Origin of the sequence: Duncaniella muricolitica, from assembly GCF_910574735.1 — a bacterium.
Taxonomy (GTDB): Bacteria; Bacteroidota; Bacteroidia; order Bacteroidales; family Muribaculaceae; genus Duncaniella; species Duncaniella muricolitica.
Genome location: NZ_CAJTCF010000016.1, coordinates 1 through 57671 on the forward strand (window position 1 = coordinate 1; position 57671 = coordinate 57671).

Below are 57671 nucleotides of genomic sequence, written 5' to 3' on the forward strand. Positions count from 1 at the left end.
TCTGACGTATGCAAATAAAATCGCTATTATTTTAATGATAATCAGAGGATTATTCTGAAATTATTACTGACAGACCTGATTATCTTCGATTGGCTGAATAGTTACTATACAATTATCTTTATGTTAAAAAATATTAACAAGTAAGCGTGCGCGCCTGTTCTACAAAGAATAATGTAGCGTATGGCGATGTTATAGCTTTGATGCCACAACGGTTGATAACCGGCATGATTATATTTGGCATTCTGACAAAATAATCTTAACTTTGCTTTCAATCACTCAGCTCAGGCTGTAAAATCACAACATAATGAAAGTTTCCATCATCGGTGCAGGAGCCATGGGCGGAGCTATAGCCCGCGGACTCCTCTCTCGGCCGGCCCATGAGGTCTCTCCGCAGCAATCAGCCGGGTTGTCTGTGGCCGTCTCCAATCCTACCGCCGCTAAGCTCGAGCCGCTTGCCGCCGAGGGGGCACGCGTGACCCTTTCCAATGTCGAGGCTGTAGGCGCGGAGCCCGACCTGGTGATAATCTGCGTAAAGCCTTGGCTGGTAGAGCAGGTGATCAATGAGATAAAGCCATATATCGACTACACGCACACCGAGGTGGCGGTGGTCGCTGCCGGCATTCCCCTCGATAAGATAGCCGGTTGGCTTATCCGTCACACTGCCGACGGCGAGCACCATCTCTTGCCTCCCTATTGTATCGTCATGCCCAACACCGCAGTGTCGCAATGTCAGTCAATGACCTTTCAGGTCGACGGACCGGAGGCTTGTCCGCGTTCGCTATTGGTATTCTCGCGCCTTGGCACAGCTATGGTCATCGAGGAAAAGCAGCTTCCCGCCGCCACATCACTGGCTTCGTGTGGCATAGCTTATGCCATGCGTTATGTGCGGGCGGCTATGGAAGGAGGTGTCGAACTCGGATTTCGCGCTTCCGACGCCCAGCATATCATCGTCCGGACACTCATCGGGGCCGCATCACTCCTTTCGCAGCCCGGAGCGCATCCCGAGAGTGAGATTGACAAAGTCACCACTCCCGGCGGCATTACCATACGAGGGCTCAACGCCATGGAACACTCCGGTTTCTCATCGGCAGTAATCAACGGCCTCAAAGCCTCCTGTAATAAATAGCATCCGACAAGGCTCTCCAAAAATTACTAATTACTAATTGATAATTACTAATTAAAAGAAGTGCGTATAGTGATAAAGGTCGGGAGCAATATCCTCACGCGTCCCGACGGCAAACCCAATGCCACCAACCTCTCGGCGTTAGTCGACCAGATAGCGGCCATCCGCGCACTCGGCCATCAGGTGATACTCGTCTCCAGCGGAGCCGTAGCCTGTGGTCGCGGAGCCTTTACGCCTTCACGTCAGCTCGACAGCGTGGCCGCGCGTCAGCTCTATTCGTCGATAGGCCAGATACATCTCATCAATCTTTACAACCAGCTTTTCGACTCCTACGGCATCACGGTCGGGCAGGTGCTCACGCAGAAGGAAAACTTCTCATCGCGCACCTCTTATCTCAATCAGCGGGCATGCATGCTCACCATGCTTGAGCACGGAGTGCTCCCGATTGTCAATGAAAACGACACCGCGAGTCTCACCGAACTGATGTTTACTGACAACGACGAGCTTTCAGGACTCATAGCCGCCATGCTTGACGCCGACACGCTGGTGATACTCTCCAACGTCGACGGCATCTACACGGGTGCGCCCTCCGATCCTGATTCAACTCTTATCCCCGAAGTGGCTCCGGGGCGCGACCTGAGTGAATATGTAGTCGCCGCCAAGAGCGGATTTGGCCGCGGTGGCATGGGCACCAAGTGTGGCATAGCACGCAAGGTCAGCGATGAGGGCATCACCGTGATTATAGCACGGGGCGACCGTCCGGGTGTGCTGGTCGACCTTCTGCAGTCGCCCGACACAGTGCCCCACACTGTGTTTCGCCCCTCGCCTCAGCCTCTGAGCAACATCAAGCGATGGATAGCCCATAGTTCGTCGTTTGCCAAGGGCATAATCCGTGTCAACCGTGAGGCGGCACGCGTGTTGCTGAGTGACAAAGCCGTGAGTCTGCTCCCGGTCGGCATAACCTCGGTCGAGGGTGAATGGGAGGAGGGCGACATCGTCAATATCCTTGCTCCCGACGGCTCCGCTATCGGAGTGGGCCGCGCATCACTCTCATCGGCCGACACGCTCGCTGCGATGGGCCGCCATGGTCATCGGCCGGTGATACATTATGATTACCTCTATAATTTTGAATCCTGAATGACCCGGGTCACGGGCTCATTCTATTTTGCATATCCGACATGTCCGAAATCAACTCTCTGTTCCGGTCGGTGCGAGAGGCGTCCCGCACCATCGCCAATATCACTGACGCCGAGCGCAATGCAGTCATCCTGACGCTTGCCCGGCTTATCGAAGACAATATCGGCCCCTTGCTTGAAGCCAATGCCGCCGACCTTGCGCGCATGAGTCCCGACTCGCCTCTCTATGACCGCCTGCGGCTTACGGCCGACCGACTCGGCTCCATAGCCTCCGATATGCGCAACGTGGCCGCCTTGCCGTCGCCCGTCGGCGAGGAGATAGAGCGGCGCACACTTCCCAACGGTCTGCTCATACGTCGGGTGAGAGTGCCGTTTGGAGTGATAGGTGTTATATACGAAGCCCGGCCCAATGTGACTTTTGATGTGTTCTCGCTCTGCTTCAAGAGCGGCAATGCTTGTGTGCTCAAAGGTGGGCGCGATGCCGAGACATCCAACGGTGCGGCTATCGCGCTGATTCATCAGGCCCTCGAGGCCCACGGCATCAGCCCTGACGTAGCGGTGCTCCTCCCCTCCACTCATGAAGCCACGGCCGAGATGCTCAACGCAGTTGGCTATATCGACGTGTGCATACCGCGCGGCGGACGCAACCTCATAGACTTTGTGCGTGACAACGCCCGCATCCCTGTCATCGAGACGGGTGCCGGGGTGGTGCACACCTATTTCGATGCCGACGGAGACCTTGCCATCGGGACCGCTATTGTCGACAATGCCAAGACGCGCCGGGTGAGTGTATGCAATGCTCTTGACTCTCTGCTTGTCCACCGCTCGCGTCTGTCCGACCTCCCCGCGCTCTGTGCCCCGCTTGCCTCCAAGGCTGTGGAGCTGCACGCCGATGCCGACGCGCTCGCGGCTCTTCGGGGACATTATCCGGAGACGTTGCTTGTCAAGGCCGCGGAGTCTGACCGCGACCGTGAATGGATGGACTATAAAATGGGTATTTATACGGTCGGGTCTATTGATGAGGCCATCGACCATATCGCGCGTCACGGCTCGGGCCACAGTGAAAGCATAGTCACGGAGTCAGACGAAGCCGCCCGTCGTTTCCAGGCCGAGGTCGATGCGTCGTGTGTGTATGTCAACGCGCCTACATCATTTACCGACGGTGCGCAGTTTGGTCTCGGAGCCGAGATTGGTATCAGCACGCAAAAACTCGGTCCGCGCGGTCCTATGGGACTAAAGGAAATCACCACTTACCGCTATCTCGTCACCGGCCATGGCCAATGCCGTAGCTGAGTTATAGAGTTTAAAGTTTATAGAAACAAAATAGGGATAAAAAAGGGTCGAGGAGCAATGCCAAAATTTCAGCATTGCTCCTCTAAACTTTAACCTTTATCCTCTAAACTCTCCTCGGCGTCATGTCGTTCGTAGGCTTCGACTATGCGCTGCACGAGCGAGTGGCGCACGATGTCCTTTTTGCCAAACTCGATGCGTCCGATGCCCGGCACATTCTTGAGCACATGCAGAGCCTGTATCAGACCCGACTGCACAGAGCGCGGGAGGTCAATCTGCGTAGCATCACCTGTGATAATCATCTTGGCATTCATGCCGAGGCGCGTGAGAAACATCTTGATCTGATGTACTGTCGTGTTTTGCGCCTCGTCGAGCACAATCACGGCATCGTTGAGCGTGCGGCCACGCATAAACGCCAGCGGAGCTATCTGTATGACATTGGTCTCCATATACTCTTTGAGTTTCACGGCCGGTATCATATCCTCGAGAGCATCATAGAGCGGTTGCAGATAGGGGTCAATCTTGTCTTTCATGTCGCCGGGCAGAAAACCGAGCTTCTCGCCCGCCTCCACGGCCGGACGCGAGAGTATGATTTTGCGCACCTCGCGGTTTTTCAGGGCCTTGACAGCCAGCGCGATGGCGATATAGGTTTTACCCGTGCCGGCAGGTCCGAGGGCAAAGGTGAGGTCGTTTTCGCGAAAAGCCTTCACAAGCAGGGCCTGGTTGGTGTTGCGGGGCGAGATAGGCTTGCCGTTCACACCATATATTATCACGTCGTCGTGTTTGGGTTCGGTCGGCACCTTGCCTTTTACGATGTCGAGTATGACCTCTTCGGTGAGCTTGTTGTAGCGTGAGCAATACTCCTCCAGCTCCTTGATTTTCTTTTCAAACTCGGCTGTCTCGGCATCGTCGCCTATCACCTTGATTACCGAGCCTCGGGCGGCCATGCGCAACTTGGGAAAAAGGTTGCGTATCAGGTGCATGTTGCTGTTGTTTACGCCGTAAAAGCTGACCGGGTCAACGTTGTCGATGATTACGATGCGTTCTATCATGTGGGAGTCTGGGATTATTTTGATGAATACAGGTGGTCACGGAGGCCGGAGCGGATATTAAACACCGTTTAAGCCTTCTTCTGATTGTTTAACCTCGGTGGCTGTCTTTTTGTTTATCGGGATGGTGTACATAATGGAGAAATTGCCGCTTATGGCACCGTTGCGTTTGCCGTAGCCGGGGATATACATCGGATTGCCATAGGCCGACTTGGATTCGTGCAGTATGGAGTGATACACGATGGTCCATCCGGCCGAGAAGTTGCCGGCGATTTTCACCTTGATGCCAAACGTCACTTCCAGATATCCGGCCGTGTTGCCGATGTCCTTGAGCGAATAGGTCGAGGGGGTACCCCAGTAGCCTTCGTCGACAGTTACGTCGAGCGCGCTCCACTTGTAGGTGGTAAACCCGTAACGCAGACCCATCTGCAGCCGGTAGTCGGGATTGGAGTTGTAGAAGAAGTTGTAAGAACCGCCTATCTTGAAATAGGGAGCTACCGGGCTCTTGAAGGTGAAGTTTTTGTCGACGGGAGTCTCGTTGATGGAGCCCAAGCCCACGGCAAAGAAGGGAAAGTAGCGGTTGTGCATGCTCAGTTCGGCCCACACGTCTCCGAGTCCGTATTTCTGGCCGAGAGCGCGCATTATAGGGTCCCACACGTTGACGCCGGCTATGACCTCATGCAGCAGCGGATATTCCATCTTGGGGGGAGCTTTGAGCAGGGTCGAGTCGACAAATTCGAGACCGGTCACCGTGTCGACCATCACGGTGTTGCCGTGGGCGTCGATAGTGGTGACAAGGCGCGATGAGTCCACCTGTTGTTTGAGATTGGTGGTGATCTGCGGAGTGCTGCCCGGCTCACGCGGTGTCACGGGGGTGACTCTTCGCTGGGCCGAGAGGGGCATGATGACTGCGGCAAACATGAGGGCCGCCAGGAATGCAAGGAGTCTATTCATGGCGCGCCACCTCCTGAAGCGGATAGTTAGCGGCCTGTGACCGGGAGATATTATAAAAGGTGTCGCCGACGTTCTCGCCCGGCTCTTCCGGTCCTTCCGGCTCATCTGGAGTCTCCGGAGTGTCGGGAGTGTCGGGTGTGTCGGGCACATCGGGTCCTTCCGGTGTTTCCGGTGTGTCGGGAGTCTCCGGATCGTCGGGCTCGGAGGTGCGGAAATAGAGTCCTATGGTCTCACGTTCGATATTGGTTATGAGCGAGTCGGCCACCCCTACCGAGTCGAGCAACTGGGTGGTGTGTGACACTCGGGTGATGCGGTAGTGATACATCGCTCCGCACTCCTCGGAGGCAAACCACGGGTGAGCCTCGTAATAAAACGTTATGCGGTCCTCGACCCCGTATTGGGCGAGTGATTTCTGCATATATTTTATCACAAAAGTGGTCGATGTCTCGGTGGCGCGCAGAGGCAGGTATACCTGTGAGGCTCGTTCCGACGGTCCGACGAGCAGCGAATCGTTGGGCGCGCCCTCTCCGCTGATGGCGAGCGAGTCGATGGCAACGGCGTCGCCTGAGGAGTAGGAGTAAAATCCGGCCAAGGGCACCGAATTTTGGTTCTCGGTACACCCTGTGGTGTTACAGCCCGTCAGCAGTGAGGCCGTCAGGAGTGTGGCGACGGAGATGTAAAATAGGCTTTTCATTCAGAAAATTTGCCACGGCGCACGATGTCGGCGAGGTGGAGACGGTTTTTGTCGGGTATCTGAGAGCCTTCGGCCGGATATCCGAGCGGGATGATGGCGATAGGCTCCATATTGTCGGGCAGGCGGAAAGCCTCGCGGATTATCTGTTGGTCAAAGTTGCACACCCAGCATGTGGCGAGGTGCATCGATGTGGCGGCCAGACACAGATGCTCGACGGCTATCGAGACATCGACGTCGGTGTGGTCTTTGCCGTCAGACGGACGGTGCCAGGCCTTGTCGTGAAGACCGCAGGCTATGATGTAGACCGGAGCCGACTTGATCCAGTCGCGCTGATAGCTTCTGACCACAGCCTCGCGCTCGTCATCGCTGTCGGCGATAACAAAGAGCCACGGCTGGCGGTTGCATGCCGAGGGAGCCAGGCGTGTGACATCGAGTATGGCCATCAGTACATCCTCAGGCACGGGAGTGGCTGCATATGAGCGGCAGGAATACCGCTGCTGAGCCAGGGCGTATAGTTCGGGATATGAATTCATCGTTGTATAAACTGCCAATTACTAATTTCTAATTGCTAATTACTAATTGACCTCAGATTTGTTCTTTTATTTCGTAGCGGTTGCGTGAGGGAGAGTTGCGCACGATGAGCTCGCCTATAAAACCGGTGAGGAAGAGCATAGTGCCGAGCAGCATCATGGTGAGCGAGAGATAAAAGTAGGGCGAGTCGGTGACCAGACGGTAGGGATTGCCGTGATACATGTCCCACAGCTTGCCGAAGCCGACTACCATGACGGCTATGAAGCCGACGATAAACATCAGCGAGCCAAGCAGTCCGAAGAAATGCATCGGCTTGGCTCCGAATTTGCCCGTAAACCACAGCGTGGCCAGGTCGAGATAGCCGTTGACAAAACGGTCGAGGCCAAACTTTGTCGAGCCATACTTCCTCGCCCTGTGCTGCACCACCTTCTCGCCTATGCGGTCAAAGCCGGCGTTTTTGGCAAGATAAGGTATGTAGCGGTGCATGTCGCCATACACTTCGATGTGCTTGACCACCTCGAGACGATAGGCCTTGAGGCCGCAGTTGAAGTCGTGCAGATTGTGGATGCCGCTCACCTTGCGTGCCGTGGCGTTGAAGAGCTTGGTGGGAATAGTCTTTGACAGCGGGTCGTAACGTTTCTTTTTCCATCCCGACACCAGGTCATAGCCATCGCGGAGTATCATGCGGTAAAGCTCGGGTATCTCGTCGGGCGAGTCCTGAAGGTCGGCGTCCATGGTGATGACCACATCGCCCGCCGCGAGGCCGAAACCGGTGTTGAGGGCGGGCGACTTGCCGTAATTGCGTCTGAACGACACTCCGCGCAGGGCCGGATTGGCCGCCGCCAGGTCGCGTATCACGCGCCAGGAGTCGTCGGTCGAACCGTCATCGACGAGTATCACCTCATAGCTGAAGTCGTGCTCCTTCATCACACGGTCTATCCAGGCCGTGAGCTCGGGTAGAGACTCGGCTTCGTTGTAGAGGGGCACTATGACTGATATATCCATTTGTTTTCTAATGGCCTTTATAACTTTTTTTATACTCTATGCTTTCTGTGAAGGGCAAATATGCCGCTGAGAGTCATCGACAGAAGAGAGCCTGTGACGATGGCAAGCATTATCATCTCGGTCACGATGTCGATAGGGGCGGGGATGAAGCGCGCCTCGAGCATCCTGGCGGCGACATCGGCGGCAAAATCCACCTGTGTGCCGGGCATCGAGTCCTTGAGCGCGGCCACGGCTGTGAGCTGCTCGACCACAAAGCCGGGATGAATCCATTTCATGTACACCACCAGCGCGGTGCCGGCGATGAGCATGCCGCAGAAAAATATCATCACTCCCTGCATCCACAGCATCGCAAATGTGCCCGAAGGGCCGAGGCTGCGGTGATAGGAGCGCATGAACCGATATATCACCACAGGCACGCTCACCATCATGACGAGGGCGAGCAGCGACAGCGGTGCGAAACTTCCCGCGAATATCGACGCGAAAAACATCACAGTCAGGTATATGCCGAAAAGAAATCCGTCGTCGGCTCCACGACGGTAAGGAGACTTAATCATACCTGCAAAATTACGCATTTTTTTTTGATACACAATGGCCTCGCCCCGACAATGAATGTCGCGCCCCGCAGGGCTGGCTCCTCTCTCTCGGGCTCTCTGCCGGCATGCGCGGTGTGGTCGGACGATATGTAGGCTTACTGCAAATTCTTTTAACATAAATAAGCATTTAGTAACGGTTGTGATTGGTCAAAAGGTCGAATAATTGGGCCTTTTGGTATTTATACTTGAAAAATGTTGATACATTTTTCCAAAGTCGGAGATTTTCGTTGTACCTTTGCGTGAATTTTTGGCTCAAAACCAAAAAAGAGGGATAACCACAGCGTCAAAAACAATATAAAAACATAGGTATAATAAACAAAGACGAAAACGAAACAATGAAACCAATCTCGTCAATCAAACTGAGCAGTATGGCCGCGCTTGTCGCCACTGCCGCACTCGCCTCCTGCTCGGGCAACCAGGGCCAGCAGATGCAGATGCCCGCCCCGTCGATCGCCACCGTGACTCTCTCGCCCGAGAGTGCGGACCTCCAGTCGACCTTCCCCGCCACCATCAAGGGTAAGACCGACATCGACATCCGTCCGCAGGTGACAGGATTCATCACTAAAGTACATGTTGACGAGGGTCAGCGTGTGCGCAAGGGTCAGGTGCTTTTCACGCTTGACCAGGTGCAGTTCCAGGCTGCCGTTGACCAGGCCAAGGCTTCGCTCAACTCGGCCCAGACTGCCGTAAACACAGCCAAGATGACTGCCGACTCAAAGAAAGCTCTTCTTGACAAGAACATCATCTCGCAGTATGAGTATCAGTTGGCCGAAAACTCGCTCCAGCAGGCCAACGCTCAGCTCGCTACCGCCAAGGCTGCTCTCGTGAACGCTCAGAAAAATCTCGCCTACACCACCGTGACTTCTCCCAGCGACGGCGTGGTGGGTCAGATCCCCAACCGTGAAGGCTCGCTCGCAAGCCCCTCGTCGGCCCAGCCGCTTACCACTGTGAGCGACAACTCTCAGGTATATGCCTACTTCTCGCTTACCGAAAAAGACCTTCTCAACATGACCGGCTCGGGCAAGTCGCTCGACGCTGCCATCAAGGCTATGCCCGCCGTGAAGCTCAAGCTCAGCGACGGCTCTACCTATCCCCTTGAGGGCAAGGTGGCCACTGTGTCGGGTGTCATTGACAACAACACCGGTTCTTCGAGCGTACGTGCCCTCTTTGCCAACCCCGAGGGTGTGCTCCGCAGCGGTTCGACAGGTCAGATTATTATCCCCGATCTTCAGGAAAACGTTATCGTCATCCCCCAGAAGGCTACATTCGAGCTTCAGGACAAGCGTTTCGCTTATGTCGTAAACGATTCCAATAAAGTAGTGGCTACCCCCATCGTCATCGAGACCGTCAATGACGGCAAGAACTTTGTGGTAAGTTCGGGCCTCAAGGCCGGCGACCGCATCGCTGTCGAGGGTGTGGGCACCAAGCTCAGCGACGGCATGGTCATCAATCCCGTCGATGCTGCCGCAGCAGCCGCAGCCCAGGCTCAGCAGGCTCCGCAGCAGTAATCCTCCGCTCGGGTTAACAATTCACAGAGTATATTCAAAAGTATAGAGTTTTCGAAGGTGGCGTGCCGGCTACGTCCCGCCATCCGCAATAACTTACTGTAGAAACAATGAAATTAGATACCTTTATTAACAGGCCGGTGCTGTCGACGGTGATTTCGATATTCATCGTGCTGCTGGGTCTGATCGGCCTTTTCTCGCTGCCTATCACCCAGTTTCCTGACATCGCGCCGCCTACCATCCGTGTGTCAACCACCTACACGGGTGCCAATGCCCAGGCTGTGCTCAACTCGGTGATTGCTCCTCTCGAGGAAGCTATCAACGGTGCCGAGGGCATGACATATATGGAGTCGACCGCCACCAACACCGGCTCGGCCGACATCACCGTATATTTCGAGCAGGGCTTTAATCCCGACATGGCTGCCGTCGACGTGCAAAACCGTGTCGCCAAGGCTCAGAACCTTCTCCCCTCCGAGGTGACCCAGGTGGGTGTGCTCACTCAGAAGCGTCAGTCGTCAATGCTCATGATGGTGGCTCTCTATGACCCTTCGGGCCGCTACTCGAGCGAGTTTATCGACAACTATGCCAAAATCAACATGATTCCGCAGCTTCAGCGTGTAAGCGGTGTGGGTGACGTCATGTCGTTTGGTGCTGACTATTCGATGCGTATCTGGCTCAAGCCCGAGGTGCTTGCCCAGTATGGCCTGATGCCTACCGACATCAGCTATGCTCTGTCGGAGCAGAACATCGAGGCTGCTCCCGGTGCCTTCGGCGAGCAGGGTGACCAGTCGTTCCAGTACACCATGAAGTATCGCGGACGTCTCTCCACCCCCGAGCAGTTTGAAAATATTGTCGTTGCCGCCAAGCCTACCGGCGAGGTGCTCCGTCTGGGCGACGTTGCCACAGTCGAGCTCGGCCGTGTGACCTACGGATTCTCCAACGCTCTCAACGGCTATCCCTCTACCGGCTGTATCGTGTTCCAGACTGCCGGCTCCAACGCCACACAGATCATCGATGACTGTCTCAAGGTGGTCGAGAATATGAAAAAGGAACTTCCCGCCGGCCTCGAAATAGCTGTGCCGATGAACAACAACGACTTCCTTGACGCCTCTATCCACGAGGTTATCAAGACTCTCATCGAGGCGTTCATACTTGTGTTCTTCGTAGTTTACGTGTTCCTTCAGGATATCCGCTCCACCATCATTCCCGCCATCGCCATCCCTGTGGCTCTTGTGGGCACATTCTTCTTCATGAACCTCATCGGGTTCTCCATCAACCTTATCACCCTCTCGGCTCTGGTGCTTGCGATTGCGATTGTGGTCGACGACGCCATAGTCGTGGTCGAGGCCGTGCACGCCAAGCTCGATGTGGGCTACAAGAGCGCGCGCAAGGCCTCTATCGACGCTATGAGCGAGATCGGCGGAGCCATCATCTCGATTACGCTTGTCATGATGCTCGTGTTTATCCCCGTGTCGTTCATGAGCGGCACCACGGGTGTGTTCTATCGCCAGTTCGGTCTGACCATGGCCATCGCCATCGGTATCTCGGCCCTCAACGCGTTGACGCTCTCGCCCGCACTCTGCGCCGTGTTCCTCAAGGGACATGACGATTCGACTCTCAAGGAGCGCATGGGCACAGCCTATAAGGCGGCCGGCGAGGCTGTCGTGGGCCAGACCAAGCGTCGCTTCACTCTCGACCTTCCCCCGCTCATCACCTTTGCCTTCCTCGTGGCCACCATTACATTCATGGTGCTCGGATGGTATAATATTCACAAGCCTCTCCAGTTGGCAATTGCAGCCGTGTGTGCCATCGTCACAGTGCTCGGCATCTTCGGCAAGCGTTTCCACCGAGGCTTCGAGATCGGTTTCGGCCGCATCCTCAAGGTGTATGACAAGTGCACCACCTTCTTCATCAATCACAAGATTACCTCATTTGGCATCGTGGCCGCTGCCGTGGCTGTGCTCGTGTGGCTCATGAGCATCACCACCTCGACCCTTGTGCCCAACGAGGACACCGGCACGCTCTTCTGTATGATTGACATGCCCCCGGGCACATCGCAGGAGCGCACAGAGAAGGTGATGGACCAGGTTGACCAGATTCTTGCCACTGTTCCCGAGATTGAGTATCGCAACAAGATTGTGGGCTACTCCTTCATGGCCGGACAGGGTGCCACATACGGTACATTTATTATCAAGCTCAAAAACTGGGAAGACCGCAAGCGGGCCGACCAGACCTCCGATGCCATCCTCGGCAAGCTCTATGCCATGACTGGAGCGGCCATCAAGGACGGACGTGTGGTGATGTTCGCACCCCCTATGATTTCGGGTTACTCGCTCACCAACGGTTTCGAACTCAAGATGCAGGATAAGACCGGCGGCAGCGTCGATGATTTCTTTGCCGTGGTTCAGGGATTCCTCGCACAGCTCAACGCCCAGCCCGAGGTACAGGTGGCCATGACAACGTTCAACCCCTCCTTCCCTCAGTACATGATTGACATCGATGCCGCCAAAGCCAAGCAGGCCGGCATCTCGCCCCGCGACATTCTCACCACCCTCCAGGGTTACTACGGCGGTATGTACGTCTCCAACTTCAACCGCTTCGGTAAGATCTACCGTGTCATGATGCAGGCTTCTCCCGAGGCTCGTATCAATCCCGAGACTCTCTCGGCCATAAAGATACGCAATGGCGCGGAGATGGCTTCGGTGAGCAACTATGTGACACTGACCAAGGTCTACGGCCCTGACCTTCTCAACCGATTCAACATGTTCCAGTCCATCTCGGTTACCGGTCAGCCCGCTCCGGGCTACACCTCGGGCGACTGTCTTGCGGCTGTCGAGCGTGTCGCCGCCGAGACTCTTCCCCCGGGCTTCGGCTATGAATACTCGGGTATGACCCGCGAGGAGGCAGCTTCGGGTGCCGGCAGCACTACCGCCATCATCTTCGGTCTCTGTCTGCTCTTCGTATACCTGCTCCTCTCGGCCCAGTATGAGAGCTACATTCTGCCCTTCGCGGTAATCTTCTCGATTCCGTTCGGTCTCATGGGCACATTCATCTTCGCTCAGATATTCGGCATATCCAACAATATCTATCTCCAGATCGCGCTCATCATGCTCATCGGTCTCTTGGCCAAGAACGCCATCCTTATCGTGGAGTTTGCCGTCGAGCGTCGCCGCACCGGCATGTCGGTGGTCAACGCTGCCATCCAGGGTGCCTCCGCCCGTCTGCGACCCATTCTCATGACCTCGCTGGCCATGATTATCGGTCTTCTGCCTATGATGTTCGCCACCGGTGCGGGTGCCAACGGTAACCGTGCCCTCGGCACAGGCTCAATCGGCGGTATGCTCATCGGTATGGTGCTTCAGGTGTTCATCGTGCCTGCCCTCTTCGTGATATTCCAGAAGATTCAGGAACGCTTCACCCCGCTCAAGTGGGAGGATACCGACAACGAAGGCATCGAGAACGAAATCGAGCAGTATTCAGCTAAATAATCGTAGTCTACAGTCTTGGATGTCGTAAAAGCCGGGTGCACACCCGTCGCCCCGGCTTTTACGGCCCTTCCCGACAAGTCAATCATCTGACAATATGAAAATCAAAAACATATCACTCCTTCTGGCCGCCTCACTGAGCATGGGCGCGCTCAGCGGCTGCGGGATATACTCCACTTACAGCCCCGAGAAGGTCAACAGTGCTGTCGTCAACGAGTATGCACAGGCTCTCGAGCAGACACCTGAGGCCGATGCCCTCGGCAATCTCGACTGGCACAAGGTGTTTACCGACCCTATGCTCACCGACCTCATCGAGCGCGCGCTGGCCAATAATAAAGACCTGCGCAACGCCAAGCTCAATGTCGATATCGCCCACGCCCAGCTCAAGGGTGCGCGTCTGAGCTATCTTCCCTCGGTGGCCTTCGCTCCCAGTGCCAACCGCTCGTTCATGATGAGCCGGTGGAGCGACTGGAGCTACCAGCTCCCCCTCGCTGTCAACTGGGAGATTGACATCTTCGGCAAGCTGCGCAATGCGCGCCGCACTGCCGAGAGTGCCGAGCTTCAGGCCAAGGCCTACGAGCAGGCTACACGCTCGCAGATTATAGCCGGCGTGGCCCAATGTTACTACACCATCGCCGCCCTTCAGAGCCAGCTCGAGCTTTCGCGAGAGACTGCCGAGCTCTGGAAGCAGAGTGTGCAGTTGATGCGCGATCTCAAGGAAGCCGGACGTCTCAGAGAGAACGCCGTTGTGCAGAGCGAGGCCCAGTATTACAGCATCGAGTCGTCGATTGCCGACATCGAGATGTCGCTCCACGAGGCCAACAACACTCTCTCGCTCCTGCTCAACACGATGCCCCAGAAGTGGACAATCCCCGCAAGTGCCAATCTCTCTATGCCCGCCATCGCGCGCACTTCGGTGCCCATGTGCGAACTGGCTGCCCGTCCCGACGTGCGTGCTTCCGAGATGGCTCTCGCCACAGCCTACTACACCACAGCCTCGGCCCGCGCCGCTTTCTATCCCTCGCTTGCCATCACGGCCAACGGCGGATTCACCAACCTTCTCGGCTCCATCATCAGCAATCCCGCCGAGTGGTTTGTGCAGCTTGGCGGACAGCTTACGGCTCCACTCTTCTCGCGCGGTCAGAACATCGCCCGTCTCGAGGCTGCCAAGGCCCAGCAGAAGCAGGCTCTCAACAACTTTGAATACACCATCATGAGCGCGGCCGCCGACGTCAGCGATGCTCTCACCACCTATGAGAAGTGCAAGGAGAAGCAGGAGTGGCTCGCCCTCCAGGTCGAAGATATGTCCAAGGCCGTCGACATCACCAACGAGCTCCTGCTCTTTGACGGTTCCACCACCTATCTCGAGGTGCTCACTGCCCAGCAGAATCTCCTCGGCGCGCAGACCTCGCAGATTACCACCAATCTCGCCGCCTCACGCGCCCTCATCAACCTCTATCAGAATCTCGGCGGCGGCCGTTGATTCTTTGCAGTAACTCCTTAAACCATAAGAGACATGATTAGCGACAAAGCTCACATCGACCCGTCGGCCAAAATTGGCGACAACGTCACCATCCATCCGTTTGCCTACATCGACAAGGACGTGGAGATAGGCGACGGCTGCGTGATTATGCCATTTGCAAGCATCATCCGCGGCACCCGCATGGGTAAAAACTGCAAAGTATATCAGGGCGCGATTGTAGGTGCCGACCCCCAGGATTTCCGCTGGAAGGGTGGCTTCACCTACTGCTACATCGGTGACAACGTAGTGATACGTGAAAACGTAATCATCAACCGCGGCATCGAGACCGAGGGCGGCACACGCATCGGTTCCGGCTCTTCGCTCATGGCCAACTCTCACGTCGGCCACGACTCGCACATACAGGACGGTGTGGTCATCGGCAACAACGTCTCGATAGCCGGCGACGTGGAGATCGGACGCAACACCATCCTCTCTTCGAGTGTTGTGGTCCACGAGAACTCCAAGGTTGGCGAATGGGTGCTCATCAAGGGCGGATGCCGCATTACAGGCAACGTGCCCCCCTTCTGCATCATGGCCCACAATCCCACAAGCTACTTTGGTGTCAACGCCTATCTGCTGCGCAAGCACGGAGGTCTCACCGAGGAGCGTGTCGACGACATTGCCAAATGTTACCGTCACCTCTATCAGACCGGTACATCGGTATTCAACGCCCTCAAGCGCATCGAAGCCGACGTTGACGAGTCGCCCGAGCGTACCAAGATACTCGAGTTCATCCAGGACTGCAACCTCAAGATTGTCGCCGTCCCCAAAGACCTCGAATAATCCCGTGACATAAAGCCTGCACAGGCCCGTTTGAAATAACAGACAGGAGCACAGGAGTGAATTAACCCCCACTCGCCGTGCTCCTGTCTGTTATTTATATTGTAATAAAAAACCTCCTGTACTCCTGTCTCAAGATATAAAGACTTATGTTTCTTCTGTCCTTATGAAACTTTTGTATCTCCCCGGGGTGATGCGCATATTGCCACGTAAAAGTCTTGAATTTTAGACAACGGATGTTAAAGCCCTGTTTTATGCGTGATTGAAATGGCTTATTTTTGCCGGATACTAAATTTCGCGAATATTCATCACATAAACCACGCATAAAACAATGAAGAAATCATCAGTTCTACTCTCGGCGGCACTCATGATGCTGTCGTCGTTCAGCATTCAGGCACAGGAGACGCGCAGACTTATCGAGCCCGAGCGCGCAGAGTTCAATCCCCATTGGTCGCTACAGCTTCAGGCCGGTGCCGGCTATACCATCGGCGAGGCCAACAAGACCAAGGATCTCATCTCGCCCGCAGCCGCCATCAATGCAGGCTACTCCTTCTCCCCGGCATTCACCCTGCGTTTCGGCGCGAGCGGATGGCAGGGACGCGGAGCTTGGGTGTCACCCTATGCCACCTATAAATACAACTATATTCAGGGCAATGTCGATGCAGTGCTTTCGCTGACCAACCTCATCTGCGGATTCAATCCCGGCCGCACACTCGACCTCTACGGTTTTCTTGGCGTAGGCCTCAACGGAGCTTTCAATAACGACGAAGCCGTGGCTTTGGCCAATGCCGGTGCCGGATTTGAGAAACTGTGGCACGGCCATCGTCTGAGCGTGGCTCCCCGCGCCGGCCTCGGGCTCAACGTTTGGGTAAGCCCCCGTGTGGCAATCAACGTCGAGGCTAACGCCAACATGCTCTCTGACCATTTCAACTCCAAGCGCGGCAGCAGCTTCGACTGGCAATACTACGGCCTCGTAGGTGTCACCATCCGTCTCGGCTCCAACACACGCGTGATTCCCGCTGTCTATGAGGACATCCCTGCGCCTGCTCCCGCCCCTGCACCTGCTCCCGAACCCGCTCCCGTGGTCACTCCTGAGCCCGCACCTGTTGAAGTGAAGAAAGCCGAACCGATGAAGATTGACGTCTTCTTTGTCATCAATTCATCGCGTGTGCGTGGAGAGGAGATGGCCAAGGTCGATGAGCTTGTCAGCTACATGAAAGCCAATCCCGCAGCCAAGGTGGTTGTCACCGGCTATGCCGACAAAGGCACAGGCACCGCTGCTTACAACATGAAGATTTCACGCATGCGCGCCGAATCCGTAGCCGACGCACTCCGTGCAGCCGGCATATCGGCCGATCGCATCTCGGTCGATGCCAAGGGCGACACCGAGCAGCCGTTTGATGTAAACAACCGCAACCGCGTGGCCATAGCCATCGCCGGCGAGTAAATACATGCAGGGGACCCTCTGTCCCTTCCCGTTAAAGACAGGAGCACAGGAGTGAATCAATCCACTCGCTGTGCTCCTGTCTTTTATTTATAATGTAATGAAAAAATACTCCTGCACTCCTGTCGATATAAAGACTTATGTTTCTTCTGTCCTTATGAAACTTTTGTATCATCATAAACTTTTGTATCTTTCAGAGAATTTTACGAACTTTACACCCCCTACATCAATTCTAAAACCATATGGACAAGAATAATCATATCGATACACCCGCCACTCCTGTCAAAGTGCTGTTTGTCTGCCTCGGCAACATCTGTCGCTCTCCGGCCGCCGAGGGTGTCATGCGCCGTATTGTCGGTGAAGCCGGTGAAGACTCACGTTGGGTCATTGACTCGGCCGGTACGGGCCGTTACCACATCGGCGAGCTCCCCGACCACCGTATGCGCATCCATGCCCGGCGTCGCGGACTTGAGCTTACCCACCACTGCCGTCAGGTCACTGAAGAGGATTTCGAGCGGTTTGACCTCATAATCGGCATGGATGCCTCCAATATTGCCAATCTGCGCCGTATAGCCCCGTCGCCCGAGGCCGAGACCAAAATCCACGCCATGGCCGAATATTTTTCTCCCTCCGCGCGTTATGACTATGTGCCCGACCCCTATTATGAAGGGGCCGAAGGCTTTGAACTGGTGCTCGATTTACTCGAGGACGGGTGTGAAAATCTTTTCAGAACATATAAAATCTAAACGATTATGAAGGAGTTTAACGTCTGTGTGCCTGTGATTGAGATGAGTTTTGACGAACTTGACGCCATCGACCGCCGCCTTGTCGACGAGGCCCGCGAGGCCACAGGCCGGGCCTACGCGCCTTACAGTAGGTTTCACGTCGGAGCGGCCATACTTCTCGACAACGGCGAGGTAGTGACCGGAGCCAATCAGGAAAACGCCGCCTTCCCCTCGGGCACCTGCGCCGAGCGCACCACCTGCTATTACGCACATGCCCGTTGGCCCGAAGCCCGTTTCGAGGCCATAGCTGTGGCCGCGCGTGGCACCGACGGCGAGTTTGTGGCCGACCCCGTGGCTCCCTGCGGCGCATGCCGCCAGGCATTGCTTGAATATGAGACGCTTGCCGGCCACGATGTGCGTGTGCTCCTTGTCGGCCGCGACAAGGTCTACATTCTCCCCTCCGTACGCTCCACACTTCCGCTCGCTTTCTCGGAATTTTAGTTTTTTTATTAAATTTTGCTATTCTTCCGGTGGATAGTTTGATATAATGTAAAAAATAGACTATCTTTGCATATTAAACATATAGATATATTTTCCATACGGCCCATTGGCCGAGCAAAGACCTTAAAACACCGATGAGGGTAAAGATACACCGTGAAGGTACCAACATACTTGTAGTGCTCATGCTGATACTGGTAATAGTCAATCTGTCGGCATGGATGTTTATACGTCCTGAGGCGATTCCTATGACATTCTCGGGCATATCGGCTGTGTTGTATCTTCTTGTGGTCAACTTTTTCCGTTCCCCGCGCCGCACTTTCAAGGGCAACAGGGAAAATGTGGTGGTTTCCTCTGTCGACGGCACTGTCGTGGCTCTTGAGGAGGTCTTTGAGCCCGAGGTGCTGCGCCGCAAGGTGAGAATGCTCTCGGTGTTCATGTCGGTGTTTAACGTGCATGCCAACTGGTTTCCGACCGACGGCGAGGTCCTGATGGTCAAGCACCATTCCGGCCGCTTCCTGAGTGCCTATCTGCCCAAGGCGAGCATCGAAAACGAGCGTTCCACTGTGCTCATACGCGCAGCCAACGGCCAGGAAATACTCATGCGTCAGATTGCCGGTGCGGTGGCCCGGCGCATCGTCACCTACGCGCGCCCCGGCGAGCCGTCCAACATCGAAGACCACATGGGCTTCATCAAATTCGGCTCCAGAGTCGACATATATCTCCCGCTTGACGCCGAGATATTCGTAAAAATCGGTGACAAGACCACCGGCGGCATCACCGAGGTGGCTCACCTAAAGAAACAGCAAAAGTGAAAAGCATAAAGACTTATATTCCCAACACCATCACCTGCCTCAATCTGCTGTGCGGAAGCCTGGCGATCGTTCTTGCCTTTCACGACGGCATGACCTTCGGTCCGCTCGTCGCGCGTCAGTGGGCTTGGGTGCTCATCGGAGCCGCCGCGGTGTTTGATTTCTGCGACGGACTCTCGGCCCGCGCGCTCGGAGCATATTCGTCTATGGGCAAGGAGCTCGACTCGCTCAGCGACCTTGTCAGCTTCGGACTCGCTCCCGCTTTTTTGGTAATGAATGCCTATGTGGCTGCCGGTGCCTCGATGTGGCTCAGCCTCGTAGGCCTGATGATAGGCTTGTGTGGCGCGTTGCGTCTGGCCAAATTCAATGTTGACACCCGTCAGACCACATCGTTTATCGGACTCCCCATTCCCGCCAATGCCATATTCTGGGTCGGAGTCCTCGGCTGGATTGAATCGCACGGCTGGCCCGGCGACATAGTAATGACCGTCATCGTAGTGGTGTTTTCGCTGCTCATGGTCAGCGAGCTCAAGATGTTCTCGCTCAAGGTCAAGAGCCTCGGCTTCAAAAGCAATGTACGCCGTTACACCGTCCTGCTTGCAGGCATACTCTTTGTAGTCACCGAAGGCGTGGCCGGTCTGGCATGGACCATCGTGCTCTACATCCTCATCTCGCTTCTCGGCAGGAAGAATTTCGACGAATAGGGTGGGGAGTTAGAGTATAGAGGCGCAGGATGGGAAGCCTCGGATGGCATTATTCTCTCTTATTATTTATTTGTATATTATGTTTACAGCGATTATAACTATTTTTGTTGTCTATTTCCTGTGGCTTGTAGCGAAGCCATGGCTTGCCCGCTATATGCGAAGGAAGATGCAGCAGAAAGTCAATGATATGTTCCGTCAGACCTTTGGCGGAGCACAGGCCCAGGGTTTTCCCTTTGACGCGCAGAGCGAGCCTCGTCAGCAGCAGTCGCGTCAGCGTCAGGAACCCCCGCGAGGCCCAAGACGCAAGATTTTCAGCCGTGACGAAGGCGAGTATATCGAGTTTGAGGAAGTTACGGTCCGTACCGGCGACCCCGCATCCTCTCAGGCCTCTGCCACCGACAAGCGTGCCTATACTCCCCGCGAGCCCCAGATTTCCGACGCCGAATGGGAAGAGGTATAGAGTTTAGGAGTTAAAAGGTTAAAGTTTATGGAATAGCCCGGATTGCATCAAGCAGCCGCAAAGCTATTCCCTAAACTTTAACCTTTTAACTTCTAAACTCTTAATTATTTCATTGACTGCATTTCCACGAGTCTTGTGTAATATCCGTCGAGAGCCAGAAGCTCGGCATGCGTGCCGTGCTCAACGATTTCGCCCTCATGCATTACACATATCTGCGAAGCATTCTTGATAGTAGAGAGTCGGTGTGCGATAACCAGAGTCGTGCGGTTCTTCATGAGACGTTCCAGAGCCTGCTGTACGAGCTTTTCGCTCTCGCTGTCGAGAGCCGAAGTCGCCTCATCGAGAATGAGTATCGGCGGATTTTTGAGTATGGCGCGGGCAATGGAGAGACGCTGACGCTGTCCGCCCGACAGGCGGCAGCCGCGGTCACCGATACAGGTATTGTAGCCATCCTCAGTCGCGGTTATGAAGTCATGCGCATTGGCTATCTTGGCAGCCTCGACCACCTGTTCCATTGTCGCGTTCTTCACGCCGAAAGCGATGTTGTTGAATATTGTGTCGTTAAACAATATAGCCTCCTGATTCACATTGCCCATCATGCCGCGCAGGTCATGCACCCGCAGCGAACGTATGTCATGGCCGTCCACCGTGATAGACCCCCCGTCTATGTCATAGAATCGGGGCAACAGGTCGGCGAGGGTCGATTTGCCGCTTCCGCTCTGTCCCACAAGAGCCACCGTCTCGCCCGGACGTATGGTCAGGTTGACACCCCTGACCACGGGTACCGACGGATTGTAGCCAAATGTCACGTCGCGATATTTGATTTCACCCTTCAGCTCGCTTATTACTTCCGGTTTGGCTGGGTCCTGGATGGGATTTGTGGCACTTAGTATGGCATCCACGCGCTCCATCGACGCCAGACCGCGCTGGATGCTGTACATTGCTTTAGTGAGGTCTTTGGCCGGATTGATGATGGAGTAGAACATCACCATATAATAGATAAACGATGCCGCATTCATTCCCGAAGTGCCACGGAGTATAAGGGTGCCGCCGAACACGAGCACTATGGCTATGGTTATCGTGCCGAGAAACTCGCTCATGGGGTGGGCGAGCGACTGTCTGCGCTGCACGGCGCGGGAGATGCGGAAAAACTCTTGATTGCCGTCATGGAAGCGTGCCTTCACCTTATCCTCGGCATTGAAAGCCTTGATGATGCGGAGGCCGCCGAGCGTCTCTTCGATATTGCTCATGAGCACGCCCCACTGGCTCTGAGCTTCAAATGACGCGCGTTTCAGGCGTTTGCCTATGCGTCCCATCACCGAGCCGGCTATGGGCAGGAGCAACAGCACGAAGATGGTGAGCTGCCATGAGAGGAAAAGCATCATGCCCAGACACACGATGATCATGATGGGGTCTTTGAAGAGCATGTCGAGTGTCGACATGATTGAGTTCTCTATCTCGGCCACGTCACCCGTCATGCGTGCCATGACGTCGCCTTTGCGCTCGTTGGTGAAATATCCTATGGGGAGCTGCACTATTTTGTCATACACATAGTTGCGTATGTCGCGCACTATGCCTGCTCGCATCGGGATGATGAAAAAGCTGCTCAGATAAGTGGCTCCTGTCTTGAGCATGGTCATGAACACCAGGAGCCCGGCCATCGCGGCGAGCGTGCCTATAGGGCCCCAGTCCGAGATGCACTCCTGCGTGTAATAGTAGAAGTTATTGATTACCACATCCTTGAACGAGCCGTCGCCCCATGCCATGAAGTGATAGCTGGCTTCGCGTATCTTGAATAATATCTCCAGGATGGGGATGATGATAGCAAAGGAGAATAGGGTGAGAAAGGCTGCGAGAAAGTTGCAGAAAATATTTAATATCAGATATTTTCTATATGGCGGGACAAATCGTCTGAATAGTGACCAGAGTTCTTTCATGCTTCGGTGGTTGGTTGTGGGGCTGATTGGTGAGGCCTGAGGCCGCGTTTTGACGGTGCGGTGCCGACCGCGGGAGTGGGTTGCGAGTGGTATATACACTTTAAGCCTACGCCGATGCGCGTGAGTTCACGACGCGTCAGTGCAGGCCATATGGTGTGTCGCCCGATAATGGGGGGGGAGGCTGATTACTCGGCGGGCTCTGCGGGAGTCTCGGGAGCCTGGGGTGCTTCAGCGGCGGGAGCTTCGGGTGCTGCGGGAGCTGCCTCGGGTGCCGGTGTGTTGAAGTTGCCGGGAACGGTCTGCTCGGTAGCTACGGGGGCTGTCACGCGCGAGTTGCCTACGATGGCTTTGGGCATGCAGAAAGTCGAGAGTACTGCGAGGACGCAGATGGCTCCGGCCAGACCCCATGTGAGTTTCTCGATGAAGCTGTTGGTGCGGCGTACGCCCATTATCTGGTTGGAGCCTGCGAATGTCGATGAGAGGCCTCCGCCCTTGGACTTCTGCACGAGCACTACACAGATGAGCAATACGGCGCAGATGAGCGTCAGGATAATCAGTACAATGTACATAGTTATATAGGTGATTTTTAGTTATTTGCTATTGTTGGCACTGTCGCGGTTGAGGATGAGTTTGCGCAGAAAACGCAATTGGTCTGCAAAGTAAGCACTTTTTTTTGGATTATTCAAACTTAGAGTGTGAATAATTTCAAATGCTTTGTCATATCGTTTCTGCCTGATATATATTTTTGCCAGACTTTCGCTGAGCGATGTGTCGTGCACCGGAGCCGGAGCCGGGGTGGGCGCGGTTGCCGCGGGAGGGGTGGCGGCTTCGGTCGCCTCGGTTTGGGGCTCGCGCTCTTCCTCTTGGGTGGAGGGGGCTGTCGGCAGGAGGTCTGACTCGTCATCCTTGTGCTTGAGTATAAACGAGTTGATTAACGCGTCCTGCGAGTTGTCGGCCGGGTCGGCGGGGGCTTCGGGCAGATCTTGCTCCTGCTCGCGGGCGAGCAGGGTTGAGTAGTCGGGGGTGGGGTTGAATATCAGACGCTCCAGCAGGGCCTCCTCACGCGGGTCGGTGTGGCCGTATGTCTCCAGAAACTTTGTGATGGCGTCGTTGGTGGTCACGCCTGTTGATGCCGCTGGATAGAATTGTGCCCAGTCCTCATATGCCACATCGGCAAGCATAAACATTGCCTGCGGGTCGGGCGAGTTGAGGGCTATGATATTCATCAGTTTTTGGCGCAGCGGCTCCGAAATCTCTTGGCTCCGGTGGCGCAGGGCAAGCACGGCCGGGAGTACAAAGAATGGGTATTCCCTCGTCAGAGTCTCCACATCGTCAATGGCCGGCCCCGCTGAGGGGTCGGTAAGCGTTGCGAGTACTCGAGTCAGGGCTTCATTCATGGCGTATAAGTGTGTGGGAGGGAGATTTTTACCAGTTGCCGAGAGTGGCGTTGAATATCAGGTCTACAAGTTCTTTGGATATTTCGTTACAGAGCTGGTCTTGCACGTCGGTGAGCATTTCGCTCGAGTCAAAGTCGCGATACGCGCTGAATGTCTGGTCTACGTCGTTGCTTTCCTGGCGTGTGTCGGTATACTTCACGCGCACCGTGATGGTGAGACGGGTCTTGGATGCATAGGCATTCTCCGTCACGGCCTGGGGTGAGAGCGAGTAACCGGTGATTTCGCCTTCGAGTTGCAGGTCGCCCCCCGAGTCTACTGTCGACAGGCGCGTATTGCGAGTTATATAATCCAGAAGCTCGTTTTCAAACGTCTGCTGCAGTGGTGGATACACCAGTGCGGCGCGTATCGGAAACTGTGACACGTATATGGTTTTGTACACCTGATAGTCTATGGCCGCTCCGTTGAGTTTGTAGCTGATGGTACATCCGCCCATGGGTGTGAGCAGCATCAGCATCATGAGTGCGCGGAGCAGATAGGTACGTATCATAGCGGGAGGTCAGGGATTTTTCCTTGCAAAAATAAGGAAAATTATTGTAATTGTCAAAATAGTTTTGACTTGCGTTCGCGCTGTGTGCCTCTCACGGCCGCTCGGGCACTTTGCGCATGGGCATATAGCGGACTATGCAGTAGATTGAGGCGGCGAGGGTGATGGCTCCCCCGATATAGCCTATGTAGGCCATGAGCGAATGGTCGCAGACTATGCCGCCGACAAACGCTCCCGCTCCGATGCCGAGGTTGAAAATGCCTGAGTAGAAGCTCATCGGCACAGCCGAGTCGGTCGGGAAGAGCCCGACTATCTCGCTCTGGAAGGCTATGTTGTAGATGGTCATGCACAGGCCCCAGGCTATGCACAGCGCGCCAAGCAATATCGGTGATATGTGGCCGGCCGGAAGAAGCAGGGCCATCACGGTCGGAAATCCTATGCAGGCCGTGAGTATAAGGGTGCCCGAGTGGCGGTAATAATAGCGCGACATGATGTAGCTGCCGAGCAGTCCGGCCACGCCGAAGAGCGACAGTGTCAGCGTGACGGCCTCTTCGGTCATGCCGATTATCTGTATCATGAAAGGCTCGATATAGCTGTAGCCGGTGTAATGGCCTGTGACTATGACAGCCGTGATGATGTAGATTACGATGAGCGGACGGCATGTCAGCAGGCTGCGGAGCATCTGACGTCGTGACACGTCTCCGTCGGACTGGGGCAGTGTCGGAAAAATCGTCAGCAGGCCTATGATGATAAGTCCCGACAGACCTCCGAGGGCGGCGAAGGCCATGCGCCATCCGGCCACCAGTCCGAGCACACGTCCCAGCGGTAGCCCCGCTATGAGGGCTATGCCGCCTCCGGCCACGAGGGTCGAGAGGGCGGTGGCCCGCTTTTGCGGCGGGGTGACGGCTACGGCCATTGCCGGAGCTATCGACCAGAACAGCGAGTGGGCCAATGCAACACCGATACGCGAGGCCATGAGCGAGTAATAGCCGGTGGAGAGCACTGTGGCTATGTGGCTGACAAAAAAGAGCGTGACGACTCCGGTCATGAGCCTGCGATATTCCACTCGGGCAAACAGCAGCATCAGGGGCAGTGACATGAGTGCCACGACCCATGCGTAGACCGTGATGAGCAGTCCGGCGCGGGCTTCGCTTACACCAAACGACCCGGCGATGTCGCTGAGCAGTCCGATGGGTATCAGCTCGGATGTGTTGAAGGTGAATCCTGCCAGGGTGAGCAGCAGGAGCGGAAACCAGAAACTCGATTCCTTACTCATGAGTCTGGTGGGTTTGGCCGTCGGTCGGTTGTGTGGCGGCCGATTGTTCACCGCTGAGCATTCCGCAGGCGGCCTCGATGTCTTCGCCGCGCGAGGCGCGTATGGTGGCCGTGATGCCAAGCTCGTTCAGGCGGTCGCGGAAACGTTCCATGGCCTCGCGGGTGGCCGGGCGGCCTTCAAAGTCGGGTATGGCGTGGAAGCGTATCAGATTCACGCGGCAGTCCGTGCCCTTGAGTATTCGGGCCAGCATGTCGGCATGCCGCATATCGTCGTTGACACCGCGCCACATGATATATTCGGCCGAAAATCTGCGCTGGTGGGCGAAATCATAGTCGCGAAGCAGCCCGATGACGCGTGTGAGCGGAAACGCACGCTCCACCGGCATAAGGCCCTCGCGCTCGGCGGTATAGGGGGTGTGGACGCTAATGGCTATGTGCACTTTGGTCTCGTCGAGCAGACGGCGCAGTCCGTCGAGCTTGCCTATGCTCGACACGGTGATGCGCTTGGGGCTCCATGCGAGGCCCCACGGAGCGGTGAGTATCTCGATGGCACGCAACACCTCGTCCACATTGTCCATCGGTTCGCCCATGCCCATGAACACTATGTTGGTCAGCGACTCCGAGTCAGGTATGGAGAGTATCTGATTGATGATGCCGGCCGCGCTCAGGTCGCCGTGATAGCCCTGACGCCCTGTCATGCAGAATCGGCACCCCATCCTGCACCCCGCCTGGGAGGAGACGCAGAGAGTGGCGCGGTCGCGGTCGGGGATATACACGGCCTCTATGTCACGGCCCCCGGCTCCGCGTGTGAGGTAGCCTTCGGTCGAGAAGAGATACTTGACAGTGCCGTCGGTCGAGCGCGACGCAAGCCGTGGAGCGGTGCGTCCCACGGTGTAATTCTCTTCGAGGGCCGCGCGGGCCGCCTTGGGCAGCTCGGTCATCTCGGAGATGTCGGTGGCACGGCTCACGTAGAGCCGGCGTGCTATCTGCTTGGCGGCGAAAGGTCGCAGCCCTATCGAGGCGGCCACCTCCTGCAACTGGCCGAGCGTAAGACCTATGAGTGGCTTTTTGGCAGTGGTCATATGACGAAATGTGAGTCTAAACTCTTTAAACTCTCTAAACTCTTTAAACTTTCTTCTTAAAGGCCGGGTCACAGGTAAGTCCCACGCCGAGTTTTTTGAAGATTTTGTGGTCCACTTCGCCGAGCATGACGGTGGAATGCACCTGGCAGCCGTTAAGCTCGGGAAGACGCTCCAGCGCGCGGCGGCAGTTTTCATCCTGACGGCTGAGCACTGAGAGAGCCACCAGCACCTCATCGGTGTGCAGGCGGGGGTTATGACTGCGGAGATAGCTGATTTTGGTATGCTGTATCGGCTCGATAAGATCCTGCGGCAGAAGTTTGACGTTGTGGTCTATGCCGGCGAGGTGCTTGATGGCGTTGAGTATGAGAGCCGCGCTCGGGCCCAGCAGCGGCGAGGTCTTGGCCGTGATGATGGTGCCGTCGGCAAGCTCTATGGCCGAGCAGGGCACATCTTCGGCCTTGGCGCGGTCGCGGGCGGCGGCTATGGTACGGCGATAGTCGAGATTTATGCCGGCCTGATTGAACAGCAGGGCTATCTTGTTGATTTCGGCATCGTTGCTCTCGCCTAAGGCCATGCGGTTGAGGGCGGTGAAGTAACGGCGTATTATCTCGTTGCGCGAGGCGTCACAGCAGGTCTCGTCGTCATCTATACAGAAGCCGACCATGTTGACGCCCATGTCGGTGGGTGACTTGTAGGGGTTGGAGCCGTAGATTCCCTCGAAGAGTGCGTTGAGCACGGGGAATATCTCGATGTCGCGGTTATAGTTGACTGCCTTTTCACCGTAAGCGTCGAGGTGGAACGGGTCGATCATATTGACATCGTTGAGGTCGGCGGTGGCGGCCTCATAGGCTATGTTGACCGGGTGACGGAGCGAGAGATTCCACACGGGGAAGGTCTCAAATTTGGCATAGCCCGCTTCGACGCTTCTCTTGTGCTCGTTGAAAAGCTGGCTCAGACACACGGCCATCTTGCCGCTGCCGGGGCCGGGGGCTGTGACGATGACAAGGGGCTGGGTGGTCTCGATATAATCGTTGCGGCCGAAGCCCTCGTCCGAGGCTATGAGGCTGACATTGGCAGGGTAGCCGTCGATGATGTAATGTACATAGCTTTTGATGCCCATGCGCTCGAGGCGTGCGCGGAAAGCGTCGGCACTGGCCTGGCCGTTGTAGTGGGTGATGACGATGGAGTTGACCGTAAAGCCGCGCTTCTGAAACTCGCTGCGCAGTCGGAGGGCGTCCATGTCGTAGGTGATGCCGAGGTCCTGACGCACCTTGTTCTTCTCGATGTCGACCGCGCTGATGACGATTACGATTTCCGCATGGTCGGCCAGTTGGCTGAGCATGCGCAACTTGCTGTCGGGCTGAAAACCGGGGAGCACACGGCTTGCGTGATGGTCGTCAAAAAGCTTCCCGCCGAGCTCCAGATAGAGCTTGTTGCCAAACTTGGCTATCCTGTCCTTGATGTGCGAGGACTGGATTTTTACATATTTCTCGTTGTCAAATCCGTATTTCATAACGGGTTGCAAAGTTACGGATTTTTTGCGGATTTATAGCGGCAAGCCCTTAAAATTTTCAATCCCCGTGCACAAATTTAGGCGAAAATCGTGATGGAGAGGGTGAAGGTGCGCAGGGATGAAAATTTGTGCGCGGGTTGGATTAAAAAGGTGCGTTCCGGCATGTGTCCACGGCTCGGTCTGCGAAAAAACAACCTCTAATTTGACGCGATGCTGTCTTTAAGCTGCTTTTTTGCAGCGGCAATGTCATCCTTGACCTGCGCGGCCAGCCGGGCCGTGGTCGGGAAGGCCTTCTCGGCCCGGAGATAGCTGATGAAATCGACTGTTATCTCCTCGTCATATATATAACCGATAAAGTCGATGATATGGGCCTCGATCGAGAGTGCGCGCGACGACGCGCCGTCCTCGCTCACGGTGGGACGGTAGCCGATGTTGACCACAGCCTGCCGGCGCACACCGTCGGGTGTGGTCACATAAGCCGCATAGACGCCTGTCTTGGGTATGAGCACCGGAGCCGGCGGCAGAGCAAGGTTGGCGGTGGGAAATCCCAATGTCCGCCCGAGTTTCTTGCCGTTTATGACCTTGCCGCGCAGGCTGTAGGGCGAGCCGAGCAGCTTGGCGGCCTCCTCGGGACGTCCTTCGATGAGGTGACGTCGTATGGCCGACGAGCTGACCGGCGCGAACGGTCCGCGATATTCCGGTGCGGCGATGACCTCTACGCCTACTTCGCGCCCTATGGTGCGATACTGTTCCATGCTGTCGACGAGGTCGTGGCCCAGGCGGTTGTTGAAGCCGACTACAAGGGCCTCGATGGCAAATTTCTTGCGCAGTATCGACAGAAAGTCTTTCGCGCTCATGCGTCGGAGCGATTCGTTGAAACTCAGCAGTATGACATCCTGCGCGCCGGCCTGTGAGAGTAGCCTCACGCGGTCATCGAGAGTGTTGAGCAGGGCCGGGGCTTCGAGCGGGCGCACCACCGAGAGCGGATGGCGCGAGAAGGTCACGACCGAGGGTACGAGCCCGCGGCTGCGGGCCTCGACTCCGAGATAGTCGATGAGAAACCTGTGGCCGGCATGAACGCCGTCATACATGCCCACGGCCGCTATGCGGCGCGATGAGGTGTCATATTTGGTGATGAGATTCATTGGTGTGAGAGGGGAGGTGTGGGGGGATTTACAATACGTCGCAGAGTATGTCGGTGAACTCTTTGCCGGGAGCCACATGGGCGGCGTTGAAGCCGAGACGGCGCGCGGCGTCGACATTGGCCTGGGAGTCATCGAAAAAGAGGGTCTCCTCGGGCTCGATGCCACAGTGGGCGCAGGTGTAGTCAAAGATGGCGCGGTCGGGCTTGTAACACTTGGCCTCGTAGCTTGTGACAATGCCGTCGAAATAGTCTGTCATCTCCCGGCCCTCCTGACGGAACTGCTCGGCTATGTAGCCGTCCATCATGATAGGGTTGGTATTGGAGAGCAGATACACCTTGTAGCGGCGGCGCAGTTCGCGCAGGGCCTTGAGGCGGCTGACAGGGATGCCGGTGAGAAAGAGGTCAAAGGCACGGTCGATTTCGTCGTCGGTCACAGGGCGGTTAAAGAGGGGTCGCATCTGGCGGTGAAACTCGTCGGGAGTGATTTCGCCCTTTTCGAGCGCGAGGAAGGGACCTTTCTGGCCATATTCGCCGAGCATCTCGGCGGCATCGGGCATGCCGAGTGTCTCGAGGGCACGCACGCAGCGCATGCGGTCAAGATTCATTATCACGCCGCCCAGGTCGAAGAGCAGATTTTTTATCATAGTCATTATCTCATTATCCGGATTTCTGCAAAGTTACAACAAATATTCCAATTATGATGTTTTGGGGCGAAATTCGTGGGGGTTAGTTTGCGGCACTTGCGTAATTTTTTGTAATTTTGCACCTTGTTAAAAAGATAGCAATCACTCACACCTATTATCAGCGTGGAAACAAAATACATATTCGTTACCGGCGGCGTAGTGTCTTCACTGGGCAAAGGCATTATCTCCTCATCGCTCGCCTGTCTGCTGAAAGCCCGCGGTTACAAAGTCACAATCCAGAAGTTTGACCCGTACATCAATATTGACCCGGGTACGCTCAATCCCTATGAGCACGGCGAGTGCTATGTGACAGTGGACGGCCATGAGGCCGACCTCGACCTCGGCCACTACGAGCGTTTCACCAATATCCAGACCACACGTGCCAACAATGTGACCACCGGTCGCATCTATCAGAGCGTAATCGACAAGGAACGCCGCGGCGATTATCTGGGCAAGACCGTGCAGATTATCCCTCACATCACCGACGAAATCAAGCGCAACGTCATGGCTCTGGGCAAGACCGGCGATTTTGACTTTGTCATCACCGAGATCGGCGGCACCGTGGGCGACATCGAGAGCCTGCCGTTTCTTGAGGCCGTGCGCCAGTTGCGCTGGGAGCTTGAGGACGACTGTGTGTGCATACATCTGACATATGTGCCGTTTATTCACGCTGCCAAGGAGCTCAAGACCAAGCCGACCCAGCACTCTGTCAAGCAGTTGCAGCAGGTGGGCATCCAGCCCGACGTCCTGGTGCTGCGCACGGAGCACGAGATTCCGGCCGGAATGAGAAAGAAGATCGCACAGTTCTGCAACGTGTCGCCCGACGCGGTGGTGCAGAGCGTCGACGCTCCGTCGATTTACAAGGTGCCTGTGCTCATGCACGAGCAGCATCTCGACGAGATTGTGCTGAAAAAGTGTGATATGCTCCCGCAGGGCGAGCCCGACATGACCGACTGGAACCGTTTCCTCTCGCTCATGGACTCGGCCGAGAGCACCGTGACCATTGGTCTCGTCGGCAAATATGTAGAGCTGCAGGATGCCTACAAGTCGATAGACGAATCGCTCTTCCAGGCTGCCACCTATTGCGGCCACAAGGTGAAGATACGCTACATCCACTCCGAGAAGGTCAATCCCGACAACGTAGGCGGCCAGCTCGAGGGGCTTGATGGTGTTATTATCGCACCCGGCTTCGGCCAGCGCGGCATCGAGGGCAAATTTGTGGCTCTCGAGTGGTGCCGCACTCATGACATTCCCACCTTCGGCATCTGCCTGGGCATGCAGTGCATGGTGATAGAGTTTGCCCGCAATGTGCTCGGGCTCAAGGAGGCCAACTCGACCGAGATGAACCCCAACACCCCCGACAATGTCATCGACCTGATGGAAGAGCAGAAGAGCATCCACAATATGGGCGGCACCATGCGTCTCGGAGCTTATGACTGTGTGTTGCGCGAAGGCTCAAGAGTGGCAGCCGCCTATGGCAAACCTCAGGTCAGGGAGCGTCACCGTCACCGCTTCGAGTTTAACAACGATTACCGCGCCCGTTTTGAGGAGGCCGGCATGAAGTGTGTGGGCGAGAATCCCGACACCCGTCTGGTCGAGGTTGTCGAACTGCCCGACCACCGTTGGTTTATCGGCACACAGTATCATCCCGAGTATTCCTCGACCGTGCTCTCTCCCTCACCGCTCTTCCTCGACTTTATCAAATCGGCAATCGCATATAAAGAAGAAAAGAATAAATAATGGATAAGAACACCCTTACAGGCCTGTTGCTCATGGGCCTCGTCATCTTTGGTTTCATGTGGCTCAACCAGCCCTCGGCCGAAGAACTTGAACGCCAGCGTCAGGAGCGCGCACGCATGGAGGCCGAGGCCGCACAGAAGGCCGATGACCCCTCGCTTCTCACGCTCGACTCCATCACCCCGGCCGAAGTGGCCTCAATAGCCTCGACCATCCGCGAGCTCGGCCAGACCGACACTACGGCCCATACTGCCCGTCTCAGTGTCGAGGGCATGAACCTCACGCTTGACGCCGAGGGCAATGTCGGCGGCACTGTCGAGGCTAAAGGACAGGCCGTGTCGGTGGCACAGTTGCTGAGCAATGACACCTCGTCGCTCGGCACGCCGCTTGCCGCATCGGCTCTCAAGGCTCTGCGTCAGGGTCTCGCCACAGCCGCGCGCTATCGCGGATTTGCCCGTCATCTCTCGGGTGACAGCACTACCGTGAAGCTCGCCAACAAGCTCGTGACCCTCGAGCTCTCCAACAAGGGCGGTGTCATATCGCGCGCTTCGCTCAACGATTATCGCAGCTATGACTCGACCCAGGTGACACTGCTCGACCCGGCCACCGACATGTATTCGTTCACACTCACTTCGGCCAGCCAGCGTTTCGAGACACGCGAGTTTTACTTCCAGCCCGTGGTCGAGAACGACTCGACCGTGTGCATGATGCTCGACCTCGGCGACGGAGCCAAGTGGGGCATACGATATATGCTGCCCTCCGACAGCTATCTGGTGAATATCGATGTGGTGCAGGAAGGCATGCAGGCCATCATACCCACTTCGGTGGCCACGATGGATATGACCTGGAGCCAGAAGATGCGCCGCCTTGAGGCCGGACGCGTGTTTGAGGAGCGCAACTCGGCCCTGTACTATATGTATCCCGACGGTGATGTCGACAATCTCAGCGAGAGCGGAGATGACTCGGAGGATATAACGCAGCGACTCAAGTGGGTGAGCTGCAAGAATCAGTTCTTCTCGGCAGTGCTCATGTCGCGCGGCAACTTTGCCGCCGCCGAGCTTTCAAGCTCAGAGCTTAAGGACAATCCCGACTTTATCAAGCAGATGAATATCGCGCTCACGCTCGACTATTCGGCCTCGCTCGCCAATCCGGCCTCGTTTGTGATGTATCTCGGTCCCAACTCCTATCCCGTGATGAAGGAGGTGGAGAAGACGGTCTTCCCCGAGGAAAACATGCACCTTACCAAGCTCATCCCGCTTGGCTGGCCTATATTCCGCTGGATCAATACGCTGATCATCATCCCCGTGTTCAGCTTCCTTGGCTCGTTTATCAGCAACTATGGCATCATTATCCTGCTGCTGACCATCTTTATCAAGATAATCCTCTATCCGTTCACTTACAAGAGCCTTATCTCACAGGCCAAGATGCGTCTGCTCGCGCCTGAAATCAAGGCTATCAATGACAAGTATCCCGGAAATGAGAACGCCATGAAGCGTCAGCAGGAGTCGATGGCACTCTATTCGCGTGCCGGGGCCAACCCGATGTCGGGCTGTCTGCCCATGCTGCTGCAGATGCCTGTGTTGGTGGCCATGTTCTGGTTCTTCCCGTCGGCCATCGAGCTGCGCGGCGAGTCGTTCCTGTGGGCCAAAGACCTTGCGGCTCCCGATGCCATCGTGTCATGGACTGCCAATATCCCCTTCATTTCATCGACATTCGGCAACCATATCAGTCTCTTCTGTCTGCTGATGACCGCCACCAATATTATATACACCTATCTCAACATGCAGAGCCAGGCCTCGTCGGGCATGCCGGGCATGAAGTGGATGATGTATCTGATGCCGGTGATGTTCCTGTTTATCTTCAACAACTATGCTGCGGGCCTGAGCTATTATTACTTCCTGTCGCTGCTCATCACTATCCTCATGACTTTCACTTTCCGCAAGTTTGTGTCGGAGGACAAGATGCGTGCCAAGATGGCCGAGAATGCCAAGAAACCCAAGAAGAAGGGTTGGATGGCTCAGAAACTCGAGGAGGCCCAGAAGCAGCAGGAGGCTATGCTCCGCGAGCAGCAGAGACGCAATAAGAGGAGATAGTTTAAAGTTTAGGCTATCCTACCCCCCCTTATACTGAATAATGGCAAGGCACTTGCATATGGCTCTTGTCGCTGTCATGGCTCTTGTGGCCATGACGGCGGGAGAGGCTGCGGGGCAGACTTATGAAGTCGTGCCCGGGCAGCTTGCGGCCGAGTGTGCCGTGCCTTCGCGTGCCGGGGTTATCACAGTCACAGGTTCGGTCGATGCTTCCGACCTGGCCTATCTTGCGGCGACAATAGAGGAGCTGCATACGCTCGACCTGTCGGGCGTGACGGTGGCGGCCTACAAGGGGCCCCGGGTTGGGGCTAATGTGTATTCCGCTCCGGCCGATGTGTTGCCCCCTTATATCCTTGCGGGCCTCAGGGCCGCGCATGTGAGGCTTCCGGCCTCGATTACGGCTATCGGGGAGGGCGCGCTGATGGATTCGCGCATCGAAGAGGTGGTGATACCTCAAGGCGTGAGCAGCGTTGGAGCTGACGCTTTCGCGCAATGCTGTCGTCTGACCCGCGCCAAGCTGTCGGAAGGGATGGCTACGGTCGAGGCGAGGACTTTCGAGGGGTGCGGACTGCTTGCCGAGGTGAGCCTGCCCGGCTCGCTGAGTGCCATAGGTGACCGCGCCTTTTTAGGATGTCGTTCGCTCGGGGAGATTGCGATGCCGGAGTCTCTGACTTGCATCGGGCATGAGGCCTTTGCTCTGAGCGGTCTTGAGAGAGTGTCTCTTGACGGCTGCGGGCGATTGGCCTCGGTGGGCAAGAGAGCTTTTGCCTCGTGTGCCCGCCTGGTGTCGGCCACACTGCCCTCGGGGGCCACAGAGCTTGGCGAGGGAGTGTTTTTTGACTGTGAATCGCTTGCCGATGTGCGTCTGCCGTCGGAGGCCGTGAGTGTCCCCGCCCTTGCCTTGAAGGGGGCTGTGAGCCTTGCGTCGGTCAATCTGCCCGACGGAGTGAGTGAGATGGGGGTGCTTGCTATGGCCGGAATGACGGCTGTGGAGACTGTGGCACTGCCTGCGTCGCTGACACATATAGGCGATGGCGCGTTTGAGGGCTGGAGCGGTGTCAGGGAGATTGACGCGCTGCGGCTTGAGACCGTGCCCTCGTTGGGCGATGAGGTGTGGGCCGGAGTGGAGCAGCCGGCTGTGACACTCAATGTGCTCCCCGAACTTGAAGAAGCGTTTCTTGCCGCCCCGCAGTGGCAGGAGTTTTCCATAAGCCGCTCGTCGATCACGCTGTTACCCTCGACCTCAGGGGGCGTCGGGCGTGTTGAGGCCGGTTTTACGGGCATGACTCTGAGAGTCAGCTCGGACACTGAGCTTGAAAGTGTCACGCTCTATGGCGTGGACGGGCGTGTGCTCGAGACGGCGGTCCATATCGGGGCCGACAGTGTGAGTCTGGACACGTCGCGTCATGCGGGAGCCTTTTTTATAGTCAGGGCCGTGACCCGCGACGGAGGCCGCGGAGTGACGTTCAAGCTGATGCGCCAACCGTAGATAAAATCCTTACAATCGTTATAAATCTCTCACCCCACACTCTTAATAAACCCATGGGAAAGAACAAGCTAAAGAAGTTTGCCGAGATGGAGACACTGCCATGTGTCTACCAGTATCCATTCGCTCACCTCAAGGAGACCGGCGGCTGTCCGCTGCGCGGCCGCTGGGGCGAGGAGGTGTTTCACAACAATGCGCCTCTGACGCTTGAGCTCGGCTGTGGCAAGGGAGAATATGCCGTAGGCATGGGCCGCACCTATCCCGACCGTAATTTCATAGGCATCGACATCAAGGGCGCGCGTATGTGGACGGGAGCCAAGCAGGTGTGTGAGGCGGGGATGGACAATGTGGCATTTCTGCGTACCTCGATACATCTTCTGCCGGAGTTTTTTGCTCCGGGCGAGGTGTCGGAGATATGGATAACTTTTCCCGACCCTCAGATGAAGAAGGTCAACAAGCGTCTTACGGGGACGCATTTCATGGAGATTTACCGTAAGGTGCTTTCGGCCGACGGTACCATAAGGCTTAAGACTGACTCGCCTTTTCTCTATGCCTATACTCTGGAGATGATACGCCATAACAATCTGCCTCTTCTTGCGGCTACCGATGATCTGTATCACTCTCCGCTTGCAGCCGAGGTGCCGCCCATCACGACGTTTTATGAGAGCCAGTGGCTGTCACGCGGCATACCGAGCAAGTATATCGCCTGGCAACTGCCTCAGGATGCTGTGCTGACGGAGCCGGAGGTGGAGATTGAGCCTGATACGTATCGCTCGTTCGGACGCGGATCGCTTTGAGGTGTGGAGTTTATAGTTTATAAACTGCGGTGCTGATGAAGTTGTTACAGTGTTGACTGTAAATCATTAATTATAAGAAAAACAATCATAAGACATGACATTATATCCTTCACTTATAACCGAGGCTCTCGCGACAGTGCGTTATCCCGGTAACGGCAAGAGTCTGATCGAAAATTCGATGGTGGCCGATGATATACGTATCGACGGCGAGAGTGTTAGTTTTACACTAATCTTTGACAAGCCGACCGATCCGTTTATGAAGTCGATGGCCAAGGCAGCGGAGACTGCGATACATACATATGTGTCACCGGAGGTAAAGGTTACGGTGCACACAGCGTCGCGCCAGCCGGCTCCGGCCAAGGCTGCTCCGGTGTTGCCGGGCGTGAAGAATATCGTGGGTGTGTCGTCGGGCAAAGGCGGTGTGGGTAAGTCGACTGTCGCCGCCAATCTTGCTGTGGCTCTTGCACGCGAGGGCTATAAGGTGGGACTGCTTGACGCTGACATTTTCGGCCCTTCGATGCCTAAGATGTTTGGTATCGAGGACCAGCAGCTCTATATTCATGATGTCGACGGCCGTCAGATGATAATCCCTGTGGAGCGTTACGGCGTGAAGTTGCTGTCAATAGGTTTTCTGGTAGACAAGGACAAGGCTGTGATGTGGCGCGGGTCGATGGCGTCGAATGCTCTGAAGCAACTGATTTCGGAGGGCGACTGGGGCGAGCTTGATTATTTCCTTATAGATATGCCTCCCGGCACGAGTGATATTCATCTGACGCTTGTGCAGACGCTGGCCATGACGGGTGTGGTGGTTGTGACCACTCCTCAGGAGGTGGCTCTGGCTGATGCCCGCAAGGGTATCTCGATGTTTAAGGATGATAAGGTGAATGTGCCTATACTCGGACTTGTGGAGAATATGGCGTGGTTTACTCCGGCTGAACATCCCGATGAGCGTTACTATATATTTGGCCGCGAGGGCGGTGTGAAGCTTGCCGAGCATATGGGTGTGCGTCTGCTCGCGCAGATACCGCTTGTGGCTTCGATCGCTGACAGCGGTGACAACGGTTGTCCGGTGGCTATGACTGACAGTATCACGGGCCATGCTTTCGCTCATCTGGCCCATGAGGTAATCGATGCTGTGGCTGAGCGTAACTCTGTGCTGCCTCCGACTCAGAAGGTGCAGCTTAAGTGACTCAATAAATTGAAGGTTATAAGGTTATAGGCTTATAAGGTTATAGGCTTATAAGATTATAAGGTTATATCACCTAAGATAATTATATTTTGAAAATATTTCTTAACCTTGGTTCCAATCTCGGTAACCGGGAGGAGATGCTCGGTCGGGCGGTCGCGCTCTTAAGGGATGCGCTGCCCGGCCGAGTGACATGCTCACGGATGCTTGAAACCCCTGCGTGGGGGTTTGAATCGGATAATCCTTTTCTGAATGTGGGGGTGGCTGTGGAGACTGAGTGTGCTTTGTCTCCTATGGAGGTGCTGCGCATTGTGGAAGGGATTCAGCGTGATCTTGACCCGTCACCCCACCGTGATGAGGCGGGGGGCTATATTGACCGGGCTATCGATATCGATATTGTCGCTATCGATGATGTGGTGATGGATACGCCGGAGCTTACGCTGCCGCATCCGAGGATGCATCTGAGGGAGTTTGTGCTTGTGCCGATGGCTGAGCTTGCTCCAGACTGGCGTCACCCGAGGTTTGGACTGCGGGTTGATGAGATGGCAGGTGATGAGCCTAATGGGGCGGATGGCTGACGATATATTAAAGATTGGCTGCGCGGCGGGCGCGGAGCCAATCTTTAATTTTTTGTTGTTTTTTGTCAGCAGGGGAGGGTGGCTTCGGCTCCGGGACGGTCGAGACAGAGGCATTGGGTGTCGCTTCCGGCGGGTAGATAGGTGGCGAAGTCGCATGCTTTCTGTGGCTGGCCCCAGAAGTGCATGGGGATGAAGTAGTCGACCCGGATTTTGCTGAGGAATATGTTGGCCCCTCGGGCGAAGTCGGTGCCCAGACGTGCGTCGACGGGGAACATCACGATGTGCATGTCGGGGTAGTCCTGAGAGATATTGTTGACGATTTTCTCGAAGTGGGCTTGTGCGGCCTGTGATTCGGCGGGTGTGGAGACGTCGCCCCAATGCCAGTCGTTGAGGTCGCCGGCGTGGAAGATGACATGGCCGTCGGGGAGGGTGATTGCGTAGGCTACGCCGGCGTCGGTGGATTTGTAGGCGCGGACTTTGCTTGTGCCGGGTATTTGATCGAGGATGTCGCCGGGGCTCATCCATGCTACCGAGAGTCCTTTGTCGGGGACTAATTTGGAGAAGATGTCGTAGGAGAGGACGTAGGTGCGTCTGTGGTCTTGTGCGAGTTCGAAGATGGAGGTGTTGAAGTGGTCGGGGTGGTGGTGACTCACGAAGAAGATGACGTCGGCGTCGGGGGATTCTCTGAGGACTTTCTCGAGTTTTTTGTCGGGGTCTTTGTAGTAGTCAAATACCATGACGGCGTCGGGGGTGGTGACGGCAAATCCGCTATGGTCGAGATATGTTACTTTTATCATGACGGTTGGGGTTGGTTACTTATATTTATATAACGCCGGAGGTGGTTGATTGTTTGTGTGTGCAGTATGTCAACGGTCGCTTACCGTGCGGTTTAGCTTTGGGCTGCGGAGCACGGTGTACCGCTAAAGTGGGTGGGGTGGGTCTGATGGGCCGGATGGGGCCGATGGTGTTGATGGGGGGAGTGTGGCCAGCAGGCGGGTGAGGGTGGCCATGTCGGGGATGGTGATGATTGTGACGGGCGGCGGTTCGGCGGGCTGTGGCTGCGGGGCTGCGTGGCAGTCGGCGATGCCGGGGCCTGAAGGTGGATGATGAGGAAGCCTGAGGCGTCGAGGATGGGGAAGAGTGCTGAACAGAGTCGCTTGAAGTTGCGCGGGTCGCGCAGGAGGGGTGAGTAGGTTTTGGCTTGGTGGGCGTTGAGGAGCATCATGAAGGCGGGGGTGGTGCCTCGGATGTGGTCGGCCTGCCGGTAGGTGATGTGACGGAGTCGTTTGTTGCGTGTGATGCGGGCGGGTCGCGAGGGGGTGCAGAGTATGGCTGTGGCTCCCGGGGGTGATGTGGCGAGCCTGTAGTCGAGGTAGCTGCGCAGGATGGCTGTGGTGTCGTGGCCGGGTCGGTCGATGATCATGACGGGTTGGGGGCGGCTGCGGCGGTTTTGCTCAAGGCGGGATATGACGCTTCGCTCGGCGGGGGTGAGTGCCCTGCCGAGGTGGCGTGAGAAGCCGTGACACCAGATGTCGGGTATGCGTGGCTTGCGTGGTTGATGGGTGGTGATGAGCCTCCTTGCGTGCATGTTTGCTTTTTTGTAGGCAAAGGTAGTGAGAATGGGGACGCAAGGGGTGCGGTAATGCCGCGCTGAAGCTCGGACGCAGGGGACAAAGCTTTGCGGCGTGGAAAGGGAGGAGGGATGGGCCTAATTGGGCAAATGGGCGGGGCTGGTCTTCGCGCTTCCGCGCTCACACTTTTTCAGAGAAGGTGGCTGGGATGGGGCCAATGGGCTGATGGGTTATTTTGTGAAGCGTTTGCCGTTCCATTTGTAGGTGAGTGTGGGTCGGAGGGCGGGGGAGAGGGTTTTGTAGGTGTCTTCGTCAAGGAAGGTGGCGAGGTTATTGGTGGCTGTGAGGGTGCCGGCGTCGGTGTCGATGAAGTAGGAGGCGAGCATGAAGGGGGTGTGGGCTGTTATTTCGGTGATGTCGTGGCCGGGGGTCATCCAGTCGTTCCATCCGGGGGCTGTGAAGTGTCGGTCGGTGGGGAGGGGGGCCCAGTTGCTGTCGTAGAATTTGATGGTGGAGTCGAGCCCGGGTGTGGCGACTGTGGATATGACGGCGAAGATGGTGTCGCGGCCGGCGGGGAGGAGGGCTATCTGTGCTGAGGAGGAGTCGGTGATTTTGACGGTGATGGTGGCGGGGGTGAGACTGGTGATGGCTGACCGTCCTTGCAGGCGGTTGGCGGAGGGGGTGGCGAGGCCGGAGTTGTAGTAGTCGACCATGTCAAGACGGGTGTTTTGGTCGAGGAGGGGGAAGATGCCTGTGGGGGCGGTGGTGAAGGCGTCGGCTGCTGTTTTTTGGGCTGTCACGGTGAGGGTGGCGAGGAGGAACAGGGCTGTGAGGAGTATCTGTTTCATCTTGATTGTTTGTTAATGTGGTTGGTTAATCGGGGGCTTTTGGGGTGGGGCCGAGCTGAATATCGGGAGTGGGGACAAGGCTTGGCGCAAGGGTGTGGGAGGGTGGCCTGTGGGGCTTTGGCTTCGCGCTTCCGCGCTCACACTTTTTCAAAGAGAGGAGAGGATAGGAGAGAGGGTGGGGGTTAGCGGGATTTTAGTTTTTTCTTTTTGTCGGCGAGGCGGGTGTAGTCGCGGGCGGGGTCGGCGATTTCGCTGTGGAGGCGTTTGCCGAAGAAGTCGGTGCCTGTGAGGGCTCCGACGACTTTGCGGGCGTCTTTTTTGTTGACGTCGAAGAGGGTGTAGGCGGGGAGGAGGTCGATGCGGCCTACGTCGATGCGTTTGCCTTGTATCTGGCGGTTGAGGAGCTCGATGAGGTTGCCTGCGAAGAATCCGTCGCGCTTGCCGACGTTGACGTAGATGCGTTCCATGCCATGTGCTGCCGTGCGACGGTCTTTTTCTTTGTCGTTGGCGGGCCGGTCGGTCTTGGCGGTTTTGCTTTTGCGTTCGGGCTTTGAGTCGATGAAGTCGATGTCGGGGGCGTCTTTGTAGTAGTCGAGGAGGCGGTTGAATTCGAGCGATATGACGCGCTTGAGGAGGTCTTGCTCGGAGAGCCATTCGAGTTTGCGGGAGATGCCCGGGAGGTAGGGTGCGATTTCGTCTTCGTTGACTTTGACGCGTTCGATGCGGTCGGCGAGGTTATAGAGCTGTTTTTCGATTATGTGCTGTGGGGTGGGTACGAGGAGGTGCTCGAAGGTTTTTCCGATGGCTCGTTCGATGTCGCGCAGACGTCCTTTTTCTCTTGAGTGTATTATGGCGACAGAAGTGCCTTTTTTCCCGGCTCGTCCTGTGCGTCCCGAGCGGTGGTTGTAGATGGCAGTGTCGTCGGGGAGGCCGTAGTTGATTACGTGTGTTAGGTCGCTTACGTCGAGGCCTCGTGCGGCAACGTCGGTGGCTATGAGGAGCGGGACGACGCGGTCGCGGAATTTTTTCATTACGATGTCGCGCTGTTGCTGTGAGAGGTCGCCGTGGAGTGCTTCGGCGTTGTATCCGTCGCGTATGAGTGAGTCGGCGATTTCCTGAGTGTCGCGGCGAGTGCGGCAGAATACGATGGCGTAGATGCCGGGCGAGTTGTCGACGACGCGTTTTAGGGCGAGGTATTTGTCGCGTGCGTTGACCATGTAGTAGATATGGCGGACGTTTTCGGAGCTTTCGTTGCGTGAGCCGACGATGATTTCTTCGTAGTCGCGCATGTAGCGTCGGGCTATCTTGAGGATGTCGGCGGGCATTGTGGCAGAGAATAGGAGAGTCTTGTGGTCGTCGGGGATGTGGGTGAGTATTTCTTCAATAGAGTCGAGGAATCCCATGTTGAGCATTTCGTCGGCTTCGTCGAGGACTACGGTGGAGACGTTGTCGAGCTTTACGACTCCTCGTTTGATGAGGTCGATGAGTCGTCCGGGGGTTGCTACGATTACGTTGACGCCTGTGCGCAGTGTCCGTATCTGGCTTTCGATGCTTGATCCACCGTAGACGGGTAGTATTTTTATGCCGGGGAGGTGGCGTGAGAAGTCGACGAGGTCGCTTCCGATCTGGAGGCACAGCTCGCGCGTAGGTGCGAGGACGAGGGCCTGGGGCCGCCTGTCGTCGGGGCTGACCCTCTGGAGCAGTGGCAGTCCGAAGGCTGCTGTCTTGCCAGTGCCTGTCTGTGCGAGTGCTATTATGTCGTTGGCGTCGCCAAGGAGCCGAGGGATGACGCGCTCTTGTATGGGCATGGGGTTTTCAAATCCCATTTCTTCGATGGCGCGGCGCAGGGGCTCGCTGACTCCGATTTCTTCAAATGATTTCAAATTGTCTTAGAATTGATGGCCGCTTAAGCGGCGGTGATTAATATATTTTATAACCGTTTGGGCGAGGGGCGGGTTTGGTTATATTTTGACAAAAGTAGGTATTTTTTTGTGAATAAGCAACAAGGCATCCCCTCGGGGGGATGCCTTGGCGTGGTGGGTGGGAGAGGTGGAGGTGTGAGAGAGGGGGGCTCAGTTTTCGTCGTATGTTACGGGGAGGACTCGTGAGATGGAGTGGTCGAGGGAGATCAGTGTTTCGGTGCCGACTACGCCGGGGATTACCTGGAGCTTGTGGTTGAGGAGCTCCATGAGGTGCTCGTTGTCGCGAGCGAAGAGCTTGACGAGCATGGTGTAGGGGCCTGTGGTGAAGTGACATTCCACGACTTCGGGTATTTTTTCAAGCTCGGGGACTACTTCGCGGTATAGGGCTCCACGCTCGAGGTTTACGCCGATGTAGGTGCATGTGCGGTAGCCGAGTATCTTTGGGTCAACGTTGTAGCCTGAGCCGGTGATAACGTTGAGGTCAATCATGCGCTGTATGCGCTGGTGGATGGCGGCGCGCGATACGCCGCATTCCTGAGCTACGTCTTTGGAGGCTATGCGGGCGTTTCGCATTACTATTTCGAGGATGCGTCGGTCGAGGTTGTCGATTTTTTCCATTACAAGTACTTATGATTTATGCAAGTGTGGTCAAATGCTTGGCAAATATATAGAAAAATCGCGAAATGTGAAACCTTTTGTCAGGAAAAAGTGTGTGGGCGGCCGTTTAAGAGGAGAAGTGATGTGTTGAGAGATGTTAACGTGAGTGTGCAATTTATGAGGAAATGTTAACGATTATCAAATTTCTTTTAATTATATGGGTGGCGGGCGGAAAATTGGTGTTACCTTTGCAGGAAATCTATTAAACAATATGTCATGATTGACAATATTTTGACCTATCTGCCTGCGCGCCATGCGGCAGAGCATCCGGAGCATCCGGCACTCGCGGCACAGGATGAGCAGGACAGGTGGTATGATATATCCTGGAGGGAGTTTGAGGCGCAGGTGCGTGTAGCGGCCCGTGCTCTGGCAGTGCTCGGAGTCAAGCCGACTGATTGTGTGGGCACTTTTTCGGCCAACCGTCCGGAGAATCTTGTGACTGATTTTGCCTGTTATCGCAACAGGGCTGTGTCGGTGTCGATATATGCGACATCGTCGCCCGAGCAGGTGGAGTATATAGTCAGCGATGCCTGCTGCGAGGTGTTGTTTGCAGGAAATACGACCCAGTATCGCTCGGCCCGCGAGGTACAGAGCCGTTGCGGCTGTCTGAAGCATATCGTTGTAATCAAGCCGATAGAGCTTGATGAGGATGATGAGAGCTCGATGCTGTGGAGCGACTTCATGAAGCTGGGCGAGAAGGCCGGCGATGAGGTGGAGGCGCAGGTGGAGAACAGGGCTAGGTCGGCATGTCCGGATGACCTTGCGACGCTTGTGTATACCTCTGGAACTACGGGCGAGCCCAAGGGTGCGATGCTGACTCACTCCAACTATGACTACGCGCTGGAGGCCCACAGGGTGAGACTCGACATGCTTTCGCCCAAGGATGTGTCGATGGCTTTTCTGCCTCTGAGCCATATATTTGAGAAGGGATTTACCTATGTGTGTCTGATGCTTGGCATCAAGGTGGCAGTCAACCGTGACCCGCGTGCCATACAGGACACCATCAAGGAGGTGAGGCCCACGTGTATGTGTGCCGTGCCGCGGTTCTGGGAGAAGGTGTATGCGGCCGTGCATGAGAAGATCGCGTCGATGAATCCTGTGGCCCGTATGATGGTGAATGCAGCTCTGAAGGTGGGCCGTAAGCGTAACATAGAGTATAAGCGCAGGGGGATGGAGGCTCCGTGGTGGCTTGAGAGCAGCTATAAGCTGTTTGACCGCAAGGTGTTTGCTATGCTGCGCGGTGCGATAGGCATCGACCACCCCAATATATTCCCGACCGCCGGTGCGCCGGTTTCGGCCGAGATAGTGGAGTTTTTCCATTCGGCCGGACTGTTTCTGATGACAGGCTATGGGCTGTCGGAGACCACGGCTACGGTGACTTGTTTCCCTATGAAGGACTATGAGATAGCTTCGGTGGGCACGGCTATACCGTGGGTGCAGGTCAAGGTGGACTCCAACTCGGAGGTGCTTGTCAAGGGCCCGACCGTGATGAGCGGCTATTATCACAAGCCTGAGGCTACGGCAGAGGCTTTTACGGCCGACGGATGGTTCAGGACGGGCGACGCGGGTTATATGGACAAGAGCGGCAATCTGTTTCTGACCGACCGCATCAAGGATCTTTTCAAGACTTCAAACGGCAAGTATATAGCTCCGCAGGCGATAGAGACACGTCTGGGCACAGATAAATTTATAGAGCAGGTGGCGGTGATAGGCGACGGCTACAAGTATGTGAGTGCGCTGATAGTGCCGTCGTTTGCCGCGTTGAGGGCGTGGGCGGACGATAAGAAAATCGCTTATGGCTCCATCGAGGAGCTGCTTGACGACAATAGGGTCAACGAAATGATGGAGAAGCGTCTGGAGGTGCTTCAGAAGGGTTTGGCTCCGTATGAGAAAATCAAGCGGTTCAAGCTGTTGCCTCATGAGTTTACGATGGACAGCGGCGAGCTGACCAATACGCTCAAGCTCAAGCGCAGGGTCATCAACAAGAATTATGCCCATATCATAGAGTCGCTCTACAGATAGACAGAGAAAAAACAAAAATATAATACACACTATTACATCAACTAAGGTATGAAAGTTGCGATTGTAGGCGTCAGTGGCGCAGTAGGACAAGAGTTCCTGAGAGTGCTCGATGAGCAGAATTTCCCGATCGACGAACTGTTGCTTTTCGGTTCGGAGCGTTCGGCCGGACGTACATATAATTACCGTGGCAAGGATTACACCGTGCAGTTGCTCAGAGATGAGCCAGAGGATTTCCGTGGTGTGGATTTCGCATTTGTGTCGGCTGGCGCGTCGGTGTCGAAGAAGTATGCCGATGTCATCACCAAGCACGGCGCGGTGATGATCGACAACTCTTCGGCTTTCCGCATGGATCCTGATGTGCCCCTGGTGGTGCCCGAAGTCAACGGCGAGGATGCTTTTGACGCTCCCCGCGGTGTGATAGCCAACCCCAACTGTACGACCGCCATCATGGTGGTGGCTCTGAAGCCCCTTAACGACATCTCGCCTATCAAGCGTGTGCATGTGGCTACCTATCAGGCAGCGAGCGGTGCCGGCGCGACAGGTATGGACGAGCTTGTGAAGCAGTATGAGGAGCTCGGCGAGGGCAAGGAGCCGACCGTCGAGAAGTTTGCCTATCAGTTGGCCTACAACCTTATCCCCCACATCGACGTGTTCCTTGACAATGACTATACCAAGGAGGAGATGAAGATGTATAACGAGACCCGTAAAATCATGCATGCTCCCGAGCTTTCGGTGAGCGCGACCTGTGTGCGAGTGCCCGTAGTGCGTGCCCACAGCGAGGCCGTGTGGGTTGAGACCGAGCGTCCTATCAGCGTCGAGGAGGCCCGCGCCGCTTTTGCCAAGGCCGAAGGTCTGGTGGTGATTGACGAGCCGGCCGAAAAGAAATATCCCATGCCGCTCTTCGCAGCCGGTACCGACCCTGTGTTCCTGGGTCGTCTGAGAGAGGATGTGGCTAATCCCAACGGGCTTACATTCTGGCTCGTGGGCGACCAGATAAAGAAAGGCGCAGCCCTCAATGCAGTGCAGATAGCACAGTATATGATAGCTCACCCCAGAAAGTAAACCTCTGCCTGAACGGTAATTGGCAATTAGCAGCCATTGTAATCACGATGCCGGAATAAACAATCGGTGAAGGATGGTTGTAATACATACTCACCGCGTGTAAGAGTCCGGCGGCCGATTGCCGGCTGATAATTGCTAATTACTAATTGATAAATATAAAGAAGAAGTATGCTTGATCTTGTAACGCTTCTGGCGTTGTTTGACCCCGCCGGGATAATGGCCCGGTTTCTTGAGGCTGATGCAATGACCGTCTACATGCTCGTGTTTGTGTTTATGGTCATAGAGAGTTCGTTTGTGCCATTTCCCTCGGAGGTGATAGTGCCTCCGGCCGCTTATCTTGCGTGTACGAGCCATGAGGTGAATATCGTGATGGTGACACTGCTTGCGACAGCCGGAGCTATCGTAGGCGCGCTTATCAACTATTATCTGGCTCTGTGGATAGGGCGTCCGATAGTGTATAAGTTTGCCGGTAGCCGTGTGGGTCACGCCTTTCTGCTCGACGAGGCCAAGGTGAAGCATGCCGAAGAGTATTTTGACGCCCACGGGGCCGTGTCGACCTTCATAGGACGACTTGTGCCGGCTGTGCGTCAGCTTATCTCGATACCCGCCGGACTGGCGAGGATGAATGTGGGCAAGTTTGTACTGTTCACAGGTCTGGGCGCACTCACCTGGAACGCCGTACTTGCCGCTCTAGGCTACTGGCTGGGCAAGATGGTGCCCCGCGAACAGCTCTTTGCCAAGGTGGAGGAGTATAACGACTATCTCACCTATGCGGGGCTTGCCCTCGGAGTTATATGCCTCGGCATCATCCTCTACAATGCCTTCAAACCCAAGAAAACAGTAAACGAATAACCACAGTAACACTGTAAAACAAAAACACCAGTCATGATACAGGTAGCACCCTCACTATTGGCCGCAGACTTCACGCGACTCGGCGAGGCCGTGGAGACCGTCAACCACAGCCGTGCGTCGCTGATACATATCGACGTGATGGACGGAATGTTCGTACCCAACATCTCGATAGGTTTTCCGGTGATAAAATCCATCAGCCGTGTGGCCGAGAAGCCACTCGACGTGCATATGATGGTCATGGATCCGGGCCGTTATGTCGGAGCCGTGCGCGATGCGGGCGGCGACCTGATGAATGTGCACTATGAAGCCTGTACGCATCTTCACCGCGTGGTGGCGTCGATACACGAGGCCGGAATGAAGGCCGGCGTGACGCTCAATCCGGCTACCCCCGTGGAGATGCTCGAGGATATAATAGGCGATGTCGAACTGGTGCTGCTCATGAGTGTCAATCCGGGATTCGGAGGGCAGAAGTTCATAGCCAATACCATTAATAAGGTGTGTCGTCTGCGCGACATGATTGACCGCACAGGCTCCAAAGCCGTGATAGAGATTGACGGAGGTGTGGACCTCAACACCGCACCCGCTCTCATCGAGTCGGGGGCCGATGTGCTTGTGGCCGGCAGCTATGTGTTCAGGGCTCCGGACCCCTGTAAAGCTATCAGTGAACTCATAGACCTGGCCGCAGTATGACCAAGAGTGATATAGAGGAAATCCGCATCGAGGATTACGACTATCCGCTGCCCGACGAGCGAATAGCCAAACATCCGCTCGAGGAGCGCGACAAGTGTCTGCTGCTGGTGAGAGACGGCGAGGGACGGAGGGAGACGCGACTGTTTGCCGACCTGCCCGGCCTGCTGCCCGAGGACGCGATGCTTGTGTATAACAACACGAGGGTCATCAACGCGCGTCTGCGTTTCCGCAAGGGAGCCGACGGCAACGGCGCGCTGATAGAGATATTCTGTCTGGAGCCGCACGAGCCGGCCGACTATGCCGTGAATTTCGCAAGCACACGCGAATGTGCTTGGACCTGTCTTGTCGGCAACTCCAAACGATGGAAGGAAGGGCCCCTGACGCGCCGCGTGACAGTGGAGGGCCGGGAGGTGACGCTGACCGCCATGCGCGAGAGCAAGGACGGAGCGGCCTCGACGGTGCGTTTCAGTTGGGACAACAGCGAGGTGACATTCAGCTCGATAATCTCGGCACTCGGCGAGATACCCATCCCGCCTTATCTCAACCGTTCGACCGAAGAGAGCGACTCGGAGGACTATCAGACCGTCTATTCGCGCATCGAAGGCTCGGTGGCCGCTCCGACTGCGGGGCTGCATTTCACTCCGGAGGTGCTCGAGGCCATAGACCGCCGCGGCATACCGCGGCGCGAACTTACGCTCCACGTCGGGGCCGGGACTTTTCAGCCTGTCAAGAGCGACACCATAGGCGAGCATGAGATGCACAACGAGTTTATAGCCGTGCCGCGCGCTCTAATCGAAGAACTGGCCACCACCGGACGCCGTGTCATAGCGGTGGGCACCACATCGGTGCGCACGCTCGAGAGCCTCTATCATCTCGGATGTATGCTCCACTCGGGACTTGACGCGTCGACACTCCCGCAGTGGTATCCCTACAGTCCGGAACATCCGCGCCTCGAAGTCGCGGAGGCCATGACGGCGATACTCCGCCGGCTCGAGGAGGAGGGGAGCGACACGTTTATAGCATCGACCCGGCTGATGATTGCACCGGGCTATGACTATCGGGTGGTCAAGGGGATGGTCACCAATTTTCACCAGCCTCGCTCCACGTTGCTGCTGCTCGTGTCGGCATTTCTCGGCGGAGACGAATGGCGCAGTGTGTATGACTACGCGCTCGGCGGGGAATATCGTTTCCTGTCGTATGGCGACGCGTGTCTCTTCCTGAAATGAGAAGTGGCGCGCTGTACATATCATAATCTTGACAATCCATAACCTTAAAACTGACATGAAAAAAACTATCGCACTGATTTTTGCGTCACTTCTTGCCCTGACTTCGGGAGTAACGGCCGTTGGCGCGAAAAAAGACAGCCGTAAAAACAAGGATATAAGTGAATATTTTGCCGCACGCATCGCCGGTGACGCCGCGCGGACCTATGAGGGCACAAAGAAAGTGGCTCTACGCGATGTGGAGCGTATGCGCGACATGGTGTGGGAGGAGTGGAAAAAGGCCAATGCTGCGGCCGACGAAAGCCGTCTTCCCGCCACAGGACCTCTTGCCGAGGCTGCCGACATGTCCTGGGACATACCCTCGGAGCTTGAGCCCGATGCGGTGATGCCCTATGTGTATGGCAGCAAGGGAGAGTCGGCCGAGGCTCGCCCGTTCTTCATATTTCTCCACGGCTCCGGCCCAAAGGCTCAGGAGTGGAAGACACTCAAGCAGATAGCCGCAGCTTATGACGATGCTCCGAGTGTGTATTTCATCCCCCAGATACCCAACGAAGGCGAATGGTATCGCTGGTATCAGCGCGGCAAGCAGTGGGCGTGGGAGCGACTGTTGCGCCAGGCCCTGCTGCGTGACGAGATAGATGCCGACAAGGTGTATTTCATGGGCATATCGGAGGGCGCGTATGGCAGTCAGCGACTGGCATCGTATTATGCCGACTATCTCGCGGGAGCCGGTCCGATGGCCGGAGGCGAGCCGCTGGTCAATGCTCCTGCCGAAAATCTGCGCAACACGGCCTTTGTGCTCCGCACAGGTCAGAGAGACTTCGGTTTTTACCGCAACGTGCTCACCCGCATAGCCGCCATCAAGCTCGACAGTCTCCAACAACTGTATCCAGGACATTATGATTACATGGTGGAGCTTATACCCGACGCGGGCCACGGCATAAACTATATGCCCACGGCACCGTGGCTGCGCAAGCACAAACGCAATCCATATCCCAAGTCGGTCTACTGGGAGAACTTTGAGATGGACGGCCGTTATCGCGACGGGTTCTATAATCTCTATGTCGATGAACGGAGCAACGACGATGAGTCGCAACGCACATGTTATGAGATGAATATCAACGGCAATGAGGTGGATGTGACTGTGAGTCTCGTGAAGTATGAGCCGAGTCTGGTCGGCAATGATTTCGGATTCCCGATATCGCTTGATTTCCGCAAGACATATGTACCGGCAACCAAGGGCCGTTTTACGGTCTATCTCAATGACAGCCTTGTGGATATGAGCAAAGAGGTGACGCTTAGGGTCAACGGCCGCGAGGTGTTTCGCGGAAAGGTGAAACCCTCGCTCGAGGATATGGTCAACAGTTGCGCCCGTTATTATGAGCGCGCCCGCATATATCCGGCCTCGATAAAGGTTGAGATTTGATAATCGTGACATCAAGAATTACTGAATCGGCTGCGCGACACACCCCGCGCAGCCGATTCTCATTTGTTTCGGACATCTTTTCGTCGCCTTCATGGTGATTTTTTGACATCAGTAAAGGCATAATTTTTTCGGGAAGCGGTTTTTATTTTAAATTTTTAATTTTTGACTTTAGAATGATTTTCATTACCTTTGTGATTGCATAAAACCGTATCAACAAAGATTATGAAAATCAAACTGTTCATATTGTCGTTGCTTGCGCTTGTCGGCCTGAGGCAGACGGCTAAGGCCGACACATATTTCCCCTATCCGATAGTGCCTGACTCGGTGGCCACATTTCAGGGCCGCTGCAATTATCTGGCCGACCATTTCTGGGATTTCTGCGAGATGACCAAGGCATTTTCGGCCCGTCAGAAGATGGCTCAGGAGATGAAGGTCTATCTCTCGGTAGTGGCCAATGCCGAGCCGAGCGTAGCCGTGCGCGGGGTCAACGCGCTGATGAAGAAACTCGAGAAGCAGCCCAAGGACCAGGTGTTTATGGCTACGGTGGCCGAGAGCCAGCTCTATGGAGACACCGCCGAGATGTGGATTGACGGGCTCTATCTGCCGTTTGCCGAGGCAGTTGCCGCCAACAAGCGGGTGTCGAAGGCCGAGAAGGCACGTTTTGTGCAGCAGGCCGAGGTGCTCCGCAACTCCATGGTTGGCAGCCGCGCACCTTCGCTGCCCTACACAACCCGTGACGGCCGGGCTGGAGACCTGCAGAACGATTCGGCCGAGGTTGTGATAGTGTTTTTCAACGACCCCGACTGCAGCAGTTGCAACATGGCCCGCATACGTCTTGACGCGGATGTGTCGATGACTGAGCTTGTCAACGAGGGTACGGTCAAGGTTGTGGCCATTACGCTTGCCGAGCCTGACGAGGAGTGGAAGAAGGCTGTGGAGGGTTATCCCGCCAACTGGATTGTAGGCGCGGCACCTGATGCCGATCTGAGTATCGATCTGCGCGCCGGCACGCCCGACTTCTATATACTTGGCCGCCATAACATCATACGCTATAAACATCTCAACGCCGACCAGGTGCTTGACGTGGCGCGGCAACTGAAGAAGAGATAGCAGGTCCGACCGGACGAACCATGCATCGTACATCGCCCCTGCCGAAGTAAGAGGGGGGATTAAACACCCGACAAAGTAATCAAAATAATATCAGTTCTAAAATCAAGATAATGTCCTGGCATCACTCACCGCTCATAAACGTGTTTCTCCGTCTGACGGGCTACACTTACACCAATCTCGGACGCTTGTTCATGCGCCTGTTTGTCGGCATCATGCTGTTGCAGTTTGGCATACGCCATCTTGTCAACTACAACGAGCTGTGCATGACGTTTCCGACGGTGCTCGACATGTCATCGTCGACGTCGCTGGTGCTGATGATAATTATCGAGCTGGTGTGCTCGCTGCTGATAATGGTCGGATTTCTGACCCGTCTGAGCACTATCCCGCCGATTGTGGCCATGTGTGCCGCCGAGTACTACATACTCCATGACATGGTGCCTTATCTGCCGGTGTATGGTCTTGACTCGACCGATCCGGGTTATCTGCCCATCATGTTTATCGGCATTTACATATGGATGCTCATAGCAGGTCCGGGCAAGATTTCGCTTGATTATTTCATTTCGCTCTACATCATCAACCGCCGCGGCAAGGATGAGGAGGAGGAGCTTGAGGAAGTCTAAGTAGAGTTTAAGAGTTTAGAGTTTAGAGTTTAAGAGTTTATGCGAGTAGCGGTATTAATATCCGGTGGAGTCGACAGTGCGGTGGCCGTGCACAGGTTGCTGGAGCAGGGTCATGACCTGCACCTGTTTTATATCCGCATTGGACTTGATACGGGCGAGGGCGACTGCTCGGCCGAGGAGGACATAGAGATGTGTCGCTATATAGCCAGGAAATATGCTTTGCCCTTTGACGTCGTGTCGCTTCACGAGGAGTATTGGGAGAATGTCATGGAGTATGCTCTGCGTACGGTGCGACAGGGTCTGACCCCCAATCCCGACGTGATGTGCAACAAGATGATAAAATTCGGTTTTTTTGAGGAACGCTGGGGCCGCGAATTTGACCGCACCGCCACGGGCCACTATGCCACCACCCATGAGATAGACGGGCTTACATGGCTCGGCACGGGTGTTGACCGGGTCAAGGACCAGACTGACTTTCTGTGTCGCATATCCTATGAGCAGCTCAGCCGTCTGATGTTTCCGATCGGCGACCTGCCCAAAGCCGAGGTGCGCCGTCTGGCCATAGAGACAGGTATGCCCAACGCATATCGCCGCGACAGCCAGGGCATATGTTTTCTCGGCAAAATCAACTATAATGACTTCATACGCCGTCATCTCGGCGAGAAGCCCGGCCCCATCGTGGAGCTTGAGACCGGCCGCAAGCTCGGCGAGCACAAGGGATTCTGGTTTCACACCATCGGCCAGCGCAAGGGCCTTGGTCTGAGCGGAGGGCCGTGGTATGTGGTGAAGAAGAACGTGCACGACAATGTGGTGTATGTCTCGCAGGGCTATGACACGGAGAAGCAGTATGGTCAGGTGCTTCATCTCGACGAGATGCACTGGCTTACCCGCAATCCGTGGCCGGGCGATTGCGAGGGGGTGGAAGTGACGTTTAAAAACCGTCACAGCCCCGACTTTCTCAACGCCCGCCTCACTCGTCTGGGCGACGGAGAATATGTGATAGACTCGGAGCAGCCTGTACAGGGCATTGCTCCGGGACAGTTTGCGGTGATATATACCCCCGACAGCCGCCTGTGTCTCGGCAGCGGTGTGATAACGGGACGAAACATAATGTTGTAATATCGTAAAATAAGGCGTATGGATAACGATAACAACGACCTGTTCGGAAACCTTGACTCAAGCGGTGCAGGCGATACGCCCCGCGTGAGACTGAGAGTGCTCGGCATCTCTTACAGTCAGATTCAGAACGGAGCCTACGCGCTGATACTGGCGCAGGTGGGCGGGCAGTTTCGCATTCCGGTGGTAATCGGGGCGAGCGAGGCCCAGGCCATAGCTCTGAAGATGGAGGGCATAGTGCCTCCGCGACCGCTGACCCATGATCTGTTCACGGGGCTGGGCCGGGCGTTCGGTATTGAACTGCTGGAGGTGTTTATCTACAGGTTTGAGGACGGAGTGTTTTACTCCGAGCTGACCTTTACCGACGGAGAGCGTACAGTGTCGCTCGACTCGCGCACGTCGGACGCTGTGGCTGTGGCCATGCGCACGGGCGCGCCTATCTATACCACTACAGAGATTCTTACCGAGACCGGATTTGAGCTCGAAGACCTTGCCGCCGACAGCGGTGATGGCGAGGAGGGCGAGCTGCGCAACGATGATGCCGACGATAATGCCGGTGTCACGCCGGTGCGTACACCTAAGCTCGAGAATTATACCGTGGAGGAGCTGAAGAAGACTCTCGCGCGGCTTATCGAGAACGAGGAGTATGAGGAAGCAGCCCGTGTCGCCGAGATTATCAAGCGCAAGGAGAATAAGAGTTGAAAGTCGAGAGTGTAAAAAAGTTTTAAGAGTTATAATCTAAAAATCAAGAAGAACGTGTCAACAAAACGTGTACTGCAAGTGCGTCTGGCCGCACTGTCGTTTCTCGAGTTTGGCGTGTGGGGAGCTTACCTCATATCGCTGGGCAATTATCTCGGCTCGGTCGGGCTGGCCACACATATAGGGTGGTTTTATGCTGTGCAGGGCATAGTGTCGCTGTTTATGCCGGCTGTTGTGGGCATTATCGCCGACCGCTGGATTCAGGCCCAGCGCATGCTTAGCCTGTGTCATCTGCTTGCCGGACTGTTCATGGCCGCCGCCGCTGTGTATGCTCTCACGGTGCCGGTGGTGGAGTTTGGCCCGCTCTTTACGCTCTACACATTCTCGGTGGCTTTTTTCATGCCGACCATAGGCCTGAACAACTCGGTGGCGTTCAACGCACTGAGCCGGGCCGGCCTTGACACCATAACATGCTTCCCGCCCATACGTGTGTTTGGCACGGTGGGTTTCATCTGCTCGATGCTGTTTGTCAACTTCACACAGTTTCAGACCAATCCCTATCAGCTTGTGACTTCGGCCGTGCTGAGTTTCTGCATGGCGGCCTACGCGCTGACCATGCCGCAGTGTCCTGTTGACAAGAAGGCCTCGGGCTCGCTTGCCGACTCGCTCGGACTCAAAGCGTTCGGGCTGTTCAAGGTGAAGCGTATGGCGATATTCTTTATTTTCAGCATGTGTCTAGGCGTGTCGCTGCAGATAACCAACAGTTACGGCAACATATTTATCACCTCGTTTTCAGACATAGCCTCGTTTGCCGACACCTGGGGTGCCCGTAATGCCAACGCGCTCATCTCGCTGTCGCAGATCAGCGAGACGCTGTGTATACTGCTCATACCTTTCTGTCTCAAACGTTTCGGCATCAAGGGTGTGATGCTCATGTCGATGTTTGCATGGGTGTTGCGTTTCGCGTTTTTCGGCATGGGCGACACTGGCGGCGGACTGTGGCTGCTCGTACTCTCGTGTATAGTCTACGGCGTGGCCTTTGACTTCTTCAACGTGTCGGGCGGCCTCTATGTCGACCAGCAGACAACAAAAGATCTGCGTTCGAGCGCGCAGGGACTCTTTATGATTATGACCAACGGCATCGGCGCGACCGTAGGCACTCTTGCCGCCCAGGCCATAGTGAACCATTACGTATTCTCTCAGACCACACCCGAGGCACAGCATGCCGGCTGGACCACTTCGTGGTATATCTTCGCGGCCTATTCGCTTGTGATTGCCGTGCTGTTCATATTCCTCTTCAAAGACACCCCGACTCCACCAATGATGAGGAGGCCTGTCTTATCAAGGAAATCGAGGATAACAAGGCCGCTGTGTAAGCGTGACCGATATATTCATGAATAAAAGATGATACAGTTTTATGCTCCTGACATAGCCGAGACCCTGACGCTACCCGAGAGTGACTCGCGGCATGCCGTCAAGGTGTTGCGCATGACCGAGGGCGAAGAGCTCCAGGTCATAGACGGACGCGGCAATGTGTACACATGCCGGCTTGTCGACGCTCACCCCAAGCGTGCCGGCGTGGAGATAGCCGAGTGTCACCGTCAGCCGTTGCCGTGGAGCCAACAGATAGTGGCGGCCGTAGCTCCGACCAAGCATATGGACCGCATGGAGTGGCTGGTGGAAAAGCTCACTGAGACGGGAGTAAACCGCATAGTGCCTCTGCTGTGTGACCGCAGCGAGCGGCGCGAAATCAAGACCGAACGGCTCGAAAAGATAGCCGTGTCGGCCATGAAGCAGTCGCTCAAAGCCGTGCTCCCGGTCATTGACCCCATGACTCCGCTTCGTCAGGCTGTGGGCAGATTGCTGCCAGAGGCCCGCAGGTATGTGGGCTATTGTGATGACAGCGTGGAGCGTCGCGACTTTGCCAACGTCTATGAGGCGGGACGAGACACGGTGATATTCATCGGGCCGGAGGGCGATTTTTCGCCTTCGGAGGTAGAGATGCTGCTCGGAGGCGGGGTTATGCCCGTGACGTTTGGTGAAAACCGTCTGCGCACCGAGACCGCCGCGCTCTATGGCGTCACCGCCTGTCATGTGCTTGACTCGCTTGCCTCACGATAGGACGCGGCGCATAGTCAAGAAAAACGACTTGCAGAATAATTACTAATTGATAATTACTAATTACTAATTGAATAAAGTGTTTTCATTTAAAGAATACTCATCACGGCCGCAGTTTTTCCTGCTTGCGGGCCCGTGTGTCATAGAAGGCGAAGAGATGGCTATGGACATAGCCGAGCAGTGTGTGAAAGTCACGAGCAAACTGGGCATACCCTATGTGTTCAAGGGCTCCTATCGCAAGGCCAACCGCTCGCGCATCGACTCGTTTACGGGCATAGGTGACGAGAAAGCCTTGAAGATACTGGCCAAGGTGCGCGAGACATTCGGCGTGCCCGTTGTGACCGATATCCACACAGCCGGCGAGGCCGCGATGGCCGCGGAGTATGTGGATGTGCTCCAGATACCCGCCTTCCTGTGCCGCCAGACCGATCTGCTTGTGGCTGCTGCCGAGACCGGCAAGGCCGTCAATATCAAGAAGGGGCAGTTTCTCTCGCCCGAAGCCATGGGTTTTGCCTTGCAGAAGGTGAGAGATGCCGGCAATGACAACGTGGCATTGACCGAGCGAGGCGTGACATTCGGCTATCAGGACCTGGTGGTGGACTATCGCGGCATCCCCGAGATGCAGAAGTTTGGCGCACCTGTGATTCTCGACGTCACCCATTCGCTCCAGCAGCCCAATCAGGCGGCGGGCGTGACCGGCGGACGTCCCGACCTCATCGACACCATAGCCCGTGCGGGTGTAGCCGTGGGTGTGGACGGAATCTTTATCGAGACTCATCAGAATCCGTCGGTAGCCAAGAGCGACGGCGCAAATATGCTCCCTCTTGCACAGCTCCCCGTCCTTCTGGCACGGCTGTCGGCCCTGCGGGCGGTAATAAATAATTTTTGAATGTCGTGTGAAAACATTCAATATCCTACACATTTCAACATCCGATAGAAAGTGAACATAAAAACCATCACATTAGGTCTTGTCATGAGTGTCAGCGCGGTGTTTGCCGCATCGGCTCAGACAGGATATGACGATCCCATGTCACAGGCACTGCTCAAGGCCTTTGACGAACTGCTTGCCGAAGACCCACGCGACCCGGAGACACTCGTGCGCCGCGCCGGGCTCTATTATGCCCACCGTGACTACGTGAAGGCTCTCGATGACATCAATACGGCCATGAAGTATTATGAGCCTGATGATGAAGAGGCGCGCTATCCCGCCTATCAGATAAGGGCCAAGATATATAAGGCACAGAAAAAGTATACCGACGCACTGTCGGACTTAAACAAGGTGCTTGCCATGTCGCCTCAGGATTACGGCACCATCTATCAGCGTGCGCAAACACTCTATGAGCTGGGCCGCTATCAGGAGGCCAACGCCGACTATAATCTGATGCTCCGCCTCAATCCCCACAGCCAGGATGCATTGCTGGGTCAGGCGAGTGTGGCCGTGAAGCAAAACAATCTCGGCACAGCCAATGAGCTTGCCGACCGCGCTGTGGCTCTTTCGCCCAACCGAAGCGAAATCTATCTGGGCCGTGCAGCGGTGCGTCGTCTCATGGGCAACGAGCAGGGTGCCGTCGACGACTATGTGACAGCCATCTCGGTGGATAATGTCAGCACCGGCCGCGCTTTGCAGCACCTTGTGGACATGTCGCGCACCGACTATCCCACGGTGATGTCGGGCCTGTCATCGGCCATAGGCAAGGCTCCGCGTAACGGCATGTTTTATTTCATCCGCGCCATGATAGCGCAGGGCCACTGCAATTATCTTGCCGCCATTGCCGACTATGACAAGATAATCAACGAAAATCTCGATTCATATCCCGGCCTTAACGGCGCGCTGGCCGAGTGTTACTATTATCTCGGCCGCTATGACCGCGCGCTTCTCAATGCCGACTATGCCATAAGCGCGACCGACGACAATGAGTTTTATTATGTGGTGAAGTCGCGCATCAAGCGTGCTCTCGACGACAACGAGGGTGCCC

General features: G+C 55.8%; 53 protein-coding genes (1 of these 53 running past the window's edge). 33 read left to right on the plus strand and 20 right to left on the minus strand.

The genetic code is table 11. The features are described from left to right. The first annotated feature begins 304 nt into the window (after window positions 1-304). Genes QGT73_RS04910 through QGT73_RS04920 form a run of 3 tightly spaced genes read left to right on the plus strand, consistent with a single transcriptional unit; the run spans window position 305 to window position 3552 of the window. A complete protein-coding gene (locus QGT73_RS04910; protein ID WP_280121682.1) occupies window positions 305-1126 on the plus strand; it encodes a pyrroline-5-carboxylate reductase family protein in 822 nt (273 codons plus the stop codon). A 60-nt stretch (window positions 1127-1186) separates the two neighbouring features. Further along, entirely contained in the window at window positions 1187-2260 is a 1074-nt protein-coding gene (gene proB / locus QGT73_RS04915) for a glutamate 5-kinase (RefSeq protein WP_280121683.1), read from the plus strand. A 41-nt stretch (window positions 2261-2301) separates the two neighbouring features. Beyond that, the gene (locus QGT73_RS04920) at window positions 2302-3552 is read left to right on the plus strand and encodes a glutamate-5-semialdehyde dehydrogenase (protein ID WP_280121684.1); all 1251 of its coding nucleotides are present in this window, start codon (window positions 2302-2304) and stop codon (window positions 3550-3552) included. Between the two features lie 89 nt (window positions 3553-3641). Here the strand turns inward: QGT73_RS04920 and QGT73_RS04925 are convergent, their stop codons facing one another. The 6 genes from QGT73_RS04925 to QGT73_RS04950 are packed head-to-tail and all read right to left on the minus strand — an operon-like array spanning window position 3642 to window position 8336. Further along, complete coding sequence (locus tag QGT73_RS04925) at window positions 3642-4601, minus strand: PhoH family protein (RefSeq protein ID WP_280121685.1); 960 nt, start codon at window positions 4599-4601, stop codon at window positions 3642-3644. A 57-nt stretch (window positions 4602-4658) separates the two neighbouring features. Continuing rightward, window positions 4659-5552 carry a DUF6048 family protein gene (locus tag QGT73_RS04930; RefSeq protein WP_280121686.1) on the minus strand — a complete coding sequence of 298 codons (894 nt, stop codon included), beginning with the start codon at window positions 5550-5552 and terminating at the stop codon, window positions 4659-4661. Further along, window positions 5545-6246 (minus strand): DUF6452 family protein, encoded by a 702-nt coding sequence (locus QGT73_RS04935; protein WP_280121687.1) that lies wholly within the window; start codon window positions 6244-6246, stop codon window positions 5545-5547. The genes QGT73_RS04930 and QGT73_RS04935 overlap by 8 nt, the downstream gene beginning before the upstream one ends. Continuing rightward, window positions 6243-6779 carry a nitroreductase family protein gene (locus QGT73_RS04940; protein WP_280121688.1) on the minus strand — a complete coding sequence of 179 codons (537 nt, stop codon included), beginning with the start codon at window positions 6777-6779 and terminating at the stop codon, window positions 6243-6245. The genes QGT73_RS04935 and QGT73_RS04940 overlap by 4 nt, the downstream gene beginning before the upstream one ends. 52 nt (window positions 6780-6831) lie before the next feature. After that, window positions 6832-7782 (minus strand): glycosyltransferase family 2 protein, encoded by a 951-nt coding sequence (locus tag QGT73_RS04945; protein WP_123616506.1) that lies wholly within the window; start codon window positions 7780-7782, stop codon window positions 6832-6834. A gap of 29 nt (window positions 7783-7811) precedes the next feature. Then, on the minus strand, window positions 7812-8336 hold the full coding sequence (locus QGT73_RS04950) for a DUF4199 domain-containing protein (RefSeq protein WP_280121689.1): 525 nt from the start codon (window positions 8334-8336) through the stop codon (window positions 7812-7814). Between the two features lie 398 nt (window positions 8337-8734). Here QGT73_RS04950 and QGT73_RS04955 point away from each other — a divergent pair, with 398 nt between their 5' ends. The 10 genes from QGT73_RS04955 (at window position 8735) to QGT73_RS05000 (ending at window position 20310) form a co-directional block, all read left to right on the plus strand. Beyond that, entirely contained in the window at window positions 8735-9883 is a 1149-nt protein-coding gene (locus QGT73_RS04955; protein ID WP_425278385.1) for an efflux RND transporter periplasmic adaptor subunit, read from the plus strand. Between the two features lie 107 nt (window positions 9884-9990). After that, complete coding sequence (locus QGT73_RS04960; protein WP_280121691.1) at window positions 9991-13368, plus strand: efflux RND transporter permease subunit; 3378 nt, start codon at window positions 9991-9993, stop codon at window positions 13366-13368. Between the two features lie 94 nt (window positions 13369-13462). Further along, window positions 13463-14848 (plus strand): TolC family protein, encoded by a 1386-nt coding sequence (locus QGT73_RS04965; protein WP_280121692.1) that lies wholly within the window; start codon window positions 13463-13465, stop codon window positions 14846-14848. Window positions 14849-14881: 33 nt separating this feature from the next. Further along, a complete protein-coding gene (gene lpxA, locus QGT73_RS04970; protein ID WP_280121693.1) occupies window positions 14882-15670 on the plus strand; it encodes an acyl-ACP--UDP-N-acetylglucosamine O-acyltransferase in 789 nt (262 codons plus the stop codon). Between the two features lie 328 nt (window positions 15671-15998). Continuing rightward, entirely contained in the window at window positions 15999-17114 is a 1116-nt protein-coding gene (locus tag QGT73_RS04975; RefSeq protein ID WP_280121694.1) for an OmpA family protein, read from the plus strand. 239 nt (window positions 17115-17353) lie between these two features. Next, window positions 17354-17857: a low molecular weight protein-tyrosine-phosphatase gene (locus tag QGT73_RS04980; RefSeq protein WP_280121695.1), complete on the plus strand. Its 504-nt coding sequence runs from the start codon at window positions 17354-17356 to the stop codon at window positions 17855-17857. Between the two features lie 6 nt (window positions 17858-17863). Beyond that, window positions 17864-18337: a cytidine deaminase gene (locus QGT73_RS04985; protein WP_280121696.1), complete on the plus strand. Its 474-nt coding sequence runs from the start codon at window positions 17864-17866 to the stop codon at window positions 18335-18337. 134 nt (window positions 18338-18471) lie between these two features. Next, on the plus strand, window positions 18472-19149 hold the full coding sequence (locus tag QGT73_RS04990; protein ID WP_123616497.1) for a phosphatidylserine decarboxylase family protein: 678 nt from the start codon (window positions 18472-18474) through the stop codon (window positions 19147-19149). Then, complete coding sequence (gene pssA / locus QGT73_RS04995) at window positions 19146-19850, plus strand: CDP-diacylglycerol--serine O-phosphatidyltransferase (protein ID WP_280121697.1); 705 nt, start codon at window positions 19146-19148, stop codon at window positions 19848-19850. The genes QGT73_RS04990 and pssA overlap by 4 nt, the downstream gene beginning before the upstream one ends. Window positions 19851-19893: 43 nt before the next feature. Beyond that, entirely contained in the window at window positions 19894-20310 is a 417-nt protein-coding gene (locus QGT73_RS05000) for a DUF4834 family protein (protein ID WP_280121698.1), read from the plus strand. A gap of 104 nt (window positions 20311-20414) precedes the next feature. Here the strand turns inward: QGT73_RS05000 and QGT73_RS05005 are convergent, their stop codons facing one another. The 9 genes from QGT73_RS05005 to QGT73_RS05045 all read right to left on the minus strand — a co-directional run bounded on the left by QGT73_RS05005 (window position 20415) and on the right by QGT73_RS05045 (window position 29846). Next, on the minus strand, window positions 20415-22247 hold the full coding sequence (locus QGT73_RS05005) for an ABC transporter ATP-binding protein (protein WP_280121699.1): 1833 nt from the start codon (window positions 22245-22247) through the stop codon (window positions 20415-20417). Between the two features lie 185 nt (window positions 22248-22432). Beyond that, on the minus strand, window positions 22433-22816 hold the full coding sequence (secG, locus tag QGT73_RS05010; RefSeq protein WP_280121700.1) for a preprotein translocase subunit SecG: 384 nt from the start codon (window positions 22814-22816) through the stop codon (window positions 22433-22435). A gap of 21 nt (window positions 22817-22837) precedes the next feature. Further along, window positions 22838-23644, minus strand: a complete 807-nt coding sequence (locus tag QGT73_RS05015) for a hypothetical protein (RefSeq protein WP_280121701.1) — start codon at window positions 23642-23644, stop codon at window positions 22838-22840. Between the two features lie 28 nt (window positions 23645-23672). Beyond that, a complete protein-coding gene (locus tag QGT73_RS05020) occupies window positions 23673-24191 on the minus strand; it encodes an LptE family protein (protein ID WP_280121702.1) in 519 nt (172 codons plus the stop codon). A 91-nt stretch (window positions 24192-24282) separates the two neighbouring features. Next, a complete protein-coding gene (locus tag QGT73_RS05025; RefSeq protein WP_280121703.1) occupies window positions 24283-25464 on the minus strand; it encodes an MFS transporter in 1182 nt (393 codons plus the stop codon). Continuing rightward, window positions 25457-26545 carry a dual-specificity RNA methyltransferase RlmN gene (rlmN, locus tag QGT73_RS05030; protein WP_280121704.1) on the minus strand — a complete coding sequence of 363 codons (1089 nt, stop codon included), beginning with the start codon at window positions 26543-26545 and terminating at the stop codon, window positions 25457-25459. Before rlmN ends, QGT73_RS05025 begins: the two co-directional genes overlap by 8 nt. Window positions 26546-26588: 43 nt before the next feature. Then, on the minus strand, window positions 26589-28058 hold the full coding sequence (locus tag QGT73_RS05035; RefSeq protein ID WP_280121705.1) for a DUF1846 domain-containing protein: 1470 nt from the start codon (window positions 28056-28058) through the stop codon (window positions 26589-26591). 197 nt (window positions 28059-28255) lie between these two features. Then, entirely contained in the window at window positions 28256-29203 is a 948-nt protein-coding gene (ribF, locus tag QGT73_RS05040) for a riboflavin biosynthesis protein RibF (RefSeq protein ID WP_280121706.1), read from the minus strand. Window positions 29204-29231: 28 nt separating this feature from the next. Continuing rightward, window positions 29232-29846: an HAD family hydrolase gene (locus QGT73_RS05045; RefSeq protein WP_280121707.1), complete on the minus strand. Its 615-nt coding sequence runs from the start codon at window positions 29844-29846 to the stop codon at window positions 29232-29234. Between the two features lie 162 nt (window positions 29847-30008). On the opposite strand from QGT73_RS05045, the gene QGT73_RS05050 reads away from it, so the two are divergent. The 6 genes from QGT73_RS05050 to folK all read left to right on the plus strand — a co-directional run bounded on the left by QGT73_RS05050 (window position 30009) and on the right by folK (window position 37759). Then, window positions 30009-31625, plus strand: coding sequence for a CTP synthase (locus QGT73_RS05050; protein ID WP_280121708.1), 1617 nt, complete (start codon window positions 30009-30011; stop codon window positions 31623-31625). Next, a complete protein-coding gene (gene yidC / locus QGT73_RS05055) occupies window positions 31625-33715 on the plus strand; it encodes a membrane protein insertase YidC (RefSeq protein ID WP_280121709.1) in 2091 nt (696 codons plus the stop codon). Before QGT73_RS05050 ends, yidC begins: the two co-directional genes overlap by 1 nt. Before the next feature lie 40 nt (window positions 33716-33755). After that, on the plus strand, window positions 33756-35201 hold the full coding sequence (locus tag QGT73_RS05060; RefSeq protein ID WP_280121710.1) for a leucine-rich repeat domain-containing protein: 1446 nt from the start codon (window positions 33756-33758) through the stop codon (window positions 35199-35201). 53 nt (window positions 35202-35254) lie between these two features. Beyond that, a complete protein-coding gene (trmB, locus tag QGT73_RS05065; RefSeq protein ID WP_280121711.1) occupies window positions 35255-35995 on the plus strand; it encodes a tRNA (guanosine(46)-N7)-methyltransferase TrmB in 741 nt (246 codons plus the stop codon). 94 nt (window positions 35996-36089) lie between these two features. After that, a complete protein-coding gene (locus QGT73_RS05070) occupies window positions 36090-37184 on the plus strand; it encodes an Mrp/NBP35 family ATP-binding protein (protein WP_280121712.1) in 1095 nt (364 codons plus the stop codon). An 89-nt stretch (window positions 37185-37273) separates the two neighbouring features. Continuing rightward, entirely contained in the window at window positions 37274-37759 is a 486-nt protein-coding gene (folK, locus tag QGT73_RS05075) for a 2-amino-4-hydroxy-6-hydroxymethyldihydropteridine diphosphokinase (RefSeq protein WP_280121713.1), read from the plus strand. Between the two features lie 65 nt (window positions 37760-37824). Here the strand turns inward: folK and QGT73_RS05080 are convergent, their stop codons facing one another. The 5 genes from QGT73_RS05080 to QGT73_RS05100 all read right to left on the minus strand — a co-directional run bounded on the left by QGT73_RS05080 (window position 37825) and on the right by QGT73_RS05100 (window position 42718). Next, window positions 37825-38556, minus strand: coding sequence for an MBL fold metallo-hydrolase (locus QGT73_RS05080; protein ID WP_280121714.1), 732 nt, complete (start codon window positions 38554-38556; stop codon window positions 37825-37827). Window positions 38557-38648: 92 nt separating this feature from the next. Next, complete coding sequence (locus QGT73_RS05085) at window positions 38649-39347, minus strand: hypothetical protein (protein WP_280121715.1); 699 nt, start codon at window positions 39345-39347, stop codon at window positions 38649-38651. Window positions 39348-39560: 213 nt separating this feature from the next. Next, a complete protein-coding gene (locus QGT73_RS05090) occupies window positions 39561-40178 on the minus strand; it encodes a DUF3256 family protein (RefSeq protein ID WP_280121716.1) in 618 nt (205 codons plus the stop codon). A 182-nt stretch (window positions 40179-40360) separates the two neighbouring features. Further along, window positions 40361-42061: a DEAD/DEAH box helicase gene (locus QGT73_RS05095; RefSeq protein WP_280121717.1), complete on the minus strand. Its 1701-nt coding sequence runs from the start codon at window positions 42059-42061 to the stop codon at window positions 40361-40363. A gap of 189 nt (window positions 42062-42250) precedes the next feature. Beyond that, window positions 42251-42718, minus strand: a complete 468-nt coding sequence (locus tag QGT73_RS05100; protein ID WP_123617730.1) for an Lrp/AsnC family transcriptional regulator — start codon at window positions 42716-42718, stop codon at window positions 42251-42253. A 255-nt stretch (window positions 42719-42973) separates the two neighbouring features. Between QGT73_RS05100 and QGT73_RS05105 the strand changes: the two genes are divergently transcribed. The 14 genes from QGT73_RS05105 to QGT73_RS05170 form a co-directional block, all read left to right on the plus strand. Beyond that, entirely contained in the window at window positions 42974-44779 is a 1806-nt protein-coding gene (locus tag QGT73_RS05105) for an AMP-dependent synthetase/ligase (RefSeq protein ID WP_280121718.1), read from the plus strand. 48 nt (window positions 44780-44827) lie between these two features. Beyond that, entirely contained in the window at window positions 44828-45841 is a 1014-nt protein-coding gene (locus QGT73_RS05110; RefSeq protein WP_123617731.1) for an aspartate-semialdehyde dehydrogenase, read from the plus strand. Between the two features lie 216 nt (window positions 45842-46057). Then, window positions 46058-46693 (plus strand): DedA family protein, encoded by a 636-nt coding sequence (locus QGT73_RS05115; protein ID WP_280121730.1) that lies wholly within the window; start codon window positions 46058-46060, stop codon window positions 46691-46693. A gap of 33 nt (window positions 46694-46726) precedes the next feature. Next, window positions 46727-47383 (plus strand): ribulose-phosphate 3-epimerase, encoded by a 657-nt coding sequence (gene rpe, locus QGT73_RS05120; RefSeq protein ID WP_280121719.1) that lies wholly within the window; start codon window positions 46727-46729, stop codon window positions 47381-47383. Continuing rightward, complete coding sequence (locus tag QGT73_RS05125) at window positions 47380-48609, plus strand: S-adenosylmethionine:tRNA ribosyltransferase-isomerase (protein WP_280121720.1); 1230 nt, start codon at window positions 47380-47382, stop codon at window positions 48607-48609. The genes rpe and QGT73_RS05125 overlap by 4 nt, the downstream gene beginning before the upstream one ends. Before the next feature lie 55 nt (window positions 48610-48664). Beyond that, window positions 48665-50032, plus strand: coding sequence for a hypothetical protein (locus QGT73_RS05130; protein WP_280121721.1), 1368 nt, complete (start codon window positions 48665-48667; stop codon window positions 50030-50032). 222 nt (window positions 50033-50254) lie between these two features. Continuing rightward, entirely contained in the window at window positions 50255-51142 is an 888-nt protein-coding gene (locus QGT73_RS05135; RefSeq protein ID WP_280121722.1) for a DUF5106 domain-containing protein, read from the plus strand. 110 nt (window positions 51143-51252) lie between these two features. Next, window positions 51253-51762: a DoxX family protein gene (locus tag QGT73_RS05140; RefSeq protein WP_280121723.1), complete on the plus strand. Its 510-nt coding sequence runs from the start codon at window positions 51253-51255 to the stop codon at window positions 51760-51762. Between the two features lie 39 nt (window positions 51763-51801). Next, window positions 51802-52881 carry a tRNA 2-thiouridine(34) synthase MnmA gene (mnmA, locus tag QGT73_RS05145; protein WP_280121724.1) on the plus strand — a complete coding sequence of 360 codons (1080 nt, stop codon included), beginning with the start codon at window positions 51802-51804 and terminating at the stop codon, window positions 52879-52881. Window positions 52882-52899: 18 nt separating this feature from the next. After that, entirely contained in the window at window positions 52900-53580 is a 681-nt protein-coding gene (locus tag QGT73_RS05150) for a bifunctional nuclease domain-containing protein (RefSeq protein WP_280121725.1), read from the plus strand. A 54-nt stretch (window positions 53581-53634) separates the two neighbouring features. Next, window positions 53635-54978, plus strand: coding sequence for an MFS transporter (locus QGT73_RS05155; protein ID WP_280121726.1), 1344 nt, complete (start codon window positions 53635-53637; stop codon window positions 54976-54978). A gap of 3 nt (window positions 54979-54981) precedes the next feature. Continuing rightward, window positions 54982-55698 (plus strand): RsmE family RNA methyltransferase, encoded by a 717-nt coding sequence (locus QGT73_RS05160; protein WP_280121727.1) that lies wholly within the window; start codon window positions 54982-54984, stop codon window positions 55696-55698. A gap of 76 nt (window positions 55699-55774) precedes the next feature. After that, window positions 55775-56584 carry a 3-deoxy-8-phosphooctulonate synthase gene (kdsA, locus tag QGT73_RS05165; RefSeq protein WP_280121728.1) on the plus strand — a complete coding sequence of 270 codons (810 nt, stop codon included), beginning with the start codon at window positions 55775-55777 and terminating at the stop codon, window positions 56582-56584. A gap of 51 nt (window positions 56585-56635) precedes the next feature. After that, on the plus strand, window positions 56636-57671 hold the 5' portion of the coding sequence (locus QGT73_RS05170; RefSeq protein WP_280121729.1) for a tetratricopeptide repeat protein. It continues 563 nt past the right edge of the window; only the first 1036 of its 1599 coding nucleotides appear in the window; its start codon is at window positions 56636-56638; the stop codon falls past the right edge of the window.

Excerpts from the sequence above, each read along its gene's own strand:
- QGT73_RS04910 (WP_280121682.1), top strand. The coding sequence starts at position 305 with ATGAAAGTTTCCATCATCGGTGCAGGAGCCATGGGCGGAGCTATAGCC.
- QGT73_RS04920 (WP_280121684.1), top strand. The coding sequence starts at position 2,302 with ATGTCCGAAATCAACTCTCTGTTCCGGTCGGTGCGAGAGGCGTCCCGC.
- QGT73_RS04925 (WP_280121685.1), bottom strand. The coding sequence starts at position 4,601 with ATGATAGAACGCATCGTAATCATCGACAACGTTGACCCGGTCAGCTTT.
- QGT73_RS04930 (WP_280121686.1), bottom strand. The coding sequence starts at position 5,552 with ATGAATAGACTCCTTGCATTCCTGGCGGCCCTCATGTTTGCCGCAGTC.
- QGT73_RS04935 (WP_280121687.1), bottom strand. The coding sequence starts at position 6,246 with ATGAAAAGCCTATTTTACATCTCCGTCGCCACACTCCTGACGGCCTCA.
- QGT73_RS04940 (WP_280121688.1), bottom strand. The coding sequence starts at position 6,779 with ATGAATTCATATCCCGAACTATACGCCCTGGCTCAGCAGCGGTATTCC.
- QGT73_RS04945 (WP_123616506.1), bottom strand. The coding sequence starts at position 7,782 with ATGGATATATCAGTCATAGTGCCCCTCTACAACGAAGCCGAGTCTCTA.
- QGT73_RS04950 (WP_280121689.1), bottom strand. The coding sequence starts at position 8,336 with ATGATTAAGTCTCCTTACCGTCGTGGAGCCGACGACGGATTTCTTTTC.
- QGT73_RS04960 (WP_280121691.1), top strand. The coding sequence starts at position 9,991 with ATGAAATTAGATACCTTTATTAACAGGCCGGTGCTGTCGACGGTGATT.
- QGT73_RS04965 (WP_280121692.1), top strand. The coding sequence starts at position 13,463 with ATGAAAATCAAAAACATATCACTCCTTCTGGCCGCCTCACTGAGCATG.
- lpxA (WP_280121693.1), top strand. The coding sequence starts at position 14,882 with ATGATTAGCGACAAAGCTCACATCGACCCGTCGGCCAAAATTGGCGAC.
- QGT73_RS04975 (WP_280121694.1), top strand. The coding sequence starts at position 15,999 with ATGAAGAAATCATCAGTTCTACTCTCGGCGGCACTCATGATGCTGTCG.
- QGT73_RS04980 (WP_280121695.1), top strand. The coding sequence starts at position 17,354 with ATGGACAAGAATAATCATATCGATACACCCGCCACTCCTGTCAAAGTG.
- QGT73_RS04985 (WP_280121696.1), top strand. The coding sequence starts at position 17,864 with ATGAAGGAGTTTAACGTCTGTGTGCCTGTGATTGAGATGAGTTTTGAC.
- QGT73_RS04990 (WP_123616497.1), top strand. The coding sequence starts at position 18,472 with ATGAGGGTAAAGATACACCGTGAAGGTACCAACATACTTGTAGTGCTC.
- QGT73_RS05000 (WP_280121698.1), top strand. The coding sequence starts at position 19,894 with ATGGCATTATTCTCTCTTATTATTTATTTGTATATTATGTTTACAGCG.
- QGT73_RS05005 (WP_280121699.1), bottom strand. The coding sequence starts at position 22,247 with ATGAAAGAACTCTGGTCACTATTCAGACGATTTGTCCCGCCATATAGA.
- secG (WP_280121700.1), bottom strand. The coding sequence starts at position 22,816 with ATGTACATTGTACTGATTATCCTGACGCTCATCTGCGCCGTATTGCTC.
- QGT73_RS05015 (WP_280121701.1), bottom strand. The coding sequence starts at position 23,644 with ATGAATGAAGCCCTGACTCGAGTACTCGCAACGCTTACCGACCCCTCA.
- QGT73_RS05020 (WP_280121702.1), bottom strand. The coding sequence starts at position 24,191 with ATGATACGTACCTATCTGCTCCGCGCACTCATGATGCTGATGCTGCTC.
- QGT73_RS05025 (WP_280121703.1), bottom strand. The coding sequence starts at position 25,464 with ATGAGTAAGGAATCGAGTTTCTGGTTTCCGCTCCTGCTGCTCACCCTG.
- rlmN (WP_280121704.1), bottom strand. The coding sequence starts at position 26,545 with ATGACCACTGCCAAAAAGCCACTCATAGGTCTTACGCTCGGCCAGTTG.
- QGT73_RS05035 (WP_280121705.1), bottom strand. The coding sequence starts at position 28,058 with ATGAAATACGGATTTGACAACGAGAAATATGTAAAAATCCAGTCCTCG.
- ribF (WP_280121706.1), bottom strand. The coding sequence starts at position 29,203 with ATGAATCTCATCACCAAATATGACACCTCATCGCGCCGCATAGCGGCC.
- QGT73_RS05045 (WP_280121707.1), bottom strand. The coding sequence starts at position 29,846 with ATGATAAAAAATCTGCTCTTCGACCTGGGCGGCGTGATAATGAATCTT.
- yidC (WP_280121709.1), top strand. The coding sequence starts at position 31,625 with ATGGATAAGAACACCCTTACAGGCCTGTTGCTCATGGGCCTCGTCATC.
- QGT73_RS05060 (WP_280121710.1), top strand. The coding sequence starts at position 33,756 with ATGGCAAGGCACTTGCATATGGCTCTTGTCGCTGTCATGGCTCTTGTG.
- trmB (WP_280121711.1), top strand. The coding sequence starts at position 35,255 with ATGGGAAAGAACAAGCTAAAGAAGTTTGCCGAGATGGAGACACTGCCA.
- QGT73_RS05070 (WP_280121712.1), top strand. The coding sequence starts at position 36,090 with ATGACATTATATCCTTCACTTATAACCGAGGCTCTCGCGACAGTGCGT.
- QGT73_RS05080 (WP_280121714.1), bottom strand. The coding sequence starts at position 38,556 with ATGATAAAAGTAACATATCTCGACCATAGCGGATTTGCCGTCACCACC.
- QGT73_RS05085 (WP_280121715.1), bottom strand. The coding sequence starts at position 39,347 with ATGCACGCAAGGAGGCTCATCACCACCCATCAACCACGCAAGCCACGC.
- QGT73_RS05090 (WP_280121716.1), bottom strand. The coding sequence starts at position 40,178 with ATGAAACAGATACTCCTCACAGCCCTGTTCCTCCTCGCCACCCTCACC.
- QGT73_RS05100 (WP_123617730.1), bottom strand. The coding sequence starts at position 42,718 with ATGGAAAAAATCGACAACCTCGACCGACGCATCCTCGAAATAGTAATG.
- QGT73_RS05105 (WP_280121718.1), top strand. The coding sequence starts at position 42,974 with ATGATTGACAATATTTTGACCTATCTGCCTGCGCGCCATGCGGCAGAG.
- QGT73_RS05110 (WP_123617731.1), top strand. The coding sequence starts at position 44,828 with ATGAAAGTTGCGATTGTAGGCGTCAGTGGCGCAGTAGGACAAGAGTTC.
- QGT73_RS05115 (WP_280121730.1), top strand. The coding sequence starts at position 46,058 with ATGGCCCGGTTTCTTGAGGCTGATGCAATGACCGTCTACATGCTCGTG.
- rpe (WP_280121719.1), top strand. The coding sequence starts at position 46,727 with ATGATACAGGTAGCACCCTCACTATTGGCCGCAGACTTCACGCGACTC.
- QGT73_RS05125 (WP_280121720.1), top strand. The coding sequence starts at position 47,380 with ATGACCAAGAGTGATATAGAGGAAATCCGCATCGAGGATTACGACTAT.
- QGT73_RS05130 (WP_280121721.1), top strand. The coding sequence starts at position 48,665 with ATGAAAAAAACTATCGCACTGATTTTTGCGTCACTTCTTGCCCTGACT.
- QGT73_RS05135 (WP_280121722.1), top strand. The coding sequence starts at position 50,255 with ATGAAAATCAAACTGTTCATATTGTCGTTGCTTGCGCTTGTCGGCCTG.
- QGT73_RS05140 (WP_280121723.1), top strand. The coding sequence starts at position 51,253 with ATGTCCTGGCATCACTCACCGCTCATAAACGTGTTTCTCCGTCTGACG.
- mnmA (WP_280121724.1), top strand. The coding sequence starts at position 51,802 with ATGCGAGTAGCGGTATTAATATCCGGTGGAGTCGACAGTGCGGTGGCC.
- QGT73_RS05150 (WP_280121725.1), top strand. The coding sequence starts at position 52,900 with ATGGATAACGATAACAACGACCTGTTCGGAAACCTTGACTCAAGCGGT.
- QGT73_RS05160 (WP_280121727.1), top strand. The coding sequence starts at position 54,982 with ATGATACAGTTTTATGCTCCTGACATAGCCGAGACCCTGACGCTACCC.